This is a genomic window from Achromobacter ruhlandii, assembly GCF_002082135.1.
GTDB lineage: Bacteria > Pseudomonadota > Gammaproteobacteria > Burkholderiales > Burkholderiaceae_B > Achromobacter > Achromobacter ruhlandii.
In genome coordinates this window covers 5,370,726-5,426,090 of record NZ_CP017433.1, presented here as the reverse complement: position 1 = coordinate 5,426,090, position 55,365 = coordinate 5,370,726, and the positions used below count along the sequence as shown (strand labels likewise).

Sequence of the window (55,365 nt, the reverse complement as noted above, 5' to 3'; positions counted from 1 at the left end):
TGGGATGGCGGGCCTATACCTTGGTATATGCCGGCTTTCCGATAGTGCGCGGCGGCCCGCGCCTGTCTCTACAATGGCGTCTCGCGGCGCGCGGCCATCGGGGCCCGGCGCCGGCGTCCATTCAACGGGGTGGCAGCGCCATGTTCCTCAAGCCGGCCAGGTATCTGAAGCAGCGTCCCGGCGCGGGCGTCGCATTGCTGGTGGCGCTGATGGCGCTGGTGTTCCTGGTGGACACCTTCACCCGCCTGGAAATCGCCGTGGCGGTGTTCTACGTGGCGGTGATCCTGGCGGCGCTGAGCTTCCTGCCGCGGCCCGGCGTCATCATTGTGGCGGTGGCGTGCGCGGCCTTGACGCTGCTCAGCCTGTACCTCACGCCCAACGGCGGCGTGCTGCGCGAGCTGGGGCTGATCAATGCGCTCATCAGCATCGCCGCCATCGGCGTGACCACCTACCTGGCGCTCAAGCGGGCGGCGGCCGAGGACGCGGCGTTCGAGGCGCGCACGCAGCTGGCGCGCATGGCGCGCATCCACAGCCTGGGCGAGCTGACCGCGTCGATCGCCCACGAGATCAACCAGCCGCTGGCGGCCATCGCCACCAGCGGCAGCGCCTGCCAGCGCTGGCTGGAGCACGATCCGCCCAACATCGAGCGGGCCCTGCGCGCGCTGCAGCGCATGACCGGCGACGTGCACCGCGCCAGCGAGGTGGTGGCGCGCATCCGCCGCGATGCGCGCAATGCCGCGCCGCAACGCGAGCGGCTGGACCTGGCCGACGTGATCGGCGAGGTGCTGGAGCTGGCTGGCGACGAGCTGGCGCGCAACGACGTGGTGGTGTCCACCCGCATCCAGGAGCGCGTGCCGGCGGTGCTGGGCGATCGCGTGCAGCTGGGTCAGGTGCTGGTCAACCTGGTGCTCAACGCCATCGAGGCGATGCAGCAGACCCCGGCCGGCGCGCGCCATCTGACGTTGCGCCTGTCGTGCCAGGCGCCGGGGCAGGTGCAGTGTTCGTTGACCGACACCGGCGCGGGCCTGGACCCGCAGGCGCGCGAGCGCCTGTTCGATACCTTCTGGAGCTCCAAGCCGGAGGGCACCGGCCTGGGCCTGACCATCAGCCGCGGCATCATCGAGAGCCACGGCGGCCGGTTGTGGGCCGAGCCCGCCGCGCGCGAGGGCGCGGTGTTCTGTTTCATGCTGCCGGCGGCGGCCGAGGATGAGTCTTCATGATCGCAAGCACGCGGCCCGAGCCGGCCACCATCCACATTGTCGATGACGACGCCTCGCTGCGCGAGTCGCTGGAGGACCTGATGCATTCGGTCGGCCTGCCGGTGCGCGGCTATGGCTCGGCGCAGGAATTCCTGGACGCCGATCCGGGCGCCGGCCCCGCCTGCCTGGTGCTGGACGTGCGCCTGCCTGGCCTGAGCGGCATGGACCTGCTGCGGCGCCTGCAGCAGGCGCGGCGGCGCATGCCGGTGGTGATGATCACCGGCCACGGCGACATCCCCATGTCAGTCGCGGCGATGAAGCTGGGCGCGGTGGACTTCCTGACCAAGCCGTTTCGCGACCAGGACCTGCTGGACACCATCCACGCGGCGGTGGAAAAGGACCGCGCGCACCTGGCCAGCGCGTCGGGATCGGACGAGGTCCAGGCCCGCTGGGACACCTTGACCGACGGCGAGAAGGCGGTGATGGAGCGGGTGGTGCGCGGCATGCTGAACAAGCAGATCGCGGCCGAACTCAACGTCAGCGAGATCACGGTGAAGGTGCGGCGCGGGCGCGTCATGCGCAAGATGCAGGTGCGCACGCTGGCGGACCTGGTGCGCGCGGGCGGGCAACTGGGCGGTTAGCGTGCGTGGTCGCGCAACGGCGGGCGGCCGGTCCGCGGCTGGCAGGCCGCCGCGCTGCGCGGAAGGCGGCGTCGCGTCGCTCCCGCTTGAAGGGCGGCGGATGCCGCGCGGCTCGGGCGGCCGCGTCAGTCCGGTTTGCCGGGCGGCTGCGCCGCGGCGCGCCACAGGTCGAGGAAGTGGCGCTGCTTCAGCGGGTCCAGGTACACCAGCAAGCCCACGCCCAACGCCACCGGCCGCACCCCCGCGGCCGGCACCATCGAGGCGCCTACCGGGCGCATGCCGGATTGGCGCGCAATCATTTCCTGGCCGCGCGGCGACAGCAAGTAGTCGAGAAAGCGCGCGCCCAGGTCGGCGCGCGGCGCCTGCCGCGGAATGATGGCCGAGCGCGACAGCATCAGCGTGTAATCCTGCGGATAGACGATGGCCAGCGGCGCGCCCTGGTCGATGCGATGGCGCGTGTAGGATTCGAGCAGGTTGTAGCCCAGCGTGATCTCGCCGCGTTCGAGCTTGTCGAGCGCGTGCTCGGTCGATTCGTGGACGCGCACCCCGTTGCGGCCGAAGGCGGCCAGCAGCGCGCCGGCCAGGCTGTCCAGGCGCGCGTCCTGGGTGGCGGCCAGGTAGCCGATGCCGCTGCCTTCGACATCGTAGGTCGAGATGCGGCCGGCCAGCGGCTGGTCGGGCGCCTGCAGCAGCGCCAGCAGTTCGCGGCGGGTGCGGGGCGCGCGCGCGGCGTCGAGCCGGCGGGTGTCGTAGACCATCACGATGGGGTCGGTGCCGATGCTGAAGACCTCGTCGCGCCAGTTGGCCCAGGCGGGCAGGGCGCGGGTTTCCGGCGACACGTGCGGCTGCGCGTGGCCATCGTTGACCAGCTTGGTCTGCAGGTCCATGGCGCTGCTGATGACCAGGTCGGGGCCGGCCTTCTCGCCCGGCGCCTGCGCGGCACGGGTAGCCACTTCGGCATACAGCGCCTGGGTCGACAGCTCCGTGTATTCGAGGCGCACGCCGGGATTGAGCTGGCTGAAGTCTTCCAGCACGCCGCGAAACACCTGCACGCTGTTGGAAGCGTGCAGCACCAGCACGTGCTTGCTGTCGGCCGGGCCCAGCGTCAGGCCGTCGGCGCTGGTCTCGGCGGCGGGGCTGGCGCCGGCCAGGATCAGGGCGGCGCCGGCCGCGGCCAGGCGCGCGAGCAGGGGAAGTCTAGGCGTCATGGGCGTTGGCGGGCAGATGGACGACGGCTTCGAGACCGCCGTCGGGGCGGTTGCTGAGGTTGAGCCGGCCGTGGTGGATGTCGACCACGCGCTTGACGATGGACAGTCCCAGGCCGGCGCCGGGCGTGCGCGGATTGGGGCCGCGCGAGAAGCGCTCGAAGGCGCTTTGCGCCAGCGCGGGCGGGATGCCGGGCCCCTGGTCGGCCACGGTGATGCGCCAGCCGGCGTCGTCGCGTTCGAGCCGCACGTCGATGTGGCCGTCCGCCGAGGCGCCATGGCGCAGGGCATTGTCGATCAGGTTCTTGAAGGCCTCGCGCAGCATCAGGCTGTCGCCCGCGATGCGGGGCGGCGCGCCCTCTTGCGCGGCGGGCAGGCGCAGCCGCACATCGGGCTGCGGGTCGGCCTGCGGCACGGTGTCGTAGACGGCCTGCGAAAGCAGCTCGGCCAGGTCCACGGGACCGAACTTGCGCACATTGCTGCGGTGGATGACGCTGGCGTCGCTGAGCAGCTGGTTCACCAGCCGCGACAGCTTCTCGGCATTGCGCAGCACCGCCAGCAGGCTGCGGCGCTGTTCGGCCGGGTCTTCCTCGTCCAGCGCCACTTCCATCTGCGCGTGCAGCGCGGCCAGCGGCGTGCGCAACTGGTGCGCGGCCTCGGCGATGAACAGGCGCAGGGTGTCGAGGTTCTCGGACAGCCGCGCCATGAAGCCGTCGAGCGAATGCACCAGCGTGTCCAGTTCCTCGGGCACCGGCGCGGCGATCGGATGCAGGTCGGCGGCGCCGCGCGTGGCCAGCTCGCGCTCGATGCGCTGGATCGGCGACAGCGAGCGCCGCAGGCCCCAATAGGCCAGCGCCAGCGCCGCGGCGGTAAAGCCCATCAGCGCCAGCGTGCCCTGCCACAGAATGCGCTCGGCCAGCGCGTTGCGCGCCTCGCGCGTCTGCGCCACCTGGATCAGCGCGGTCTCGGTGGCGCGCGGGCCGGCGATCTTGCGCTCCATCCATGCCACCCGCACGGCCTGGCCCTGGTAGTCGGCGGTGAATAGTTGCGGCGCGGCGCTGGCGTCGGTGCCGTGAGAGGGTGGGGTGGACAGGTCGGCGTAGCCGGAAATCAGCGCGCCGTCGGCGGCCGTCACGCGGTAGAAAACGCGGTCGCGCGGCGCCTGTTCCAGCAGCGCCAGAGCGGCGTAGGGCATGTCCATCTGCCACTCGCCCTGCACCAGTTGCAGGCTGTCGGCCATCGACAGCGCCGAGGCGCGCAGCAGTTGGTCGTAGGTGGTGTCGGCGGTCTGCTGCGCATAGCCGCGCACCAGCAGGTAGAGCGCGCCCAGTCCCACGACGAACAGCCCCAGCAGCATCGCCAGCAGCCGCCGGCGCACGGAAATACGGCGGGACCGCACCGTTTCAGTCCCGTGGCGCCGCGGCGGCGTCGGCATCCCCGGCCGCCGTCAGCAGATAGCCCGTGCCGCGTTGCGTCTCGATGCGCAGCGGCGAGCCTTCCAGCTTTTTGCGCAGCCGCGCGATGTAGACCTCGATGGCATTGGGCGCGGCCTCGTCATCGAACGCGAACAGCTTGTTGGCGATCTCGGCCTTGCTGACCGCGCGGTTCATGCCGGCCAACAGGATCTCGAGCAGGCTGTACTCCCGCTTGGGCAGATCGATGCGCTGCCCCGCCAGGCTGACCTGCCGCGCCGCGCTGTCGATCACCAGTTCGCCAAACCGCAGCACCCCCGCCGCCTGCACGCTGGGCCGCCGCAGCAACGCCCGGCAGCGCGCCTCCAGCTCGCGAAAGTCAAACGGCTTGGCCAGGTAATCATCGGCCCCCGTATCCAGCGCATGCACCCGATCCTCGATATCGATGCGCGCCGTCAACGCCAGCACCGGCGTCTTGCTGCCCCGATCCCGCAACCGATGCAGGATCTCGAACCCCGACATGCGCGGCAATCCGATATCCAGGATCACCAGGTCAAAGGTCTCGTACTGAAGCACCCCATCCGCGTTCAACCCATCCATCTGGCAATCGACGGCATGCCCAAGACGACGCAGTCGGCGTACGAGCGCGTCGGCCAGGTCCTCATCATCTTCGATCACCAGAATCCGCATGCGCGAGATTGTCGCATAGCGGCAAGTTCCGCCTTTGCCTCGTATCCGTCCCCTGAATGTCTCCGTCATAGCCGGCCATTGGCTCGGCGGGCGCGTTCAAGCCTGGCCCGGGGGCGGCGGCTTTCCTGCATGATTGTCCAGGTATCCATGGACGTGGCGCGCTGGCGCCGGGCGTGTCCGGCCTGGCCTTGTATGCGCGGCGCCGACGGCTGCCAGCCGACGCCGCGCACGCCTCAGAAACGCCAGCGGACGTCGAGCGACCCGGCATGCTGGCGGTTGCCGCCGCCGAACTCGCCGCCGTAGCTCAAGCCGGCCGTCATGTTGCGTATCTGCACCAGGTCCGCGCCCAGTTCCACACGTGCGGCATCGCGCGCGATCGGCGCGCCCGCCACGCTGAACGCGGGCCCCTGGTCGAATGACAACGCGACCGAAGGCCGGGTGTTGCCGTAGACATGGCGCCAGCCGACCATGCCGCGCAGCGCGATGCTCGAGCCGGGCACCAGCCAGTTGCCGCGCAAGCCGGCCAGGCTGCTGACGTTGCGCTGGCGCTGTCCGTCGCTGGACAGCGCGGCCGAACCGCCCGATTCGGAGAACGCTCGCATGCGCAACTGGTTCCAGGCCAGGCCAATGAATGGTTCGACGCCGGCCGCGTCCGACAGGGGCAGCGCGTATCCGACCTCGGTGAACAGTTGCGTCGTGGCGCCGCGATAGTTGGCGCTGAGCCGCTGATCCAGGCTGCCGTAGCGCACCTGGCGTTGCGAGTCGACCACGTGCCAGGAATAGGCGCCGCCGGCCATCAGCTTGAGCGCGCCCGCGCCCAGCGCATAGGCCTTGCCGCCATAGACGGTGGCGCTGTAGCTATCGGTCCTGGCGCTGGCCTGGCGCGCTTGCGCGCTCAACCGCGCGTCGGTGTAGCCGAAGGCGCCGCCCATGCGCCAGCCACCGCCCACGGCCGCGTCCCCGCCTATCGTCAGCGACGTGCTGCGCTGAGTCAGGTTCGGCGCGTTGCCGTTGCCGGCCAGGTTGCGCCATTCGCCGCCGAGCTGGATCCACAACGGCGACGCGCCGCTGCGCGGCAGGGCCGAGGCCGGTGGCGGCGCGCCATTGTCGGCGGCCGCGGTGGGCGCGCCCGGCTGCATGGGCGCCGACAGATTGTGGCGCAGGGCCGCCAGTCCGTTCAGCGCGGCCGGCGCCATCGTCACGCCGGCCAGCGCCGAGGCGACGCTGGCGTGGGTGTCGCCGGATAGCTGGGCCAGCGCCGGATCCAGGGCGGCGACGTTATTGCTCAGCGCGATGGTGCGCCACACTTCATGGCTTTGCGGCAAGGCGTCGATGGCCGAAGCCACGCTGGCCTGGTTGGCGGAGCTGGCCAGGGTGGACATGCCGCGGTCGTTGCGCTTGAGCGCGAGCGTGACGTCATTGCCATCTCCGCCCGTGGTGCTGACCGGCGCGTCCAGGAAGAGCAAGGGGTTGCGTACGGTGGTGAATTCGCCTTTGACCGCGCCGGGACTGTCCTTGGCGATCAGGGTATAGGGACCATTCAGCGGCTGCCAGGCGGCGGCATCCATCGGGGAGAGCAGCAGTTCCAGCGTGGCGCCGGTGATGTCCACCCCGCCGGCGACATCCACGCGACTCACGGCCGACGGCGCCCCGCTCGCGCGCAGCGTGCCGCGATTGACGTAATCGCCGGTGACCGTCTGCGTGCCGACAGGATTGCCGGGCGCGTGCACCGCGCCGGCTTCGATCGTCGTGGCGCCCAGGGTGCCCGTGCCGCCCAGCAAGGCGCCCGTGCGCGCCAGCACGCTGGCGCCGAGCCGCGCGTCGTCGCGCAGCCACAGGCCGCCGTCGCTCACGGTGATCTGGCCGCCATAGGCGCGGTTGTCGGCGCCCAGCGTGAACACGCCCGCGCCGGTCGTTGGTCAGGCCCCCGGTGCCTTGGATGCGGCCGGTGTAGACGCTGTGCTGGTTGTCCGCGCCGGTGGTCAGGGTGGCCGCGCCCAGTGCGACGGCGCCGTCGCCTGACAGCGATCCGATGGCCTGGTCCCTGCCGCCCAGGTCGAGCTGCGTGCCCGCGTTCAACATGAAGGCACTGCGCGGCGAGAAGCTGCCGGCCGAGCCGGCGCGCAAGGTGCCGTCCAGGAGCAGCGTCGGTCCGGAATAGGTGCTGGCGCCGGCCAGCACCAGCGTGCCGGCGCCCAGCTTGGCAAGCCCGCCGGCCGCCTGGCCGTCGGCCAAGGCGCCTGTCAGCGTCAGCATCCGGGCCTGTGTGTCGACCTTGCCCAGGCCGGTGAGGGTGATCGCATTGCCCAGGGACAGATTGTCGGCCGCCGCCAGCAGCGTCGCGCCGTTCGCGATGGCGAGCGCACCGATGCCGAGCGCGTTGTTGTGGCCCACGCCCAGCGTGCCTTCCCGCAGTTCGGTGCCGCCCGAGTAACTGTTGTCGCCAGCCAGGATCAGCGTGCCCGCGCCGGCCTTCACCAGACTGCCCCGGTAGTCGGCGTCGGTCTTGGCGGCCAGCGCGTTGACACGCCCTTGGCGGAGGTCGATTTGATCCTGGATCGATTTGTTCCGGGTGATGGCGGCGATGCGTGGCGCGTTGATGGCCGCCGCCGCCAGATCGCTGTCATTGCGCCCCGCGATGAACGTGTCGTAGTCGGTGGCTTTGCTGTAACCGTCACTCCATTTGGGGTTGGCCGCTTCGTACGCGCTTAGCAAGAGCGGCCCTTGGGGGGCGGCTTGCAGCGCATCCATCGCCGCCTTGAAGCGGGCCGACGTATAAGTGCTCTTGACGTTCGACTGGATGACTTCTTCGAGCAGGGCGCGGGCTTGGGCCATGCCGGCGATTACGTCGGCGGCGACTGGAATGGCATTGGGCACGGCCTTGATGCCGCTTTGCAAGGCGGATTTTTCAGTGGCCCAGGCAGCGACTTCCGCGGTTTCCTCGCGGAGGCGTTGCGTCAGCGCTGCTTCGGAAATGTTGTTCTTCCACGTATCAGATACGCCGGCCGGCAGGTTGGCAGTGAACTTTCCCAGCAACTGGGCAGGGCCGTCCATGCCCTTGCGCAAGTCCGGCACGCCCCAGCCAAAGACTTCGTTCGGCGTATCGGCGGGCCCTGTGCCGCGATGCGAAGCGGTGGTCAGCAGGATCGTGCGGATTTCCTCATTGCCCAGATAGGGGTAGCGTTCCATCAGGATGCCCAATGCGCCGGTCACGTGTGGCGCCGACATGGACGTACCATTGGATTGCTTGTATTGATCATCACCGGTCACGTTGGCGCTGAGGATGTTGTAGCCGGGCGCGGCAAGGCACCAATACTTGGCCAGGCCGCACTTGTTGAAATCTTGGTCACCCGACGGTTTCAGGCCTGTTGCCGCGATCCAGTATTTTTCGAGTTCGAGGCGGAAATAGGGCAGGCCGGCGCGCGTCGAGGCATGTGCGACGCCGGCGTTGCCGTTGGCCCAGACGTGCAGCACGCCATACTGCAGCGAGACATCGGCTGCCGCATCCAGCCAGGTTTTCTTGCCCGCGCCGTTCAGACGTAGATATGCCTGGGTAAAACTCGATAGCGTGTCGTAGTTATCCGCCGTCGGCGGGGAGCCCCAACTGCTGTTGATGGCGCGAACGCCCGCGGCCGCCAGGTTGCCATAGGCGGCCCTGAAATAGTTGTAGTCCATGTTGGACCCGTATCGGGACGAGTCCGTGCCGTTGGAGTTGGTGGTGTAGTACTGGCTGCCAAACGAGACGCCCATCATGCCCTGGCCGTTCTTGGCGGCGGCGATGGTGCCCGATACGTGGTTGCCGTGGTTGTCGTTCGCGCCGATTCTTTTCGCCAGGTCTGTTTTGTCAGCGTAAGCGCCCGCACGGTCGAAGGCCTCTCCTGCGCGCCAGGCGAGCTTCGAACCGTCCAGCTGCTCGCCGTCATTCGCATAACTGCCCTTGACGCTGAGCGCGATGATGCCGCGGCTGGCGAACTCCTGGTGCGAGGGGAGATAGCCGGAATCCACAGCGCCCAGCTTCACGCCCGCGCCACTCAAACCGCGCGCGTAAGCATATTGCGCGTTCATCGCGCCCAGGCCCCAATCTCCCTTGAACTCCGGGTGGTTCGCCCAACTCGCGACCGCGGCCTGCTCGTCGTTGGTCCGGGTGCCGTCGTAGTTGACGTAGGTCTGCGCCTGCGCCGGGGTCAAGACCGCCTGGCCCACTGCCAGAAGCGCCGCGTGCGTGGCCCGCACGCCCTGGCGCACCTTGGGAGGCCGGGCAGGGTGGCGTTTTCGGGACATCTTGCTTTTCATGCTTTCCCCTTGGGATGGCGCAACGTCCCGTCCGGGCGTCGTCGTCGCTCCCCGGGGGCGGGTGCTGCTTGTTATGGAATGACGTGAATGAGCAATTCGGAAATGCGTATGGATTGTGTGTCGCCGGACGGACGGGCGCTACATTTGCTGACATTTTCAGAATCGTCTTAGGTTTTCCCGATCTCCTGGCCGGCGAAGCCTGGGATGCGCTCGTCGACTCGAGTGATCGCCGGTCCGGGCTCAAGGGGGGCAGGACGTCGCGCACGATCCTGGTGCGCCGTGCCCAAAAAACGACAGGTTCCAGACAGCTTTTCTTCCTAGTCTTGCGCCCCAGCGCACCCCAAGCGCACATAACAACGAGCCCGGAGATACCCCTCATGCTTTTGACCCTGCTTGGCTTCGGCATGGTGATCACGTTCATGACGCTGATCATGACCAAGCGCCTCTCGCCCCTGGTGGCGCTGATCCTCGTCCCCATCCTCTTCGCCCTGCTCGGCGGCTTCGGCGCCGGCATCGACAAGATGATGCTCGACGGCATCCGCAAGATCGCGCCCACCGGCGTCATGCTGATGTTCGCCATCCTCTACTTCGGCGTGATGATCGACGCCGGCCTGTTCGACCCCATCGTCGGCCGCATCCTGCGCGCCGTGAAGGGCGATCCGCTCAAGATCGTGGTCGGCACCACCGTGCTGGCGCTGGTGATCTCGCTGGACGGCGACGGCTCCACGACCTACATGATCGTGGTCGCGTCGATGCTGCCGCTGTACCGCCGCCTGAAGATGAACGCGCTGTCCATGACCTGTCTGGCGATGCTGGCCAGCGGCGTCATGAACCTGACGCCGTGGGGCGGGCCGACGGCGCGCGCCGCCAGCGCGCTGCACGTGGACGCCGGCGACATTTTCGTGCCGCTGGTGCCGGTGATGGGTGTGGCCATTGTCGCGATCCTGATCCTGGCCTTCTTCCTGGGCCTGCGCGAACGCCGCCGCCTGGGCGTGCTGTCGCTGCCCGACGGCGCCTCGCTGCACGCCGGCTACGACGAGGACGGCCCCAAGAACCTGCCCGAGATCGAGGTCGACCACGACCTGCGCCGTCCCAAGCTGCTGTGGGTCAACGCCGGCCTGACGCTGGCGCTGATGGTGAGCCTGGTGATGGGCGTGCTGCCGCTGCCGGTGCTGTTCATGATCGCCTTCGCGATCGCCCTGATCATCAACTACCCGAACCTGGCCGAGCAGCGCCGCCGCGTGGCGCAGCATGCCGGCAACGTGCTGTCGGTGGTGTCGCTGATCTTCGCGGCGGGCATCTTCACCGGCATCCTGTCGGGCACGGGCATGGTGGAAGCCATGTCGCGCAGCCTGCTGGCGGTGATCCCCGACGCGCTCGGGCCGTACCTGGCCGGCATCACCGCGCTGGTCAGCCTGCCGTTCACCTTCTTCATGTCGAACGACGCTTTCTACTTCGGCGTGCTGCCGATCCTGAGCGAAGCCGCGCAAGGCTATGGCATCACGCCGGTGGAAATGGCGCGCGCCTCGCTGATCGGCCAGCCGGTGCACCTGCTCAGCCCGCTGGTGCCGTCGACCTACCTGCTGGTGGGCCTGGCGGGCGTCGAGTTCGGCGACCACCAGCGCTATTCGCTCAAGTGGGCCACGATGGTGTGCCTGGTGATGCTGGCGGCCGCGCTGGCGTTCGGCCTGTTCCCCCTGGTCGGTTCCGTCGCCTGACGGCCGCGCCTCTACGCGTTTCTTGAAAGGAGAACGTTCATGGCTTTGCGCATTGCTTACGTCACCAGCGGGATGGGCCACACGGGCACCGCGATCTGCCAGGCGCTGCACCGCGCCGGTCACCGCGTCATCGCCGGCTGCGGGCCGCGCTCGTCGCGCAAGGACCACTGGCTGAAGGAACAGAAGTCGCTGGGCTACGACTTCATCGCCTCGGAAGGCGACGCCACCGACTGGGCCTCGACCGAGGCGGCCTTCGCCAAGGTGCTGCGCGAGGTCGGCGAGATCGACGTGCTGGTCAACAACGCCGGCGCCATGCTCGACATGCGCTTTCGCCAGATGAGCCACGCCGACTGGTCGGCGGTGCTGCGCAGCAACCTGGACACGCTGTTCAACAGCACCAAGCAGGTGGTCGACGGCATGGCCGAGCGCGGCTGGGGCCGCATCATCAACATCGGTTCGGTCGCCGCCGAGAAGGGCCAGATCGGCCAGATCAACTACGCCACCGCCAAGGGCGCGGTGATCGGCTTCACCCGCTCGCTGGCGCAGGAAGTGGCGGCGCGCGGCGTCACCGTCAACCTGGTGTCGCCGGGCTTCATCGCCGACGACACTGTCAAGGCGTTCCCGCCGGCGCTGCTGGACCGCATCATCGAAAGCGTGCCGGTGGGCCGCCTGGGCACCGCCAAGGACCTGGCCGGGCTGTGCGCCTGGCTGGCGTCGGACGAGGCGGCGTTCGTGACGGGCGCCAATTACGCGATCAACGGCGGCGTATACATGAGCTGAGGCGGCCAGGAACAAATACACGGGCCGCCGCCATGCTCATTCCCGGACGTGTCTATCCGCGATGGATCGACACGCCGCCATCCACCAGCAATGCCGTGCCGGTGGTGAAGCTGGAGGCGTCCGACGCCAGGTACAGCGCGGATTGCGCGATTTCCCGTGGCGCGGCCAGTCGCTTGAGCGCATGCAGGCTTTCGACGTATTGGCGCGCTTCCTGCGATGGCATCGAGGCGCGGCCCATCGCGGTGTCGGTGCCGCCCGGCAGCAGGGCGTTGGCGCGGATGCCTTGCGCGCCGTATTCCGTGGCGATGGCTTGCACCAGGCCGATCAGGCCCGACTTGCTGGCGGCGTAGGCGCCCATGCCGGCAAAGCCGGCCGTGTGGCCGACGAAGGTGGACGTGAAGATCAGCGAGCCGCCGCCGCGCCGCAGCAGGGCCGGGATCTGGTGGCGCGCCCCGAGGAAAGCGCTGCCCAGGTTGGTGTCGAGGATCTGGCGCCATTCCTCGGGCGAGACCTGGTGCAGCGGTTGCGCCTGTCCGGTCATGCCGGCATTGTTGAAAGCGATATCCAGCCCGCCGTAGCGGCTTTCCGCCAGGGTCACGGCGGCGTCGGCGACGGCCTCATCGCGCACGTCGCCGGCCAGGGGCGTGGCCTGGCCGCCTTCGGCCTCGATGGCCGCCACCAGCTGTTCCAGTTCGGCCTGTCGCCGCGCCACCACGACGAGCCTGGCGCCTTCGCGGGCAAACAGTTTGGCCGCTTCGTAGCCGATGCCTGAACTCGCGCCGGTGATGATGGCGACTTTGCCGGTCAGTTGCCGCATGATCGTTCCTTGTGTGAAAGAGAGGATCCGGGAACGATAGGCGTGGCGTGCCGCGCCGGCTATCCGGTTCTTGCTGCCAGGCCGTTGCGCGTCCGCCAAGCGCCAGGTGCGGCCCCGCCCCGGCCATGCCAAAATCGGCGCTGGCCCATTGAATGCGAAGGAACGCCATGCCAGTCTTCCGTACCCGCCGCGCCCTGGGCGCGAGTGCAGCGGTGTTGCTGCTCCTGGCCGCGTGCGGCAAGAAGGCGGAGTATCCGCCCGAGGTGCAACGCGCCACCTACAGCTCCTGCCTGCAGGGTTTCAAGGCCAAGGCGCCCGCCACCATTCCCGCCACCACGGTGGATGCCAAGTCCAAGGGCTATTGCCAATGCGTGCTGGATGGCCTGCAATCGAAAGTCCCTGAAAAGGACTTCCTGCGCTATGACCAGCTGCTGGCGACCCAGGCCAGCGGCCCCGAGGCCGACAAACTGCGCGATCAGGTAATGGGCGTGGTGAACGTCTGCCTGCAGCGGATGCCCGATTTCTAGCCGCATCCGCTGGCCGCTAGCGCGTCAGCTTCATCGAAACGTCGGTGTGCGAACCGCGGTCGAGGTCGGCCCCGAGGGGCATGCTGCACGCGGGCAGGGACAACAATTCGCGTCCCACTTCGCCGGCCTCGATTCTGTGAGCGATATCGTCGAGCAATTGCGTGCGCGTGGCGAAGCCCTGTCCCTTGAGGTTCCTCGCGTACAGGCGATAGCTGAGGTTGGGCTCGCTGCCCTTCATGACGCCAAGGTCGTGGATTTCGCCATGCTCGTTGCGGATCAGCAGGTGTCCCGGCCGCGCATAGATGCGGTAGATGCGCCACGGCGATGAAATCGCCGCATGAGCGGGGCGCTGGACGCTGGCGCCCTGCGAAGCATCGCGCGGCGGGGGGCTGATGGGCGGGGTCGAGGGCCGTGGCAGCAATTTGACGCAGGCGTTGGCGAAACGCGCGATAGACCGCTTGAACGCGCTCACGCGCGCGCTGCCGAAAAGCCGTGGCTGGGGCGGTTGATGCGGAAATGATGCGAAGTCATGGCCGTGCTCCTGTGCATGGCGATGCGGCGAGGGTCGCGCGGTCAAGCACCATCGGGACAGCATACGCGCTTTGTCGTGCGCGCGAGGGAAAACACGCCAGGTGTTACGCGAAAGCGCGGAATTGCCCGAAATCCGGCCGTTCCCGGGTGGGGACGGGGCAATTCCGATGTTTGCCGCGTAACCGGGGTGCTATTTGGAAACGTTGGTTGACATTGGCGTGTCCAGCACCCATAGTGGGATTGAAGCTTTTCGAGCATCGTGATCATCGTCCGGTATTGCTCCCCTCGCGGGGCGCCGCATTGTTCGCCGTCCTTTCCTTGACTGGCTCACTTCGCTGGTTCACTTCGCGGGCTATGCCCGCCATCTAAAAGGAATGGCTCATGGAAACCGGAATCGTCAAATGGTTCAACGATGCCAAAGGGTTTGGCTTCATCATGCCCGAGAACGGCGGCAAGGATTTGTTCGCCCATTTTTCCGAAATCGTCGGGGACGGTCACAAAGCGCTGATTGAAAACCAGCGCGTCAGTTATGTGACCGCGCAGGGCGCGAAAGGTCCGCACGCGACCCAGATCCGCGCGATGTAAATGAAGGGCCCGCGCAAGCGGGCCTTTTACTTATCGACGGGGGGCTTATGCTTCACAACAACATGGTTTACAAAGGCTATCGGCTGACCGCGAGTGTATCCCGCGTTTCGGTGGGCGGATCGGACCGTCCCGCCTTCACGGCGACCGTCGCGGTGGAGTTGGCGGGCGATCAGGACCGGCTTGGCGAACCCTACGCCGTGCCGTTGTTCGCATCGGGCGGATTCGTCTACAGCCCCAGCATGGCGGTGGATGCCGCCATCCACCACGGACGCACCGTGGTCGACGCGCATCCCCGGCCGGGGTGAACCAGGGGCACGGCGCGAAGTCGCGGTTAACGGCTACTGGTTGATGACATGGCCGCCTGGCGCAAGCGGGCGGCCTTTGTGTTGGCTGCCGGCCCGTCCCATAGGCGAGGATCCGCCGGATCTCACGGGGTGAGGTAAAGTGGAGAACATGAAATTTCCTTAAGGACACAAAGGTGCCTGAATCGAACGAAACCCACGTCCTGCTGTTTTCCTACGGCACGCTGCAGGACAAGGCGGTGCAACGCGCCAATTTCGGCCGCGAGCTCACTGGCCGCGCGGACGCCATGACGGGTTATGTGCAGCGCTGGGTCGACATCACCGATCCCGAGGTGATCAAGACCAGCGGCCTGGCGCGCCACCCCATCGTCTATGCCAGCTACGATCCCAAGGACGAGGTGCCGGGCATGGTGTTCGAGATCACGCAGCAGGAACTGGAAGCCGCCGACCGCTACGAAGTGTCGGACTACAAGCGCGTTTCGGTGCTGCTCAAGTCCGGCGTGCACGCCTGGGTGTATATCAAGGCCTGACGCGGCGTCCGCGCCGCCTCAGGCCTTAGGACCGAGCCCGCGCGGGGGGGGGGCCGGCGTCGATCTGGCGTATTAGCGGTCCTGCGCGGCGATGTCCCGCAGCGCCTGCCGCAGCAGGGCGTGGGCGGCCAGGTCGGCGGGCCGGTGCTTGCGCGTGGCGCTGGCCGGATACCTGCCCAGGAAATTGCCGTTGCGCCGGTCCGTGGCCGGCCGCACCGGCCGCGGCGCGAAGCCGCCGCCGCAATTGGGGCAGACGTTGCCCAGCACCTGGTCGGCGCAGCGCGCGCAGAAGGTGCATTCAAAGCTGCATATGCGGGCTTCGGTCGAGGCGGGCGGCAGGTCGGCGTCGCAATGTTCGCAGTTGGGGCGCAATTCGAGCATGGCGGTTTCCTTGAAGAGGGCGATCCCGGCCAGCATACCCGCCCCGGCGCGCCGCGCCGACGCCGCGCGCGGACAGGTAACGGGCGGAAACGGTCATGTGAGGGGCGCCTTTCCAGGCCGGCGGACGCCTGTACACTCGGGCATCTCCCCTTTTGCGGAAACCGCCATGGCCGGCAGCAGCTTCTTCGCACTGTTCGACGACATCGCCACCATCCTGGACGACGTCTCCGTCATGACCAAGGTGGCGGCCAAGAAAACCGCCGGCGTGCTGGGCGACGACCTGGCGCTGAATGCGCAGCAGGTTTCGGGCGTGCCGGTCAATCGCGAACTGCCGGTCGTGTGGGCGGTGGCCAAGGGCTCGCTCATCAACAAGCTGATCCTGGTGCCGTCGGCCCTGGTGATCAGCGCTTTCGCGCCCTGGGCGGTGACACCGCTGCTGATGGCCGGCGGCCTGTTCCTGTGCTTCGAGGGCGTGGAAAAACTGGCGCACAAATTCCTGCCGCACGGCGACACGGCCGAGGGCAATCATGCGGCCCGCGCCGAGGCCCTGCAGGACGCGGCGGTCGACATGGTGGCGTTCGAGCGCGACAAGATCAAGGGCGCGGTGCGCACCGACTTCATCCTGTCGGCGGAGATCATCGCCATCACCCTGGGCGCGGTGGCCGGCGCCGATCTGCTGCGCCAGACGGTGGTGCTGGCCGGCATCGCACTGGTCATGACGGTGGGCGTCTACGGGCTGGTGGCCGGCATCGTCAAGCTGGACGACCTGGGCCTGTACCTGAGCGGCCGTCGCGCCGCGCTGGTCGCCGCCCTCGGCAAGCGCATCGTGGCGGCCGCGCCCTACCTGATGAAGACCTTGTCAGTGGCGGGCACCGCCGCCATGTTCATGGTGGGCGGCGGCATCCTGACGCATGGCATCGCGCCGGTGGGCACGGCCATCGAGCATGTCGCGGCCGCCAGCGGCGGCGGCCTGTTGCCGCCGCTGGTGTCGACCTTGCTCAGCGCCCTGTTCGGCGTCGCCGCCGGCGCGGTGGCGCTGGGCGTGGTCAGCGGCGTCAAGCGCTTGTTGGGCAAGTAGGGCGCCGCGGCTCCGTCGCGGGCCGCCGGCTCAGCCCGCCATGGCCGCTTGCGGCCAGGCGCTCAGCGCATCGTGCATCCACGCGCCGAATGCCTGCATGGCGGCCGTCGGACGGCGGCTGGCGATGCGGGTGAGCCAGTACTGGCCGGTTTCCACTTCCAGCGCGAACGGGCGCACCAGCCGGCCCGACAGGAACTCGCGCTCGAACAGGCGCGTGGGCAGCAGGGCGACGCCGGCGCCCTGCGCGGCCGCGTCGGCCAATACCAGCGAAGAATCGAACATCGACCCCTGCACCAGCGGGGGCTCCAGGCCGGCCGCGGCAAACCAGGCGGGCCATTCATCCGGTCGATAGGATCGCAGCAGCGGCTCGCGCAGCACGTCGCGCGGCGCGCGCAGGCGCGGCGCCAGGGCGGGAGCGCAGACCGGCGACAGGGGCGCCGACAACAGCGGCTGCGCATCGATGCCATGCCAATTGCCATCCCCGAACCGTATCGCCAGGTCCAGACCCTCGGCGGCCAGGTCGACACGATTGTTGTTCGAGAACACGCGCAGATCCACGTGCGGATGGCGCGCCTGGAAATCGCGCATCCGGGGCAGCAGCCAGCCCACCGCGAACGTGCCCACCACGCCCACCGACAGGACCTGCCGCCGCACCTTGCCGCGATAGCCCTGCAGCGCGGAGGTGATCCGGTCGAAGGATTCAGACAATACCGGCACCAGCGCCAGGCCCTCGTCCGTCAGCACCAGGCCGCGTGGCACGCGCCGGAACAATGCCACGCCCAGCCGCGCCTCCAGGTTCTTGACGTGCTGGCTGACGGCCGCCTGCGTCAGGTTCAGTTCCTGCGCGGCGCGCGTGAAGCTCAGGTGTCGCGCCGACACTTGGAAGGCCCTCAGGGCGTTAAGAGGCAGGTCCACGGCGACGCATTAGTTTTTCTATGGGATGGCCACAATTATTCCCGTTTGTTGGCCGCGCCGTCCAGCCTCTAGAATGCAAGCGTTTTTAAAGGAGAACGCCTTGCTGACGAGAAGAACCTTCATCGCCTTGGCCGTGCTGGCCGGCGGGATGCCCGCCCTGGCGCACGCCAGGACGGATAAGAAAACTCGATGGACGCGCGACAGTCTCGCGACATTCCAACAGTCCCTGGCCAAGCTGGAGGCGGCCAGCCGTGGCCGGCTGGGCGTGGCCCTGCTCGACGTGGGCAGCGGGCAGGCCGCCGGCTATCGCGCCGACGAACGTTTTTTGATGCTCAGTTCCTTCAAGACGCTGTCGGCGGCCTATGTGCTGGCGCGGGCCGACCGTGGCGAGGATCAGCTGTCGCGCCGCATCCCGATCACCGATGCCGATGTGCAGGGGTATTCGCCGGTCACGCGGCTGCATGTCGGGCCGCGAGGAATGACCTTGGCCGAACTCTGTGAAGCGACGATCACCACCAGCGACAACGCGGCGGTCAACCTCATGCACAAGAGCTATGGCGGCCCGCAGGCCCTGACCCGCTACCTGCGCGGCCTGGGCGATACCGTCACGCGTCATGATCGTTATGAACCCGAACTGAACCGCCCGCATCCGAGCGAGCCGCAAGACACCACCACCCCGCGGGCCATGGCGCGCACGCTGGACACGCTATTGTTCGGCGACGCGCTCAAGCCGCAATCGCGGCAGCAACTGCAATCCTGGCTGCTGGCCAACACGACGGGCGGCAAGCGCCTGCGCGCCGGCATGCCGGCGGATTGGAAAATCGGCGAGAAGACCGGCACCTATTCGAAGGTGGGCTGCAACGACGCCGGCTTTGCGCAGCCGCCGGGCGCGGCGCCGATCATCATCGCGGCCTATCTGGAAACCACCGCGGTGCCGATGGAGGAGCGCGACCGCTGCATCGCCGAGGTCGGCAGGCTGGTGGCGGCATTGGGCTAACCGTCGGGTCGGGCGCCACGCCGCCGGCGTGGGCCCGACCCGGCGGCGATGCCTCAGTACGCCAGCGAGGCTTGCAGGTACACCGTGCGCGGCATGCCCACGTACTTGCCGGCGTTGTTGTCGGTGGAACGCGTGAAGTAGCGCTTGTCGAACAGGTTCTTCACGCCCAGCGCGATGTTCAGGTTGTGCATCTGCTTGCCGAAGTCGTAGGCGGCGCGCACGTGCACCGTGCCGTAGCCCGGAATGTCGCCATAGGCGCCGTTGGCGCTTTCTTCGGTCTGGTAGCGGGCGCCGGGATCGGGGGCGCCGGGCGAGCGCTGCTTGGACTGCAGGAAGGTATCGACGTTGAAGGTCCACTGGTTGCGCGTGTAGCGCGCGCCCAGCGAGGCCACGTTGCGCGAATAGAAGGGCAGGTCGCGGCCCTCGAACACGCCGGCCTTGTAGGTGGCCTGGGTGTAGGTATAGGTGCCGTACAGCGACAGGCCCGACAGCGCCGCCGACAGTTCGCCCAGGTCGTACGACAGGCCGGTTTCCAGCCCGCGGTGGCGGGTGGCGCCCAGGTTGGTCCAGGCGTCCGAGCCGCCGTTGGTGCCGCCGCGCAACTGCAGTTCGTCGTCGAAGTCGATGTTGAACAGCGTCAGTTCGCCCTTCCAGCCGCCGCTATTGAAATGCGTGCCGACTTCATAGGTGGTGGCCTTTTCCGGATGCAGGCCGTTGGTGGTCGAGGCGATCTGGAAGTACTGCAGCGGGCCGAATGACTGGCCGGCGTTGGCGAACACGCTCCATTGTTCGCTGACGTGGTAGACCACCGACAGCGAGGGCAGGGGTTCTTCGGACTTGATGCTGGTATGGGTCCTGGCCGCGGGATTGGACTTGTCGTTCAGGAACGAGTCGATGAATTCATAGCGCAGGCCCGGCGTGATGGTCCAGTTGCCCACGTTGATGGTGTCATCGATGTAGACCGCATGCGCCGTGGTGCCGCCGGTGCGGTACTGGTACTGCGGATTGGGCGCATCGAGCGGGTCGAAGCCGCTGTCCGGCACGTAGAACGCGGTGCGCGAGGCGCGTTCGTCGCTGGCTTCCTTCAGGTAGCGGTAGCCCACGCTGATCTCCTGTGTCACGTCGGCGCCGCGGAACAGGCGCGAATAGCGCGGCTCGATCGCGAAGGTGTGATAGTTGCGCGGGTTGAACGTCAGACGGCGCTTGCCGGCGTTGGCGCCGGTGCCCTCGGTCTCGATGCTGCTGCCGCGGAAGCTGTCGGTGTAGTAGGTGAGCAGCTCGAACTTGTTGATGCCGTCATCGTGGTTGTAGCGGAACGAGGCGTCGGTGCGGCGGCCGGTGAAGTTGTCGTAGGGCCGGGTGGACTGGAACGGGTCCTCGGAATACTGCCGCGCGGTCAGCCCGCCCGGCATGCCGGCGCGGCCTTCGTAGTGATGCAGCGCGGCCGACACGCTGTCGTCGGCGCCGATGCGATAGGTGCCCTTGAGCATCACGTCATCGATGTCCACGCGGTCGTTGCTCTCGCGAAAGCCGTTGCCGTGCGTGCCGGAATAAAGCAGTGCGCCGCCCAGGCCCCGCTCATTGGTGCCGCCGATGAACGCGCTGGGCGAGGTCTTCACGCCGCCGTGGCTGTACATGTCGGTCTCGACCGTGGCGTCGGCGGTGAAGTCCCGCGGAATCGCGCGCGTCACGAAGTTGATGATGCCGCCCACGTTCTGCGGGCCATAGCGCACCGAGCCCGCGCCGCGCACCACGTCCACCGCCGACAGGTTGCCCAGCGACACCGGCGCCATCGACAGCTGCGGCTGGCCATAGGGCGCCACCGCCAGCGGAATGCCGTCCATCAGAATGGTCGAGCGCGGCGACAGGCGCGAGGTCAGCCCGCGCACGCCCACGTTCAGCGACACATCGCTGCCGCCCGTGCCATTGCTTTCCTGCACCTGCACGCCCGGCACGCGGCGCAAGACGTCGCGCACGTTGGTCGCGCCGGTGTCCTGGAACGACGAACGCTCGATGATGGTGCGCGCGCCGCCATGTTCCAGCACCTTCTCTTCATTCGGGTTTTCCAGCCAGTCGCCCACGACGCTGATCGCGCCCAGGGTGTTGTCGGCGGGCGTGGCGTCTGCCGCGGTCTGCGCCTGGCTGTGGGCGGCCAGCGTCAGCATGGCCAGCGCGAGCGTCAGGCGTCGCGGGGGAAAACGAATCGGCATTGGGAGTCCAGGAAGCGGGGGAGGGCGCGCGTCATTAATACGAGCGTCAATCACATTGAGAATCTTTACTGGTTCGGCGCGGACCACTACCAGGGGCGCTCACGAGCCGAGTCGGACCTTGCCCGACCGGCCCGAAATATAGCAAAAATTGGCGCCAATCCAAACGCGGTAAATTGGGGTCGTGGCAAAAGCACGCCACCGCCCGCCAGGCCCGTGCGCCCGATGGCGCGCGCCGGCATCGCGTCGAATCCGTATAAGATGTGAAATTGGCGCCAATTTTTAGCGGGAACAATCATGGACACACTCGATCAGCAATTGCTGGGTCTGTTGCGCGCCGACGCTCGCGCAACCGTCGCGACCCTGGCCAAGAAGCTCGACGTATCAAGGGGCACCATCAACAACCGCATCGCCCGCATGGAAGACGAGGGCATCATCGTCGGCTACACCGTCCGGCTGCGCCCCGAATCCCAACCCGACCAGATCGGTGCCTGGATGAACATCGCCGTCGACGGCAACGAAACCCGCCGCGTCGTCAGCATCCTCCTGGGCGACCCCGCCGTCGTCGCCCTGCACGACACCAACGGCCGCTGGGACCTGCTGGCCGAACTGCGCGTGGCCAACATCGAGGAAATGTCCCGCGTCCTGGACCGCGTCCGCCTCATCAAGGCCATCTCCGCCACGGAAACCAGCATCCACCTGAAAAGCTACAAGCTCGATTGAGCCCCGCCGCCCATCTTTGCGACCGTCCCTCCCAGAGCGCAAAATCGCCGCTCTTGTCTCTGCCCTTCCTGTTGACGACGCCTACGTCATCTCCGCAAACCCGGACGCCGACGCCGCACCACTGAACGCCCAAAAAGGCCGCCCGCGCGGCCGCCTTGGGCGACCCCGCAAGATCTTCCATCGAACAAACCAGCGTCGCCGCGAAGCCCAAGCACGCAAGACTCCCCAGCGGCGCTTCGCTTGACACTGACGCAGCGTGGTGGCCGGGCCGGGCGGAGGGCGGGGCGTGTAGATGCGCCCGAGGGAATCTGAAGCCCAATAGTCGTCATTCACGACGCCCGTGACGAAGAAACTGTCTTCGTGGCTGCACCTGTGGCAAGGTGGAATGCCGCTCAGGTAAAGACCGACCTTCCAATGGTGCGTGTTTGCCCACGCCCGTACTGAAGCATGGCCCCGGGTGACGTCACCGACATTGGTGAGCACATGCTTAGCGCGTGCATCCCGTTTGAGAGAGTGAGTACAACGACGTACCCATGCCTGGCGGCATTCCGTTAGCGATGATGGAGCAAGCCATGTCACCTCGCAAGTCCGATGCAACCCTAAGCCTGGCCCATCCCGATGCCGCGGGCATCGACATCGGGTCGGCCAGCCACTTCGTCGCCGTGCCTCATGACCGCGACGACCAACCTGTCCGCGAGTTCAAGAGCTTTACGGCCGATTTGTATCGCCTAGCGCAATGGCTCAAGGACTGCGGCGTTACCGCCGTGGCCATGGAGTCCACCGGCGTTTACTGGATCCCGCTTTATGAGCTGCTCGATAGCCAGGGTTTCACCGTTTACCTGGTCAACGCCCGTCACGTGAAGAACGTCTCGGGCCGCAAGTCCGATGTCCTGGACTGCCAGTGGCTGCAACAGCTCATGAGCTATGGCCTGTTGGCCGGCGCCTTCCGTCCCTCTGACGAGATTTGCGTCTTGCGCGAGTTCTCGCGCCAGCGCGAGATGCTGCTTGCTTCGCAGGTGCGCCACGTGCAGCACATGCAGAAGGCACTTGCCCAGATGAACATTCAGCTCACGCAAGTGCTGTCGGACGTGGTCGGGGTCACCGGTCAGGCCATCATCCGCGCCATCGTCGGTGGCGAGCGCGACCCGCATGCACTGGCCCGCCTGAAGAAGCGCCAGGTCAAGGCCAGCGAGGACGATATCGCTGCCGCGCTGCAAGGCAACTGGCGTCACGAGCACTTGTTCGCGTTGCGGCAAGCGCTGGCCCTGTACGACACCTATCAACAACTGCTCAACGATTGCGATCAGCACATCCAAGCCGAACTGCACAAACTGCACCGCCATGACGGCGATCCGGGCAAGTCGCAGCGCCGCTGGCCCAAAAAGGCCATGGCCTTCGATCTGCGCACGCATCTATTTGCCATGTGCGGCGTGGACCTGACCCGCATCAACGGCATCGACGAGATGACTGCCTTTACCGTTCTGGCCGAGGTCGGTCCGGACATGAACCGCTTCCCTTCGGCCAAGCACTTCGCTTCGTGGTTAGGCTTGTGCCCGGGCACACGCATCTCCGGAGGCAAGGTTCTGAACGGCGCCACCAAACGCTCACCCAACCGCGCCGCACAGGCCCTGCGTCTGGCGGCAATGGCGCTACGTCACAGCCAGTCCGCTTTAGGCGCCTACTACCGAAGGCTGTGCGCTCGCCTGGACAAGCGGCGCGCCATCACCGCAGCCGCGCACAAACTGGCTCGACTGATTTACACCCTACTGACCAAAGGGTCCGAATACGTCGACCAAGGTGAGCTGTACTACGAAGAACGCCACCGCCAACGCGTCCTGCATCACCTGACAAAACGTGCAGAGACCATGGGCTACAGCTTGGTGCCGTTAACCGCCTCAGGAGAAACCAACGAGGTATCAATGACTTAAGTGGAGTTTCTTGAGAGGAGCAGCCGAAGGCTGTGACGAAGATGACAACGGGGAAGTCCGGAGCGAACGCTCCGGACCGCAATCGTAGCCCCGCCCGCCACCGCCCGCCGCCCCGCCGTGCGTCTCAAGAACTCAATCCCCTACCAGCAAAAAGAATCAGTGCGCCCCCCCAAGATAAGCCGCCACCACAGCCGGATCATGCTTCAACTTCTCCGCACTCCCATGCACAGAAATCCGCCCATTCTCCAACACATACCCATAATCCGCGACATTCAACGCCGCCGCCGCAAACTGCTCGACCAGCAACATCGTCACCCCTTCATCCTTGAGCCGCGCAATGATCCGGAAAACCTCCTCCACCAGGATCGGCGCCAACCCCATCGACGGCTCATCCAGCAGCACCAGCTCCGGATTCAGCATCACCGCCCGCGCCATCGCCAGCATCTGCTGCTCGCCGCCCGACAGCGTCCCCGCCAACTGCTCGCGCCGCTCCTTCAGGCGGGGGAACAGATCCATCGCCCGCCCCAGGTCCGCCTGCACGTCGCCCTTGGGCCGGCTCCCCGTCAACCGGGGAAATGCGCCCAGCAGCAGATTGTCGGTGACGGAAAGCGTAGGAAACACCCGCCGCCCTTCCGGCGAATGCGCCAACCCCAGCCGCGCGATCCGATGCGACTCCAGCCCGTCGATGCGCTTGCCGCCCAACGTGACCTCGCCCGCGGTCGGCCGGATCATCCCCGACAGCGCCCGCATCGTCGTCGTCTTGCCGGCCCCGTTCGAGCCGATCAGCGTCACCACCTTGGCCTTCGGGACCTCCATGCTGATGCCGTGCAGCACCTTCACCTTCCCGTAGCCCGCTTCCAGATTCTTGATCGATAGCATGTTGTCGTCCTTGGCGTCAGGCGGGCGCGCCGCCCAGATACGCCTCGATAACCTTGGCGTTGCTCTGCACTTCGTTGGGCAGCCCCTCGGCGATCTTCTGGCCGAAGTCCAGCACCGACACGGTGTCGCATACTCCCATCACGACGTCCATGTGGTGCTCGATCAGGATCAGCGTGATGCCGTGGTCGCGCACCTTGCGGATGATGGCCAGCAGCTCGACGATGTCGGGCGCCGTCAGGCCGGCCGCCGGCTCATCCAGCAGCAGCAATTGCGGATCCAGCGCCAGCGCGCGGGCGATCTCCAGCAGGCGCTGCTTGCCGTAGGGCAGGTTGCGCGCCTCCTCGTTGGCCATGCTTTCCAGCCCGACGAACTCCAGCAGCGCCAGCGCGCGGGCGCGGGCACCTTGCTCCTCGCCCTTCCACTTGGACGTGCGCAGCGCGATGCCCGCCAACCCGGTGGTGAACGTATGGTGCAGGCCTACCAGCACGTTCTCCAGCGCCGTCATTTCGCCGAACAGTTGCACGTTCTGGAACGTGCGGGCGATGCCCGATGCGGCGATGTCGGCCGGCGCCAGCCCCACCAGCGACTTGCCCGAGAACTCCACCGAGCCGGCCGTCGGCACGTAGATGCCGGTCAGCACGTTCATCATGGTGCTCTTGCCCGAGCCGTTCGGCCCGATCAGCCCGTGGATGGTGCCGCGCTTGATGGTCAGGTCGACCTGGTTGAGCGCCTTCAGGCCGCCGAACTGCATCAGCACCTGCTTGGCCGCCAACAGGGTCTCGCCCTGGCCGCGCGCGCTTTCGGGCACGACCGCCTCCTGCTCCTTGACCAGGTCCTTCTTGACCGACAGCGCCGTGCGGCGGGTCGAGAAGAACAGGTTGCGCACGAAGCCGACGATGCCGTCGGGCAGGTAGTACACGACGAACAGGATCATGGCGCCGAAGATCGTCAGGCGCCAGTCGGTCACCGCGTCCAGCCAGTAGGAGAACACCGCCAGCAGGATGGTGCCGACCACCGGCACCGCCACCCGGCGGGCCTCGGTGCGGCCCTTGGAGATGGCGATGGCGCTACCCACCGTCACCAGGATCGCCACGCCCAGCGCGATCAGGCGGAAGGTGCCGATGTCGTCCAGCATCTTGGGCAGCAGCACGATGATCGACGCGCCCAGCAGCGCGCCGGTGCGGCTCTTGCGTCCGCCCATGATGATGGCCAGCAGGAACAGGATGGTCAGTTCGAAGTTGTAGGTGTTGGGCGAGATGTACTGCTCGGAATACGAGTACAGCGCGCCCGCCAGGCCGGCGAAGCCGGCGCTGATGACGAAGGCGAACACCTTGTGCCGGTAGACCGACACGCCCATGCAGTCCGACGCGATCGGGCTGTCGCGCAGGGCCTCGAACGAGCGGCCCAGGTGCGATTTGAGGATGCGGTGCACCACGATCAGCGACAGCACCAGCAACGCCGCCACCAGCCAGAAGTACTCGCTCTTGGTCAGGATGTGCCCGCCGATCGACGGCTTGGGGATCTTGATGCCGAGGGGGCCTTCGGTCATGAAGGTCATCTCGTTGATCAGGATCTGGATGATGGTGCCGAACGCCAGCGTCACCATCGCCAGATACGGGCCGGTGACCCGCAGCGCCGGCAGCGCCAGCACCGCGCCGAACGCCGCCGCGATCAGGATGGCCGCCGGCAGCGTTACCCAGATCGGCATCTGCAGGTGGAAGAACAGCACGCCGGCCACATACGAGCCGATGCCGAACAGGCCGGCGTGGCCCAGCGACACCTGGCCGGTATAGCCCACCACGATATCGAGCCCGAACAGCAGGATCGAATAGATCATGATGGTTTCGATCAGGTGCAGGTAGTACGTGTTGGTCACGCCCAGCGGCACGGCGGCCAGGCAGGCCACGGCCACAATGGATAGCAGAAGGTGCAGGGGTTTCATCGATTACACCTTCTTGATCGCGGTCTTGCCGAACAGGCCGGCGGGCTTGAAGGTCAGTACGAGTAGCAGCAGGACCAGTCCCGGCACGTCTTTGTACCCCGTCGAAAGATAGAAGCCGGTGGTGGTTTCGGCGATCCCCAGGATCAGGCCGCCCACCACCACGCCCATGCCGCTGGACAGGCCGCCGATGATGGCGACCGCGAAGGCCTTCAGGCCCAGCACCGCGCCCATGGTGGCGCCGGTCAGCGTCAGCGGCGCCACCAGCACGCCCGCGAAGGCGGCGGTCAGCGACGACAGGGCATACGAAAACGTGATCACCATGCCAGTGTTGATGCCCATCAGGCCGGCGGCGTCGCGGTCATTGGAGGTGGCGACGAAGGCCTTGCCATAGATGGATTTGCGGTTGAACACTTCCACCAGCAGCATCATCGCCAGCGCGCCGAAAACCACCAGCAGCTCCATCGGCAGCACGTTGGCGCCCAGCACCTGGATCGGCGCCTCGGGCAGCGGCGAGGGAAAGCGCAGGTCGTCGCGGCCCCAGACGTTCTCGGCCACGTTCTTGAAGATGATGCCCAGCGCGATCGTGGCCATGATCCAGCCGAACTCCGACCGCGTCTTGATGGCCGGCCGCACGCCGACCCGCTCGACCAGCACGCCTTGCGCGAAGCCGAAGATGCAGACGATGGGGATCATGACCCAGTAATTCACGCCCAGTCCGACCAGCGTGAGCCCGACCAGCGCGCCCAGCATCAGGGCTTCGCCCTGGCCGAAGTTCAGGGTGCCGGATGTGGCGAAGGTGAGCTGGTATCCGAACGCGATGACGGCATAGATCATGCCTAGCGCGATACCGCTATAGATAAGCTGTAGAAGAATCATGGTATGTGTCGTGAGGCGCTGTGTTCCGTCCCAACCCCCTTGGGCAGAACGCTGTTGTCAGGCGACTGCATGCCGGCACCCCGCGCACCGGGACGCCGGCGGCGGCGGCCGGGCAGCCGCCGCCGCATTGCTGCGGACGAACCTAGTTGGCCTTGACCACGCGGCCGCCCTTGACCTCGCCGATGACCACTTCCTTGGCGGTGATCGCGTCGTGGTTGTCGTGGGTGAAGGGCTTGTTGTAGGTCATCACCACGCCTTCGACGGGCGTCTGCAGGTTCTCGAGCGCTTCGCGGATCTTCGGGCCGTCCGTGGAGTTGGCCTGCTTGATGGCCGCGGCCAGCAGGAAGATCGAGTCATAGCCCTGGGCCGCCGACACCGGCGAGTCGATGCGGTTGTTCTTGGGCTTGAACTTGGCCAGGTAGGCGTCGATGAACGCCTTGCGCTTGGGCGTGTCCGGGTCCTGGATAAAGGTCTGCGGCATGCGCGCGCCTTCGCCATTGGCGCCGGAGTTGTCGATGTAGTTGGCCATCGACAGCGTCCAGCTGCCGATGATCGGCACCTTCCAGCCCAGCTTGGCCATGCCGTTGGCGATCTGCGCCAGCTCGGGGCCGATGCCGTAGGTCAGCACGGCTTCTGCGCCCGCGGCCTTGGCCTTGAGCAGCTGGGCCGTCATGTCGACGTCCTTGATGTTGAACTTCTCGACGGCGACCGGCTTGATGCCCTTGGCGTCCAGGGCCTTTTCCAGGTCCTCGCGGCCGAGCTGGCCGTAGTTGGTGGAGTCGGCCAGGATCGCGACCTTTTTGAAGCCGCGGCGCGTGATGGCTTCTTCGACAATCATCGGCGCCTGGATGCTGTCGTGCGCCGCGTTGCGGAACACGTAGTTGTCCGGGTATTCCGGCGCCTTGAACTGGTGCGTGATGACGCTGCCGGTGGCGACGTTGTTGAACACCGGGATCTTGGCGTCCTGGTAAAAGCGCTGCGAGGCCAGCGCCACGCCGGTGTTGATGTAGCCGACCGTGGCCGTGACCTGTTCCTTGTTGATCAGCTCCTGGGCGATCTGCACGCCGCGTTCGTTCTTGGCTTCGTCGTCGCGCTCCACCGCGACCAGTTGCCGGCCGAGCACGCCGCCGCTCTTGTTGATTTCCTCGATGGCCAGGCGCACGCCGTCGCGCATGCTGACGCCCATGGAGGACGAGCCCCCGGTGTAGGGACCGGCCACGCCGATCTTGATGGGGTCGGCGGCGTAGCCCGCGGCCGATACGGCAAAAGCAAGGGTTCCTGCAAGCAGCTTCAAACGAAAATCCATGGATGTCTCCGTTGTAATTAGTAGAACTGCGTGGAAAACCGTGTGCCGGCGCCAGGCGGCGAGGAAAGAGGTTGGTGGCGCGCTCCTGTGTTGCGTGTTGTGACTGTCTGCTTAATCGCTTACGCGAATCTGACCGCGCGGGGTTTTTCCGCGTAAATACCTAGTACGGGCGCAAGGGTGCCGGACCCGGGCGCTGCGATGCAGCATCCGATGGGAAAGGATCGGGCAACGCCATGACGCGGCGCCTGCCTCCGGCGCGCGGCCACGTTCGGCGCATCCTAGCCAGCGATGCGCCATGGCGCGCGGAATTTCCTTCCGCCCGGGACTGGAAATTTATTCCGGCTTGGCCGGCAGGCCGCGCGGCCACTGGGATGCGCGTTCGCAGACCTCCGCCAGCCATAGGGAAAACGCTTGGGCCGCGCCGCCGGGCGGGCGCGAGATTTCGGTGCACAGGTGGTACTGGGATTCACCCGGTGTTTCGATGTCGAGCACGCGCAGCAATTTGCCTTCGTCGAGCCATTCGGCGGCGAGGGTGCGGCGGGTCAAGGCGATGCCCTGGCCGGCGCGGGCCGCCGCCAGCATTATGCCCAGGTCGACCAGCCAGACGCCGCGGGCGGGCTCGGGCCAGTCCAATCCCGCCGCGGCCAGCCATGGACGCCAGGGTTCCATCGGGCAGCGCAGCAGCGCGGCGCGCGCCAGATCCTGGGGACGGTCGAACGGGCCGTGGGCGTCGCGATAGGCCGGCGAGCACACGGCGAACACCGGGTCGGTGGTCAGCGGCCGGGCATGCAGGCCGGGGTACTTGCCGCTGCCGAAGCGGATCCAGACATCGGCGTTCGGCGGCGTGATGTCCAGGTAGGGAATGGACAGCATGATCTCCAGCTCGACGTCCGGATGGGCGGCGGTGAAACCGGGCAGGGCGGGGATCAGCACCTGACGGGCGAAGGTGGGCGTGGACACGACCCGCAGGGGCTCGAGCTTGGGTTCGCCGCGCTTGTGCAGCGAGGCGTCCGACAGCAGGTCCAGCGCGGTGCGCACCTGCTCCAGGTATTCGCGCCCGGCGGCGCTCAGGGTGGCGCCGCGGCTGCTGCGGATGAACAGGGTGACGTCCAGCTGCGCTTCCAGCGCGGCGATGCGCTTGCCGATGGCGCTGGCGGTGACGAACAGTTCTTCGCTGGCGCGCTCGAACGAACCGAGCCGGGCGGCCGCCTCGAAGGCCTGGATGGCGGCCAGCGGCGGCAGGCGCACGTCTTTGGAAGGGGAGGGTCCGCGCATGATCGTCTGGCGGGCCGGCCATGCGCCCGACGAAAGAGTGGCAACCCGGCGATTATAAAAGTGCTGGACCGGGCAGTCCGTCCCCGTATTCCCTTAGCACCTGGGCGATGATCACCCGGTAGCCGTCCAGCCAGCCTGACTGCGCGGCCTTGGCCTGCTGGTGGGCAGGGTGGCGGATCAGGGCTTCCAGGGCTTCAAGCGATTCCCAGTAATAGACATTGGCGTACAGGCCGCGCGCGGGATCTTCCCAGGCCTCTTCGCCCACGTAGCCGGGGGTAGCCCGCGCCGCCGTGGCGATGGCCTGGTCGAGGCGGTGGAAGTCGTCGTCGAACTGCTTCTTGGCGAAGATGAAGGTGGCGGTGTAGCGCGCGGGCCCCGGGTGGGCGGGGCTGGGACAGGCGGCGGTACCGGGCACGGCTGTCAGACGCCCTTGACCGCCAGGCTGATCGCCAGGCCCGCCATGACCACGGCGATGACGCCGTCCAGCACGCGCCAGGCCGAGGCGCTGGCGAAGAAGCGCGCGAACAGGCGCGAGCCGATGCCCAGCACAGCCAGCCACAGCAGGCTGGCGGTGAAGGCGCCGGCGGCGAATGCCATGCGGGCGTCGTCGAAGCCGTGGGCCAGCGAGCCGACCACCACCATGTCGAGCCAGAAATGGGGGTTCAGCAGCGAAAAGCCCAGGGCGCCCAGCATCGCGGCACGGCGCGAGGGCACCACGTCGCGCGCGGCGGCCAGGCCGCCGGTGGCGGTCCAGGCGCGGCGCGCCGATTGCAGCGCGTACCAGGACAGGAACGCCACGCCGAACCACAGCACCGCGGTGGTCAGCCACGGGAACCAGGCGGTCAGGGCCTGCAGGCCCGAGACGCTGGCGAAGATGAAGATGGCGTCGATCAGGGCGCAGATGGCGACCACCGACAGCAGGTGCGCGCGCATCAATCCCTGGCGCAGGATGAATGCGCTCTGCGCGCCGACGACGGCGAACAGGCCCAGCCCGGTGGCCGTGCCGCTGGCCCAGGCGGTGAGGAAGAGGGGGGAGGACAACGTGGCGAACATGACTGCGAACCTTTTGACTGCAACGCCTTGTGGCGGCGCTTGGATACCGGGCCGGCAGCGTCGCGCATGCCGGCAATGCAACATTTTCGCTTGCCGCCAATATGAAATACAGCTAATTTTCCTTCACTATATTAAGTAAAACTAATCCTATGAAGATCGATCATGGCAACCTGCGCGCCCTGGCCGCGGTGGTGCGCGAAGGCAGTTTCGAACGCGCCGCGCTGGCGTTGAGCGTGACGCCGTCGGCGGTGTCGCAGCGGATCAAGGCGCTCGAAGACCGCATGGGCCGGCTGCTGGTCCAGCGCACCGTGCCGGCCGCCGCCACCGCCGACGGTCAGGTACTGGTGCAATTGGCCGAGCAGACCGCGCTGCTGGAGCACGACGCGCTGAACCGGCTGGGCGTGGCGGACGACGATGTGCCGCACGCCAGCATCCCCATCGCCGTCAACCACGACAGCCTGGAGACCTGGTTCGTCGACGCGGCGCTGCAGTTTTCCAGCCGCACCCGCGCCACGCTCGACATGCAGTCCGAAGACCAGGACCATACCGCCGCGTTGCTGCGCAACGGCTCGGTGCTCGGCGCGGTGACGACGCTGGCCGATCCGGTGCAGGGCTGCCGCATCCACGCGCTGGGCAGCATGCGCTATGTGGCGACATGCACGCCGGCTTTCCACAAGCGCTATTTCGCGCAAGGCGTGAACGCGCAGACGCTGGCGCAGGCGCCGGTGCTGGTGTTCAACCGCAAGGACGCGCTACAGGCCCGCTTCGCCCACAAGATCTCCGACCCGGCGCCGTGGCAGCCGCCGGTCTGGTGGGTGCCGTCCACGCGCGCCTTCGTGCAGGCCACGCTGGGCGGGCTGGGCTGGACGATGAATCCGCTGCCGCTGGTGCAGGAACACCTTGACGCAGGTCATCTGGTGCTGCTGCGAGGCCGCGCCTGGGAGGATGTGCCCCTGTATTGGCAGCATTGGCGGGTAAACTCCGAGGCCATGGAAGCTTTGACCGACTCGGTTCTGTCAGCCGCCCGCAGCCTGGTCCGGCGGCGTTAACCCTTTAGGAGAACACCTCATGAACATCCGCAAGTTCGCCGCTGTCGCCATCCTGGGCCTGTGCGCGGCCGGGTCCGCCTGGGCCAAGGACTACAAGGTTGGCGAGGTCGAGGTCGATGATCTCTGGGTGCGCGCGTCCGCCCCGGGCCAATCCAACGGCGCAGGCTACATGGATATCGACAACGAGGCCAAGACGCCCGACCGCCTGCTGTCGATCTCGTCCGACGCCGCCGAGCGCGTCGAGCTGCATACGGTCGAAACGGCCAACGGCGTGGCCAAGATGCGCCCGGTCGAGGGCGGCATCCCGCTGCCGGCCAATGGCGAGGTCAAACTTTCGCCGGGCGGCTATCACGTCATGTTCATCAAGCTGAAGGCGCCGTTCGCCGAAGGCGCCACCGTGCCGGCCACGCTCAAGTTTGAAAAGGCGGGCGAGGTGGCGGTGCAGTTCAAGGTCAAGCCGGCTTCGCACAATCCCGGCATGAGCCATGACCACGGGGCGATGAAGCACTGATCCCGGCGGCATCGGCGGCGCGCCGGTACGGCACGTATGCCGTTCGCGCCGGGCGCTGCGGCATCAGGGCAGGCAAGGCAGAGATCCGAAATGATCTCTGGCCGCGCGGCGGTCCGCCATGGAAAAAGGCGGCAGGCTTGAACAGCCCGCCGCCTTTTTATCGTCGCATTGCCGGCGCCCTCCGGCGCCGGCCTGTCGATCAGTACAGCCCTTGCTGGCGCATCGCGTCGGCGACCTTGACGAAGCCGGCGATGTTGGCGCCGTCCAGGTAGTTCACGTATTCGCGCTCGCTGTGGCCGTGGCGCACGCAGTTCTCGTGGATGTCGCGCATGATGGCGTGCAGGCGCGTGTCCACTTCTTCGCGGGTCCACGCCAGGCGGGCCGAGTTCTGGGCCATCTCCAGGCCCGACACGGCCACGCCGCCAGCGTTGCTGGCCTTGCCCGGGGCGTACAGCACGCGGGCGGCGATGAAGGCCTTGGCGGCGTCCAGGGTGGCGGGCATGTTGGCGCCTTCGGCCACGCACAGTACGCCGTTCTTGATCAGCGTTTCGGCGTCGGCCAGTTCCAGTTCATTCTGGGTGGCGCAGGGCAGGGCCACGTCCACGGGCACGTGCCACGGGCGCTTGCCGGGTTCGTAGACCAGGCCGAATTGGCGCGCGTAGGCGTCCAGGCGGCCGCGCAGGTCATTCTTGACGTGCATCAGCGCCACCAGCTTCTCGTGGTTGAAGCCGGCTTCGTCGACCACGGTGCCGTTCGAGTCGGACACCGTCACGACCTTGGCGCCCAGCGCCATGGCCTTCTCGATGGCGTACTGGGCCACGTTGCCCGAGCCCGAGACCGACACGCGCAGGCCGTCGAACGATTTGCCAACGCGCTTGAGCATTTCCTCGGCGAAGTAGACGGTGCCGTAGCCGGTGGCTTCGGGGCGGATCAGGCTGCCGCCGAAGGTCAGGCCCTTGCCGGTGAAGACGCTGGCGGTGGAGTTCGACAGCTTCTTCATCATGCCGGCCATGAAGCCGACTTCACGCGCGCCCACGCCGATGTCGCCGGCCGGCACGTCGGTGTCCGGGCCCAGGTGGCGGTACAGCTCGATCATCAGGGCCTGGCAGAAGCGCATGACTTCGGCGTCGGACTTGCCCTTGGGGTCGAAGTCGGAGCCGCCCTTGCCGCCGCCCATGGGTAGCGTGGTCAGCGAGTTCTTCAGGGTCTGCTCGAACGCCAGGAACTTCAGGATCGACAGGTTCACCGAGGGGTGGAAACGCATGCCGCCCTTGAACGGGCCGATGGCCGAGCTGTGCTGGATGCGGAAAGCGCGGTTGACCTGCGCCTGGCCCTTGTCGTCGGTCCAGCACACGCGGAACTGGATCACGCGTTCCGGTTCCACCAGGCGCTCGAGCAGGGCGTGCTCGGCGTAGTGGGGGTGCTTTTCGATGAAAGGCCACAGACTCAGCATCACCTCCTGGACGGCTTGCATGAATTCCGGTTGCTGCGGATCGCGCACGGCGACGCTACGCAGGAAGTCGTCCAGACGCTGCACTTTCAACATGATCTCCTTGGGGGCGCTTCGAATGGGTGCGGAGATGCGCCGTTTTGGGGCGCGGTATCTCCGTTTTGGTGCGATTGGCACCGGCTTGGTGCGGGATTGTAGGGCTAATTTGTTGCCCTGCGCAAAGCCGGAAAGTGCGCCATCGTCTTGATATCAAAGCACTTTTTCTTATTTTTATTGGGGGCGCATTATGCTTGGGCGTGCGGGTGTGGAACCCGAGACGTCATAGCAGAAGCCATGAGGCATTGAATTCACAGGGAAAATTAATGTGTCCCCAATATTATGGAAATCTGGGAGGCGGCGCGGGATCGCCGCCCCATAGGGGAATCCAGCCTTTTGGCGGGATATGGTCCTCATCTTGCAGGGCCAGATCCACTTAATGTGTCCCTAAATATATTTTGAGCAGGATCATGCGCGCGGGCGGCGGAAGCCGTCTTCCGCTGCCCGTCTTTCAGAGCGTGGCGTCGTAGTCGATGGTCAGCGGCGCGTGGTCGGAAAAACGTTCGTCCTTGTAGATGGCGACGCTGCGCGCGCGGGCGGCGATGCCCGGCGTGGCGATCTGGTAGTCGATGCGCCACCCGACGTTCTTGGCCCAGGCCTGGCCGCGGTTGCTCCACCAGGTGTATTGGTCGGGGCGGTCGTCGATGGTGCGGAACACGTCGACGAAGCCGCGCTTGTCGAACACGTCGGTCAGCCAGGCGCGTTCCTCGGGCAGGAAACCGGAGTTCTTCAGGTTGCCCTTCCAGTTCTTGAGGTCGATTTCCTTGTGGGCGATGTTCCAGTCGCCGCAGATGATGAATTCGCGGCCGGTCTTCTTGTGTTCGTGCATCAGTTCGTCGATCCACGGGCCGAAGCGGTCCAGGAAGCGGTACTTGGCCTGTTGGCGTTCGTCGCCGCTGGAACCGGAGGGCAGGTAGGCGCTGATCACGGACAGGTTTTTCCAGTCGGCGCGGATGACACGGCCTTCCGGGTCGAACTCCTCGCAGCCCAGGCCGATGTTGACGCGCTCGGCCGCGTCGCGCAGGTAGATGCCGACGCCGCTGTAGCCTTTCTTGACGGCATGGTGGAAGTGGCCGGTGTAGCCCGGCGGGTGGCGCAGGTCGTCGGTCAGATCCTCGTCGGACACCTTGATTTCCTGCAGGCACAGCACGTCGGCGGCGTGCTTTTCCATCCAGGGTTGCAGGCCCTTGCGGAAGGCGGACCGGATGCCATTGAGGTTGATCGACGTGATGCGCAGCAAAGCGGGACTCCTGTAGAGCGGCCGGAAACGGCCGGAACAATGCCAGGAATTTAACCGACTGGGCGACGTTGTCCGGGAAAGGCCCCGACAGCGGGATAAAATGCCGGGGTTTGCCACCTCCCGGATCCTCCTCGCATGTCTGCCGCCCATACCGCCTCCGCCACCTCGCTCGACTTTGTCCGCTTCGCCCTGAACGAAGGCGTGCTGCGCTTCGGCAGCTTCAAGGTGAAGTCCGGTCGTATCAGTCCCTATTTCTTCAACGCGGGCCTGTTCAACAGCGGCGCATCGGTTGGCAAGCTGGCGGGCTTCTACGCCCAGGCGCTGCTGGATTCGGGCGTGGCCTTCGACATGCTGTTCGGGCCCGCCTACAAGGGCATCCCGCTGGCCACCGCCACCGCCGTGGCGCTGGCTGGCCACCCGGCGATGCAGGGCCGCGGCGACGTGCCGTTCGCCTACAACCGCAAGGAAGCCAAGGACCACGGCGAAGGCGGCACGCTGGTGGGCGCGCCGCTCAAGGGCAAGGTCGTCATCATCGACGACGTGATCACCGCGGGCACCTCGGTGCGCGAGTCGGTGGAGATCATCCGCAGCGCCGGCGCCGAACCGGCCGCCGTGCTGATCGCCATGGACCGCATGGAACGCGCGGGCGCCGACGACGCGCTGTCCGCGCACTCGGCGGTGCAGGACGTGGCCAAGACCTACGGTATCCCGGTGGTGGCGATTGCCTCGCTGGCCGACATCATGGCGCTGCTGCAGGACGACGCCGCGTTCGCCGAGCACCGCGAGGCGGTGCAGGCGTACCGGATGAAGTACGGGGTGAAGTAAACCGTAGACCCGGCTAGCCGGTTGCGGCAAAAAAGGCGGCCATGGGCCGCCTTTTGTCATCTAGGCAGATAGCGCGCGGTGGGTTCCGCAACGCCGTGGGGCTGCCCGAACACGGTGACGCCGCTGGCTCGTGCCGCATCCGCCAGCTTGCGGTCAAAGGTGGCCAGGCAGGCCCGATGCCGCATGGACAGTTCGAGATAGCTGGCGTCGTAGGCGGTCAGCCCATGGGCCCGTGCGAGCTGGCAGGTGCGCAAGATACTGGCAGCCGGATCGTACGAGTCGGGGGAAATGGGCAGGCTGTCGAGAAGTTGATTGAACGCGGCGACCTGGCGTTCCGAAATGCGTTGGCTGCGTTCGGCGCGCAAGACGCCGTTCGCGACTTCCACGCGCCAGATGTGCGGCACGGTGTTGTGCGAGCCGTGCGCGACTTCCAGCAGGTGTTGGGCAAGCAGGGACTCGTGGAGGTCGACGCGTTCCAGCAACCACGCAAGTGCAACTGACGCATCAGGCACCAAATGGATGGTGTTCATTCACGGCCTTCCTCGATCCACGAGCGAATCATCTCGTGGGAAACCGGTGCTGCCGTGGTCAGCCGCTTCATGGCCTCCAGGGCGTCGTGGGCGTCCAGGGACGTTTCGGGCAGGACCGGGGTAAGCCTGGCGCGACGCACGCCATCGACGGCGATGATGAAATGCTGCCCGTTGCTGACAGCCTGCAGGTAGTCGGCGAAGCGGTGCAACAGGTCGTTGCTGCTGATCTCGATGTAGTTCATGGCCAAGTCTCCGGCGCGAAATCGACCGAACCATTCTTGGCCAAAAAAAAAGCCGCGGCAAGATGCCGCGGCCTTCGGTTCGGTCTGATACTGCGCCGGTCCTCGTGATGACGGGCCGGCGCGGGGATCAGCTATCCAGCTTCTGCTTGAGCAGGTCGTTGACCTGCTGCGGGTTGGCCTTGCCGCGAGCGGCCTTCATGATCTGGCCGACCAGCGAGTTGAACGCCTTCTGCTTGCCGGCGCGGTACTCCTCGACGATGGCCGGATTGGCCGCCAGCACCTCGTCGATCATGGCGCCGATGGCGCCGGTGTCGCTGATCTGCTTGAGGCCGCGGGCTTCGATGATGGCGTCGGGCTGGCCGCCGTTCTCGCCGGCCCACATGGCGCCGAACACTTCGCGCGCGATCTTGTTGGAGATCGTGCCGTCGATGATGCGGTTGATCAGCGCGGCCAGGGCCGGCGCCTGCACCGGCGCGTCGGCGATGGCCTTTTCTTCCTTGTTCAGGGTGGCGGCCACTTCGCCCATGATCCAGTTGGCGGCCAGTTTGGCCTGGCCGGCCGGCAGCGCGTGCGCCACGGCCTCGAAATAGGCGGCCAGGTCGCGGCTGACGGTCAGCTGGGCGGCGTCGTAGGCCGGCAGGCCATACTCGGACTCGAAGCGGGCGCGCTGGGCGGCCGGCAGTTCGGGCATGGCGGCGCGGACCTCGTCGACCCATTCGCGCGAGATCACGAGCGTGGGCAGGTCGGGATCGGGGAAGTAGCGGTAGTCGTGCGCGTCTTCCTTGCTGCGCATGCTGCGGGTTTCGTCGCGGTCGGCGTCGTACAGGCGGGTTTCCTGGACCACGGTGCCGCCATCCTCGATCAGCTCGATCTGGCGCCGCGCTTCATAGGTGATGGCGCGTTCCAGGAAGCGAAACGAGTTGACGTTCTTGATCTCGGTGCGGGTGCCGAATTCCTTCTGGCCGACCGGGCGCACGGAGACGTTTGCGTCGCAGCGGAACGAGCCTTCCTGCATATTGCCGTCGCAGATGCCGAGCCACACCACCAGGCTGTGCAGGGCGCGGGCGTAGGCCACGGCCTCGGCGGCCGAGCGCATCTCCGGTTCCGTGACGATTTCCAGCAACGGCGTGCCGGCGCGGTTCAGGTCGATGCCGCTGGCCGGCGAGCCGTTGGCCAGGGTGAAATTGTCGTGCGAGGATTTGCCCGCGTCTTCTTCCAGGTGCGCGCGCGTCAGGTTGACGGTCTTTTCTTCCTCGCCGACGAAGAACGACAGCGAACCGCCCACCACCACCGGCAACTCGTACTGGCTGATCTGGTAGCCCTTGGGCAGGTCGGGGTAGAAGTAGTTCTTGCGCGCGAACACCGAGCGCGGCGCGATCTCGGCGCCGACCGCCAGGCCGAAGCGGATGGCGCGTTCGGCGGCGCCGCGGTTCATGACCGGCAGGCTGCCCGGCAAGGCCAGGTCGACTTCGTTGGCGTGGGTGTTGGGCGCGGCGCCGAACTCGGTGCTGCTGCCCGAAAAGATCTTGGAGTCGGTGGAAAGCTGGGTATGCGTTTCCAGGCCGATGACGATTTCCCAGTTCATGCTTAGGCGTCCTGCTGGGCCGGCGTGGCCTTGTGCCACGTCGTGACTTGTTGGTAGCGGTCGGCGATGGCCAGGAGGCGGCCTTCGTCGAAGTAGTTGCCGATGATCTGCAGACCGACGGGGCGGCGGCCCGCGCCGCCGAAGCCGCAGGGCACGGACATCGCGGGCAGGCCCGCCAGGCTGACGCCCAGCGTGTAGACGTCGGCCAGCCAGTCGGCGGTGGGGTCGTCTCGGTTGTCGCCGATGTTCTTGGCTACCGTCGGGGTCACCGGGCCCATGATGACGTCGCACTGGCCGGCGAAGGCGCGCTGGAAGTCCTGGGCGATCATGCGGCGCAGGCGCTGGGCCTGCAGGTAATAGGCGTCGTAATAGCCATGCGACAGCACGTAGGTGCCGATCAGGATGCGGCGCTTGACCTCGTCGCCGAAGCCTTCGGCGCGCGAGCGGCTGATCATCTCGTTCAGGTCGCCGTACTGCTTGGCGCGGTGGCCGTAGCGCACGCCGTCGTAGCGCGCCAGGTTGCTCGACGCTTCGGCGGGGGCGATGACGTAGTAGGCGGGGATGGCCAGCTCGGTGCGCGGCAGCGACACCGGCACGCGCACCGCGCCCAGGGCTTCGAACTGGGCCAGCGCGGCCTGCACCGCGGCGGCCACGTCCGGGGCTAGGCCGGCGCCGAAGTATTCCTCGGGCACGCCGATGCGCAGGCCTTTCAGGGGCTGGCTGCCGGCGGCGTCGAACCTGCCTTGCGCGGCATCGAAATCGCGCCGCACGCGGCCCGGTTCGTTGACGGCGGCGTCGCATTTTTCCAGGCTGGTGGCGTCGCGCGGATCAAAGCCGCTGATGACATCCAGCAGTTCGAGCAGATCGCGGCTGCTGGGAGCCAGCGGGCCGGCCTGGTCCAGGCTGGAGCCGAAGGCGACCATGCCGTAGCGCGACACGGTGCCGTAGGTCGGCTTGATGCCGCTGACGCCGCACAGCGCGGCGGGCTGGCGCACCGAACCGCCGGTGTCGGTGCCGGTGGCGGCGGCCACCAGGCGGGCGGCGACCGCCGCGGCCGAACCGCCCGACGAACCGCCGGGCACGGCGGCCGGGTCCCAGGGGTTGCGGACCGCGCCGTAGGCCGAGTTCTCGTTGCCCGAACCCATGGCGAACTCGTCGCAGTTGAGCTTGCCCAGCGACACGGCGCCGGCGGCCTGCAGGCGCTCGACCACGGTGGCGTCGAACGGGCTGACGTAGCCGTCCAGCATCTTGCTGCCGGCGGTGGTGCGCCAGCCGCGGGTGACGAAGGCGTCCTTGTGGGCGATGGGCACGCCGGCCAGCGGGCCGGCATTGCCGGCGGCCAGCGCGGCATCGGCGGCGCGGGCCTGGGCCAGCGTCAATTCGGCATCAATATGTAAGAAGGCGTTCAGGCCGCTGGCCGCCTCGGCGGCCGCCAGCGAGCTTTGCGCCAGTTCGACGGCGCTGACCTGGCGTTGGGCGAGGGCCGCGCGCAGGGCGGCGATCCCCTCGAATTGAGTATGCAGGGCGGGTTGGGTCATGGCTTAATCGAGAACCTTGGGGACCAGGAAAAGACCGTCCTGGGCGTCGGGAGCATTGGCCAGCAGTTCGGCGCGGCGGGCCTCCGAGGCGGTTTCGGTCACGGCGTCCTGGCGCAGGCGCAGCACGATGTCCTCGTGGGCCGACAACGGGTGGGCCAGGGGGTCGACGCCCTGGGTGTCGACGGCCTGCAGCCGTTCGATCAGGTGGAGGATGCCGTTGAGTTCGGCCTGCGCGTGGGCGCGCTGGTCCGGGGTCAGTTCGATTCTGGCCAGCCTGGCAATGCGGGCCACATCTGTGTCATTGAGCGCCATGGGGAGTGCGAATATCGAGAAGCGGAGGCCGAGGGGCGGGACTGGGCAGTATGCACATGCCAAACCCGTTACAAAGCTTGAATAGCCTGCATTTATGCGCTATTTCCGGGGAAATTATAAGTTATGATTCACGGTTTAATCGCCGTGATGACAGGCGCACCCAGGCTTTCCTGGGTCGTACGCCCCGCGGCATGACCCCAATTCCCCCCAGAATTTAGCTGAGCTCCCATGTTCGGATTCCTGCGCAGTTATTTTTCCAGCGATATGGCGATCGACCTCGGTACCGCCAATACGCTGATCTACGTCCGCGGCAAGGGCATCGTGCTCGATGAGCCCTCCGTGGTCGCGATCCGTCATGAAGGCGGGCCTCACGGCAAGAAGATCATCCAGGCCGTCGGCCACGAAGCCAAGCAGATGCTCGGCCGCGTGCCCGGCAACATCGAGGCCATCCGGCCCATGAAGGACGGCGTCATCGCCGACTTCACGGTCACCGAGCAGATGCTCAAGCAGTTCATCCGCATGGTGCACCCGCGCAACATGCTGGCCCCCAGCCCGCGCATCATCGTGTGCGTGCCCTGCGGTTCCACCCAGGTGGAACGCCGCGCCATCCGCGAATCGGCCCTCGGCGCCGGCGCCTCGCACGTGTTCCTGATCGAAGAACCCATGGCCGCGGCCATCGGCGCCGGCCTGGCCGTCTCCGACGCCAGCGGCTCCATGGTCGTGGACATCGGCGGCGGCACCACCGAAGTGGCGGTCATCTCGCTGGGCGGCATGGTCTACAAGGGTTCGGTGCGTGTTGGCGGCGACAAGTTCGACGAGGCCATCGTCAACTACATCCGCCGCAACTACGGCATGCTGATCGGCGAACCCACCGCCGAACTGATCAAGAAGGAAATCGGCTCGGCATTCCCGGGTTCCGAAGTCCGTGAAATCGAAGTCAAGGGCCGCAACCTGGCCGAAGGCGTGCCGCGCAGCTTCACGGTCTCGTCCAACGAGATCCTGGAATCGCTCACCGATCCGCTCAACCAGATCGTCTCGGCCGTCAAGATCGCCCTGGAGCAGACCCCGCCCGAACTCGGCGCCGACATCACCGACAAGGGCATCGCCCTGACCGGTGGCGGCGCGCTGCTGCGCGACCTCGACCGCCTGCTGCAGGAAGAAACCGGCCTGCCGGTGGTGGTCGCCGATGATCCCCTGACCTGCGTCGTGCGCGGTTGCGGCGAGGCGCTGGAACACCTTGAGAAACTGGGCGCCATCTTCATCAACGACTAATTCTGCCCGCCAGCCCGGAGCCCCGCTTTTCCACGGCTCCGGCCGCTGCGGGGGCTGCGGGCGCGGGCGCCCGGGCTGAGATTCATGCAACGACAAGGGACTCCTCCCCTATTCAGGCGCGGCCCTCCGGCGGAGGTGCGGCTGGTCATCCTGGTCGTCCTGGCACTGGCTTTGATCATCATGGATTCGCAATGGCGCATGCTGGAACCGGCGCGCCGGGCGATGTCCGTGGCGCTTTACCCCTTCCAGCGCGCCGTCATGGCGCCGCGCGACCTGGTCCAACAGGTCAACGAATGGGTCAACGCCGCCAACCTCATCCGCACTGAAAACGAAGCCCTGCAGCGCCAGCGCATCGAATTGGCCCAGGTGGCCACGCACGCCGCCCAGCTGGCCGCCGAAAACGCCCAGTTGCGCCGCCTGCTCGGCGTCACCGACACCGTGGCGCAGTCGGCCGTGGTGGTGGAAGTGCTGTACGAACCCACCAACGCCTTCAACCAGCGGCTGGTGTTCAACAAGGGCAGCAAGGCCGGCCTGGCGCCGGGCATGCCGGTGATCGACGAAGGCGGCGTGGTCGGCCAGATCGTGCGCGTCACGCCCATGACGGCCGAGGCCGCCCTGGTCACCGACGAACAGGTGTCGATCCCGGTCCAGTTGCTGCGCAATGGCCTGCGGCTGATCGCCTTCGGCGGGAATTCTCCCGGCAAGATGGAAGTTCGTTACCTCGCCGCTAATGCCGACATCAAGGAAGGCGATACCATCGTCACCAGCGGCGTCGGCGGGCTGTTTCCCGCCGGCCTGCCGGTGGCCAAGGTAACCTCGGTCGAGCGCGACACCGCTTCCGGCTTCGCGCGCGCCGTCTGCGAGCCGCTGGCCCACCCTGAACGCTATCGCCACTTCCTGGTCCTGCAGGTGGATGTGGAACGTGCCGAGTCCAACCGTCAGGAGGTCGATTCCGGTGGATCGGACTAATCAACCATCATCCGGGCAACCCCGGCGCCGCCTGGGCACGCCCAGCAACGTGCACCCGGAACGCCTGTCGGGCCCCGCGCACGGGGTCTTCGTCTGGGGCACCATCCTGCTGGTCTGGCTGGTGTCGCTGCTGCCCTGGCGCCTGTGGCAGGGCGCGCCGGATGTCCTGATCCTGATCATCGCCTTCTGGTGCGTGCACGAGCCGCGCCGGGTCGGCCTGTTCACCGCCTTCTTCTTCGGCCTGCTGATGGACGTGCATGACGCCGGCCTGCTCGGCGAACACGCGCTGTCCTACACCTTGGTCGCCTATGGCGCCGTGGTGCTGCACCGCCGCCTGCAACGGTTCGACCTCTGGAGCCAGGCCATGCACATGCTGCCGGTGTTCCTGATCGCCCGTTTCCTCACCCAGATCATCCACGCCTGGCTGGCCGGCAAGTGGCCGGGTTGGGATTGGGGCGTCAGCGTGGCCATCACGGCCGCCCTGTGGCCGCTGGCGGGCTGGGTGCTGCACTTGCCGCAGCGCGGCGCCGACGACGCCGAATCTTCCTCCGCCTGACGGCGGCGCCGCGTCCCATGTTCGAATTCAAGAAAACCGGCCAGCAGCAGAAGCAGCGCTTCCGCCTGCGCGCCTGGGTGGGCGGCATCTTCGCGCTGGCCTGCTTCGGCGTGCTGGTGGGCCGGTTCTGGTACCTGCAGGTCGACCGCTACGAGGGCCTGTCCGAGCGCGCCGACCGCAACCGCATCGCGGTGGTGCCGATTCCGCCGCGCCGCGGCGAGATCCTCGACCGCAACGGCGAGGTGCTGGCGCGCAACTACCGCACCTACACGCTCGAAGTGGTGCCGGCCCAGGCCGGCAACATGAATGCGCTGTTCGAGCGGCTGACGCAGGTGGTCTATATCAGCCCGGCCGACCAGCGCCGCTTCAAGCGCCGCGCGGCCGAGTCCAGCCGCTACGCCAGCCTGCAGCTGCGCAACAACCTCAACGAAACCGAGGCGGCCTGGTTCGCCGCCCATGCCTTCCAGTTCCCGGGCGTCGAGCTGCGCGCGCGCTGGGTGCGCGAGTATCCGCAAGGCCAGTCCGCCGCCCACGTGGTTGGCTACATCGGCCGCATTGCCGAGGGCGACATCGAAGAACTCGAGCGCGCCGGCCAATTGGGCAACTACCGCGGCACCGACGTCATCGGCAAGAAGGGCATCGAGAAGACCTGGGAAGAAGCGCTGCATGGCCGCACCGGCCTGGAAGAGGTCGAGGTGACCGCGGGCGGCCGTCCCATGCGCACGCTGCGCCGCATCGACCCGGTGCCCGGCTCGGACATCATGCTGTCGATCGACCTGGGCCTGCAGAAAGTGGCCGAGGAGGCCTTCGAGGGCCAGCGCGGCGCGCTGGTGGCGATCGACCCCGACACGGGCGAGGTGCTGGCGTTCGTGTCGCAGCCCTCGTTCGACCCGAACCTGTTCGTCGATGGCATCGACGTGGACAACTGGCGCATGCTGAACGAGTCGCCGGACCATCCGCTGATCAACCGTCCCCTGTACGGCACCTATCCAATCGGTTCGACCTACAAGCCTTTCGTCGGCCTGGCGGCGCTGGAGCTGGGCAAGCGCCGCGCCACCGACCGCATCTCCGACCCGGGCTACTTCGAGTTTGGCGGGCAGAAGTTCCGCAACGCCGGCGGCGCCGCCTACGGCATGACCGACATGCACAAGGCCATCGTGGTGTCGTCGGACACGTACTTCTATTCGCTCGGCCCCGAGATCGGCGTGAACGCGCTGCACGATTTCACCAAGCAGTTCGGCTTTGGCCAGATCACCGGCATCGACCTCGAAGGCGAAAAGCGCGGCGTGCTGCCGTCCACCGACTGGAAGCGCTCGGCCTACAAGGACAAGGAGCGCCAGCGCTGGTACGCCGGCGAGACCATCTCCGTGGCGGTGGGCCAGGGCTACAACGCCTTCACCCTGCTGCAGCTGGCGCAGGGCACCTCGACCCTGGCCAACAACGGCCTGTACCGCCGTCCGCACCTGGTGCACGCGGTGCGCGATCCGCGCTCGGGCGTGGCCAAGCCCACCGAGTCCGCGCCCGACTACCGCATTCCGCTCAAGCAGGCCAACGTCGACGTCATCAAGAACGCCATGGCCGACGTGGTCCGTGCCGGCACCGCGCGCCGCGCGTTTGCCAATGCGCCCTACCAGGCCGCCGGCAAGACCGGCACGGCCCAGGTGTTCAGCCTGCGCGGCGGGCACTATCGCGCCAGCGCCATCGACGAACGCCTTCGCGACCACGCCCTGTTCATGGGCTTCGCGCCGCTGGAACACCCGCGCATCGCGGTCGCCCTGATCGTCGAGAACGCCGGCTGGGGCGCCAGCGTGGCCGCGCCAGTGGCGCGCAAGGTGTTCGACTACTGGCTGTCCAAGGACCGCCAGGACAAGATCCAGCGCCCGGAGCGCAACGCGTCGACGGCCTCGGTCGAAAACATCACCTCCGACCTGGTGCGCCAACAATGAAGCGTCTCGGCCTGATCCTGCTGCGCGTCTTCACGGCCTTCGATTGGCCGCTGCTGGCGATCCTGATGATGTTCGCCGCGCTCGGCCTGACCGTCATGCATTCGGCGGTGGGCGGCACCGACTGGCGCTTTGCCGAGCAGTCGCGCAATTTCATCATCGCTTTCTTCGCCATGTGGACCATGGCCCTGATCCCGCCCAAGTGGCTGATGAAGCTGGCGCTGCCGTTCTACGTGGTCGGCGTGGTGCTGCTGCTGGGCGTGGAATTCTTTGGCGAGACCAGCAAGGGCGCGACGCGCTGGCTCAACCTGGGCGTGACCCGCATCCAGCCGTCCGAGATGATGAAGATCGCCGTGCCCATGATGCTGGCCTGGTACTTCCAGCGCCACGAGGGCGCCGTGCGCATCCGCGACTTCCTGGCCGCCGCCGCGATGCTGGCGGCCCCCTTCGGCCTGATCGTGCTGCAACCCGACCTGGGCACCGCGCTGCTGGTGTTCGGCGCCGGTTTCTTCGTCATCTACTTCGCCGGCCTGTCGTTCAAGCTGCTGGTTCCCGTCATGCTGGCCGGCATCATCGGCATCGGCACGCTTGTCTACTACGAAGACCAGCTGTGCGAACCGGACGTCAACTGGGTGGTGCTGCACGACTACCAGAAGCACCGCGTCTGCACGCTGCTCAACCCCAGCTCCGACCCGCTCGGCAAGGGCTTCCACACGATCCAGTCGATGATCGCGGTGGGCTCGGGCGGCGTCTACGGCAAGGGGTACATGAAGGGCACGCAGACCCACCTGGACTTCATTCCCGAACGCACCACCGACTTCATCTTCGCCGTCTACGCCGAGGAATTCGGCCTGTACGGCGGCATCGCCATCCTGGTGTTGTACGGCCTGATGATGGCCCGCGGCCTGACCATCGCTTCGCGCGCGTCATCGCAGTTCGGGCGGTTGCTGTCCGGGGCGTTGACGATGATGCTGTTCATCTATGTGTTCGTGAACGTGGGCATGGTGACGGGGATTCTGCCGGTGGTCGGGGTGCCATTGCCGTTCATGAGCTATGGGGGGACAGCCTTGTTCACCATGGGGATTGCGTTTGGGATCATGATGAGCATCAGTCGGCATCGGTCGGTCAAGAGCTGAGCGTTTTGCTTCGTAGGCCACCCGCACCGGGCTACCGCTGTCGAGAAATGTGACGCTGCTGCAGCGTGGGGTAAGGAGAGAGTCTTGCGTCGCCCGCCGATGATGGCCGCGCGGACGGCCATCATCGGTATACATGGTGTCTGGCGTCGGGGCGGGGTTCGCTGCGCGCGGTTGGGCTACTTGTGTGCGCGGCGCGTTCTGATGCATCCGAGAGCGCTGCTTTTCGATGCGGCATTGGCCGCTTTTCGATGTGGTGGTAGCCGTCAGTCAGTCTTCAACCTACGATGCCGATGAACATCACACGTCCCTCACCAGCGGCTCCGCCGCCGCCCCCTCGACGCCCCTCATCGCGCAAGCCCAAAAAGGCCGCCCGCGCGGCCGGCTTTGGGCGGGCCCCGCAAGATCCTCCTCTCCCCCTCCGTCGCTGGCAAAAACGCCAAGCACCCAATTCGCCCCTGCGATGTTGAACCCGAGACGACGTGAGCCCGTTGCGTTGGCGGGCGGGGGCGGCGGGGCGTGTAGATGCGCCCGAGGGAAACCGTAGGGAGCCGAAGGCGTACGAGGTTGACGAAGGGGCAGTCCGGAGCGAACGCTCCGGACCGCAATCGTAGCCCCGCCGCCCCCGCCCGCCAACGCAACGGGCGGCTCAAGAACCCCTGAGCCGCCCGCAAAAACAACCGTAAACACAAATCCTCAAGGCAACGCTTCAGGCACCCCTAAGTCCGCGGCCAGCTTCTTCAATCCCTCCCAGATGGGAGGCGCGAATTCCAGCGACTCCGCGTTCAGCTCGCGGTTGCGGGCTTCGTACTCGCCCGGATACTGGACGCCGTCCACGCCCGGTTGCGGCGGGCAGGCATGCAGGTAGTCGATGAACGCGCCCACTTCCATCGAGCGCCAGTCCGTATTGAAGTCCACCTGCGGATCCAGCAGCAGCGCGAACATGTTGTTCGTCGCCACCCCGTTGCGCGGATGCTCCGGCTGGATCGTGCCGCCGCCGGACAGCACGCCCGCCAGCAGCTCGGCCACCAGGCCCATCGCGTAACCCTTGTGGCCGCCGAACGGCAGCAGCGCGCCTGGCGGATCGGTGAACAGCGCGCCGGGGTCCGTGGTCGGATTGCCCTGCGCATCGATCAGCGATCCCGGCGGCGCTTGTTCGCCCTTGGCCGCCAGCACGCGGGCCTTGTTCACCGCGATCGAGCTGGTCGCCATGTCGACGATGAATGGCGGGCGGCCGCCCGGCAGCGGCCCGGCGAAGCACAGCGGATTGGTCGTCAGGCAGGCGCGCGCGCCGCCGAACGGCGCCACGGTGGGGGCGCGGTTGATCACGTTGGTGAAGGCCAGCAGGATCAGGCCCTTGGCTGCCACCATCTCGCCGTAATGGCCCATGCGGCCCAGGTGGTGGCTGCGGCGCAGCGTCAGGATGCACTGGCCGTGCTCCTGCGTGCGCTCGATGGCCTTCTCGATCACGACCTTGCCGATGTACTGGCCCAGGCCGTTGTGGCCGTCGTAGGCCAGCATGGCGCCACGGTCGTTGAGCAGCTCGGGGCGGCCGTCGGCCTGCGCCAGGCCTTCGCCCAGCACACGCCGGTAGTTGGTCAGGATCGACAGGCCGTGGCTGGTGTAGCCGACCCGATCGGACTCCACCAGGTGCTCGGCCACGTCGCGGGCGATGTCTTCCGGCACGCCTTGCGCCATCAGCACGCGGCGGCCGTATTCATTGGCTTGGGCGATGGAGATCTTCATGATGCGACCTCCTTACAGCCAGCCGAGCCAGCGCCAGTAGGTCATGCCCATCAGCATCATCAGCGCATAGCCGACGAGGGTGACCAGGATGCCGACCTTGGCGAACTGCTTGGCGTTGAAGGTTTCGGTGCCCAGGCACACCATGTTCTGCGGCGCGTTGATCGGCAGGATGAAGCCGTAGCTGACCACGAAGCCCAGCAGCATGGTCATGCCCAGGCGGCTGAAGTCGCCCGGCAGCGTGGCCAGCACCGAGATCAGGATCGGCAGCATCGCCGAGGTCAGCGCGGTGGCGCTGGCGAACCCCAGGTGGATGATGATCAGAAAGGCCGACAGGATCGCGAAGATGGCCAGCGGGCCGAGGTGGTCCAGGCCGGTGTGCGCCACCACCTGGTTGCCCAGCCATTGGCCGGCCTGCGTGGTCAGCAGCGCGGTGCCCAGGCTGATGCCGACGCCGAACACGATCACGGTGCCCCATGGAATGCGCGATTGCACGTCTTTCCAGGTCATCACGCCAAAGCGCGGCAGCAACAACAGGACCAGGCCGAAGTAGGTGGTCGAGGTGGTGTCGAACTTGTGCAGCTTGCCTTCGGTCGACCAGAACAGCAGCAGCATGATGGACACGGCCATCAGGCGTTTTTGCGCGCCGGTCATGGGGCCCAGTTCAAGCAGCGATTTCTCGACGGCTTCCTTGCCCCCCGCGATGCTGTCGCTTTCCGGCGGCAGCAGCTTGAGGACGATGACGATCAGCACGGCCGACATGATCAGCGACCACGGCGCGCCGGCGATCAGCCAGTCCGACCAGGCCACGCGCTGGCCAAGCATCTTCTCCATGAAGCCGACGGTCAGCAGGTTCTGCGCGGCGGCCGTCTGGATGCCGACGTTCCAGATGCTGGTGGCCTGCGCCACGATGATCATGATGCCGGCGGCGATGTTCGAGCGCTTGTCCACGCCGAAGGCCGCGATCACGCCCATCATGATGGGCACCACGGCGGCGCTGCGGGCGGTGGCGCTGGGCACCACAAGGCTCAGCACGATGGTCACCGCGATACATCCGATCAGGATGCGGCGCGTGCTGGTGCCAACCTTGGACAGCGTCACCAGCGCGATGCGCCGGTCCAGCCCGGTGAAGGTCATGGCCGCGGCGATGAACAGGGCGCCGGTGACCAGCGCCAGCGCCGAGTTGGCGAAGCCGGTCAGGGCCATGCTGATGGCGGCCGACGTGCCATAGACCACCTGCGGATCCTTGATGGTGGGCGCGGTGCCCAGCAGGAAGGCCATCAGCGTCGTGATCATGATCGCGCTGGCTTCGTAGGACACGGCTTCCGTGATCCACACCACCACCGCGAAGGCCAGGATGGCCAGCATGCGATGCCCTGCGACCGGCAGGTCGGCGGGCAGCGGCATCATCAACACGCCGATCATGACGAGGAAACCGGCGACCAGGCCGATCGGTATTTTGGTTTTCTTGGGGGCTTGCGAGGCAGGGACAGCGGTTTCCGCAGTCATATCCATCTCCGGTTGAGGTCAAACTGACGGCACGCCGCTGACAAGCCCGAGGCTGGATCAAAGCGAAGTGCCGACGCTACAGAATGATCGTGACGGCATTAAGGAAAACCCGTATTGATAGATGTCAATTCGGGGGACAATCGTGCTTGTCGGAAAACCGATCCGGAGATTATGCTCGTCGGCCGCCGAAAATCGCAACCCTACGAATGTTGCATAAAAACAAACAAATGACACAACCACAGCCGCGCGAGACCGTTAATTCGTTCGTGTTATGGTGCGAATGAGGTCAGCCAAGCGCCAGGCGCAGTTGTTCGTCAAGGTGCAGCGTGGGCACCACGCGCCAGCCGCTCTGGGCGTACCGTAGCCAGCGCCCCAGCACCAGGTGCGTCAGCAGGCTGGCGTGCGCGGCCACGTTGGCTTCGGGGGGCAGGCCGCCATCGGTGACGGCGATGCGCAGCGATTGCTTCAACGATGCCTCGATGCGGTCGTTGATGTGATTGATCCGTTCCTGCAGGCGGTTGTCTTCCGTGACCAGGGCGTCGCCAGTCAGCACGCGCGTCATGCCCTTGTTGCGTTCCGAGAACGTCAGCAGCATCGACACCGTCTGGTGGGCCTGCGACAGCCCGTAGGGCTCGGCGATGGCGATCTGGTTCACCAGCGTGAAAATGCTGGTTTCGATGAATTCGATCAACCCTTCGAACATCTGCGCCTTGCTGGCGAAATGCCGGTAGAGCGCGGCTTCCGAGACCTCCAGGCGCGCGGCCAACGCCGCCGTGGTGATGCGCGAGGCGTGCGGCTGCTCCAGCATCTCGGCCAGGGTCTGCAGAATCTGGGTCTTGCGCTCGCCGGGTTTGGTCGCCATGGACGGGTCTGGTGTTACGCAGGCTGACGGTGAAGGAGGGAGGGCGCGCCGGCGATCAACCCCGCAAAGGGCGTCGGCGCAGCAGCAAATCACTGACGGAGTTTACCCGCAAGTCGACATACGACGGCCGTTGCGCGCGGCCGCGCGCAAACGGGGTCCCGGGATGGAACACATGCACCGTGCGCAGGCCGGCGCGGCGCGCGCCGCGCAGGTTGGCCAGGGTGTCCTCGACCAGCACCGCCTGACGCGCCGGCACGCCCTCGCGCGCCAGCACATAGCGCAGCAGCGCTGGCGATGGCTTGGGGCGGAATTCACCATGCAGGCGCATGTGCTCGATGGCCCACAGGCTGTCGAACTGGCGCAGGATGCCCAGCCGGCGCAGCACCGCGCGCGCGTAATGCAGCGGCGCGTTGGTCAGCAGCACCTTGCGGCCCGGCAGTTGCCGCAGCTTGTAGGCCAGCGCCTTTTCGGCGCGCACCAGTGGGTTGACGTCGAAATCGTGGCTGCGGTGCAGGAAGGCGTGCGGGTCGATGCCATGGTTGCGCACCATGCCGATCATTGTTGCGCCGTAGCGCTGCCAGTACTGCTTGCGCACCGCGTTGGCGGTGTCGATGTCCACGTCCAGCGCCTCGGCCACGGCCATCGTCATGCCGTGGTCGATCCGCGGAAAGATGGCGTGCGACGTGTCGTGCAGCGTGTTGTCCAGGTCAAACAACCACAGGCGCCCGGGGGCGCCTGTGGCGGTGCGGCGCGAGCGGCGCTGGCGCACCGCCGGCCGCAGCAGGGTGCGCAGCGCTCGCATCAGTGCGAGCTGATCATCGTGCCAACGCCCTGGTCGGTCAGGATTTCCAGCAGCAGGCAGTGCGGCACGCGGCCGTCGACGATGTGCACCGAGTTGACGCCGTTCTTGGCGGCATCCAGCGCCGACGAGATCTTGGGCAGCATGCCGCCCGAGATGGTGCCGTCGGCGAACAGTTCGTCGATGGTCTGGGCCGACAGGCTGCGCAGCAGCTTGCCGCCCTTGTCCAGCACGCCCGGGGTGTTGGTCAGCATCAGCAGCTTCTCGGCGCCCAGCACTTCGGCCATCTTGCCGGCGACGACGTCGGCGTTGATGTTGTAGGCGGTGCCGTCTTCACCGTAGCCGATGGGCGAGATGACCGGAATGAACTGGTCGTCCTGCAAGGCCTTGACCACCGCCGGCTCGACCAGGGTGATGTCGCCGACGAAGCCGATGTCGATCGGTTCGGCGGGATTTTCCTTGTTGGCCATCAGCTTCTTCTGGGCCTGGATCAGTCCGCCGTCTTTGCCGGTCAGGCCCACGGCCTTGCCGCCGACTTCGTTGATCATCATGACGATGTCCTGCTGGACCTGGCCGCCCAGCACCCATTCGACCACTTCCATGGTCTCGGCATCGGTGACGCGCATACCCTGGATGAAGGTGCCCTGCTTGCCGATGCGGCGCAACGCGTCGTCGATCTGCGGACCGCCGCCGTGCACCACCACCGGATTCAGCCCCACCAGCTTGAGCAGCACCACGTCATGCGCGAAGCTGCGCTGCAATCGCTCTTCCGTCATGGCGTTGCCGCCGTACTTGACCACGATGGTTTTGCCGTGGAATCGTCGGATGTAAGGCAGCGCTTCGGAGAGCACCGCGGCTTTGACAGCGGGAGACGAGACGGCAGCAGGGTCGGGGGTGTCGGTCATGGCAGCTAAGTCGGCAATAAGTAGGGTATGAAAGTTAGAGGTTGAAAGCCTTGTGCCGATGATGGCGCGAAGGCGTTGCCCCCAGTGGGGGCGAGAGGTCCCGCAGTAAAAAAATGCCTGCACAGGAACGCGTTGGCAACGCGGTAGCGCAAGCATACGACGGATTGTAGTCCCCACAGGTTTCTTATGCTTTAAACCCATGTTGATATGCCCGACAAATAACCGGCATTGGGGTAAATTGGGGGCGTTTTCGCAACGGAGCGCCCCTCACAAGGGGGATTCTCCACACCGGCTGGGCATTTGCCCCCAATTCCTACCTATAAAAGAGGCAACTCATGCGTTTGAATTTCGTCCGTTCCGCCCTGGTGGCATCGGCCCTGCTGGTGGCGGCCACCGCCGCCCACGCCGAAAAGATCGTCGTCGGCGCCACCCAGGTGCCGCACGCCGAGATCCTGGAAGTGGTCAAGCCGCAGCTGGCCAAGGAAGGCGTGGAACTCGACATCAAGGTCTTCAACGACTACGTCCAGCCCAACCTGCAACTGGCCGACAAGCAGCTCGACGCCAATTTCTTCCAGCACAAGCCGTATCTGGACACCTTCAACAAGGACCGCAAGGCCACGCTGGTGCCGGTCGCCCTGGTCCACGTTGAACCTTTCGGCGGCTACTCCAAGAAAATCAAGACCCTGGCCGAGCTGAAGGACGGCGCCACCGTCGCCATCCCGAACGACCCGTCCAATGGCGGCCGCGCCCTGGTGCTGCTGCAGAAGCAGGGCATCATCAAGCTGAAGGATCCGTCCAACATCCTGGCGACCGCCGCCGATGTGGTCGAGAACCCCAAGAAGCTGAAGTTCCGCGAGCTCGAGGCCGCCATGCTGCCGCGCTCGCTGGATGACGTTGATCTGGCCCTGATCAACACCAACTACGCGCTGGAAGCCGGCCTGGTGCCGACCAAGGACGCGCTGTTCATCGAAGGCTCCGATTCGCCCTACGCCAACATCCTGGTGACTCGCGCCGACAACAAGGACGCGCCCGGGATCAAGAAGCTGGTCAACGCGCTGCACTCGCCCGAGGTGAAGAAGTTCATCGTCGACAAGTACAAGGGCGCCGTGGTGCCGGCGTTCTGATCGCGAAGCGGACCTGTTCCCCCGCCGTAACCGCCCGCTCATGCGGGCGGTTTCTTTTTGGGCCAGGCCCTGGCTTCGGGCATGGGGGCGGGGGCGGCCGGGGATTGGCGCGAGGCGTGGCCGAGCCCAGCCGGCCGGCCGTGGCCAAATGAAAACCGCCCGGCAGGCGGGCGGTTCATGGCGGCGGCCGAGCGGACCGGGTTCAGCCCGCGGCCAGCGCCTTCTCGACGGTGGCGTGGAATTCCGCCACGTCATACTCGCCCAGGTAGCGCTTGATGATGTGTCCCTGCTTGTCGATCAGGAAGGCCGTGGGCGTCAGGCGGATGTCGCCGAACGCGCGGGCGATGTCGCCCTTGGTGTCCAGCGCCACCGGGAACGGCAGCTTGCGGCTCTCGGCGAAGTTCAGCACGAAGTTGGGCGGATCGTAGTCCATGGCGACCGCGATCGCCTGGTAGCCCTTGCCCGCGTACTCGTTGTAGGCGGAGATGGTTTCCGGCATCTGCTTGACGCAGGTGACACAGCTGGTGGCCCAGAACTTCACCAGCACCACCTTGCCGCGCAGGTCCTGCATGGAGAAGGTCTTGCCTTCCAGCGTGGTGAAGGTGACGTTCGGGGCGGTTTGCGCGGGGCGCAGGGTGAACCAGGCGCCGACGCCGACCGCCACCAGGACGGCCAGGGCTACGATGGCTTTTTTCATTTGATGGGCATGGCTTCTACGGCACTGCCACCGCTGCTGGGCGCGCTGCTGCCGCTGTCGGCAGCGCCCGCGCCGCTTTCGATGGGGGCCTTGGTTTCCGTGGTGGTCGACTTGCTGCCGCTGCTGGACAGGCGGATCGCTTCCTCGCGGCTGATGGTCTCGAACAGTTTTACCACTTTTGCCACGCCGCCGAGGTCGGCCACCGCGTTGGCGGCGTAATCGCCTTCGGCCTGCGTCACCTTGCCCATCAGGTAGACGACGCTATGGTCGGTGGTCACGGCGATGGTGCCGGAAGGCACGTACTTGGTGTTGATCAGCGCGGTCTTGGCCTTGGAGGTGAGCCAGGTATCGTTCGAGCGCACGCCGAAGGACGCGATCGGGCCCACGGTGAGCTGGTTGATCACCTGCTTGACGTTCTCGACGCTCTGGGCAATGGCGGTGGCCTGGGACTTGGCTTCCTCGGTGGGCACGTCGCCGGTCAGCAGCAGGTGGCCGCCGTAGGCCATGGCGTTCACGCGCGCCGCGTCGCCCAGCTTGTCGGAGATCTGCTTCTGGGCCTTGAAGGCCATGTTCTGGTCTTCGAGCTGGATGCCCGAGGTACGCCGGTCGGTCACCACCACCGCGGTGGTGGCGGCCGCGCCGCCCACGATCAGGGGGGCGCAGGCCGACAGCGACAGCACGGCGCCGGACAGGGCCGCGGCGAGCAGCAAGGGGCGGGTGGCGTGTCGGACGTCTGAAATCATTCGGTGTCTCCAAGCAGAAGAGCGTCAATGCCGTCGCAAAGCGCATGCAACAGCAGTATATGGACTTCCTGGATGCGCATCGTGCGATCGCTGGGAACACATAGATGGACGTCCATCGGCGTAATGAGTTCCCCCATGACGCCTCCGCCCTTGCCGGTCAGGGCCAGCACGTGCATTTCGCGGCTGGCGGCCGCTTCCATGGCGCGCACCACGTTGGGCGAATTGCCGCTGGTGGAAATCGCCACCAGCACGTCGCCGGCCTGGCCGAAGGCGTTGACCTGGCGTTCGAAGACCTCGTCGAAACCGTAGTCGTTGCCGACCGCGGTGAGGATCGAGGTGTCGGTGTTCAGGGCGATGCCGGCCAGGGGCAGGCGTTCGCGCTCGAAGCGGCCCACCAGCTCGGCGATGAAATGTTGCGCGTCGGCGGCCGAGCCGCCGTTGCCGCAAGCCAGAATCTTGCCATTGTTGGCGAGGGCGCCGAACAGCACGTCCACCGCGATCGCCAGCGGCTCGGCCAGCACGTTCATGCTTTGTTCGTACGTGGCCATGGCGTCGCGAAAGTGCGACGTCATTCGAGAGGTCATATCCATGGGCGCGATTATCTCACGGGCGGACCGGAATCAAGCCAGCTCGAATGCCGCGCGCAGCCACTGGACCCGGTCGCCGTCGAACACGACTGCGTCGAAGCGGGCGGCCGGCATGCTGGCCCGCCAGTAGTGCCGGGCCAGTCGCGGCAGCCAGTGCGCCGCGGCGCGTGCCAGCCGCGCCTGCTTGTCGCGGCCGATGCTGGCGGCGGCGCCGCCATAGGCGTCGCTGCGGCGCGCGCGCACCTCGACGAACACCAGGACGTCGCCGTCGCGCATGGCCAGGTCGATCTCGCCCGCCGGGCAGGCGAGGTTACGGGCCAGCAACACCAGGCCGGCGCCCTGGAGCAGGCGTAGC

At 66.8% G+C, this 55,365-nt stretch carries 53 protein-coding genes and 1 pseudogene; 21 read left to right on the top strand and 33 right to left on the bottom strand.

Annotation, left to right across the window (positions count from 1 at the left end; translation table 11 throughout):
• Nucleotides 1-140 precede the first annotated feature (140 nt).
• On the top strand, nt 141-1,220 hold the full coding sequence (locus AruCF_RS24640; RefSeq protein WP_080977334.1) for a sensor histidine kinase: 1,080 nt from the start codon (nt 141-143) through the stop codon (nt 1,218-1,220).
• Nucleotides 1,217-1,840, top strand: coding sequence for a response regulator transcription factor (locus tag AruCF_RS24635; RefSeq protein WP_049071946.1), 624 nt, complete (start codon nt 1,217-1,219; stop codon nt 1,838-1,840). Before AruCF_RS24640 ends, AruCF_RS24635 begins: the two co-directional genes overlap by 4 nt.
• 125 nt (nt 1,841-1,965) lie before the next feature.
• Here the strand turns inward: AruCF_RS24635 and AruCF_RS24630 are convergent, their stop codons facing one another.
• The 5 genes and pseudogenes from AruCF_RS24630 to AruCF_RS24610 all read right to left on the bottom strand — a co-directional run.
• Nucleotides 1,966-3,048 carry an ABC transporter substrate-binding protein gene (locus AruCF_RS24630; protein ID WP_049071948.1) on the bottom strand — a complete coding sequence of 361 codons (1,083 nt, stop codon included), beginning with the start codon at nt 3,046-3,048 and terminating at the stop codon, nt 1,966-1,968.
• Complete coding sequence (locus tag AruCF_RS24625) at nt 3,038-4,444, bottom strand: sensor histidine kinase (protein WP_200904297.1); 1,407 nt, start codon at nt 4,442-4,444, stop codon at nt 3,038-3,040. Before AruCF_RS24625 ends, AruCF_RS24630 begins: the two co-directional genes overlap by 11 nt.
• 4 nt (nt 4,445-4,448) lie before the next feature.
• A complete protein-coding gene (locus tag AruCF_RS24620; RefSeq protein WP_049071952.1) occupies nt 4,449-5,147 on the bottom strand; it encodes a response regulator transcription factor in 699 nt (232 codons plus the stop codon).
• Between the two features lie 233 nt (nt 5,148-5,380).
• Nucleotides 5,381-6,877 carry an autotransporter outer membrane beta-barrel domain-containing protein gene (locus tag AruCF_RS30040; RefSeq protein WP_254431150.1) on the bottom strand — a complete coding sequence of 499 codons (1,497 nt, stop codon included), beginning with the start codon at nt 6,875-6,877 and terminating at the stop codon, nt 5,381-5,383.
• Between the two features lie 397 nt (nt 6,878-7,274).
• Nucleotides 7,275-9,212: pseudogene (locus AruCF_RS24610) on the bottom strand (S8 family peptidase); the annotation flags it as partial.
• Nucleotides 9,213-9,817: 605 nt separating this feature from the next.
• Between AruCF_RS24610 and AruCF_RS24605 the strand changes: the two are divergent.
• Together AruCF_RS24605 and AruCF_RS24600 are read left to right on the top strand one after the other, a co-directional pair.
• Nucleotides 9,818-11,158, top strand: a complete 1,341-nt coding sequence (locus AruCF_RS24605; protein ID WP_049071957.1) for a CitMHS family transporter — start codon at nt 9,818-9,820, stop codon at nt 11,156-11,158.
• 39 nt (nt 11,159-11,197) lie between these two features.
• Nucleotides 11,198-11,938 (top strand): SDR family oxidoreductase, encoded by a 741-nt coding sequence (locus tag AruCF_RS24600; RefSeq protein ID WP_049071959.1) that lies wholly within the window; start codon nt 11,198-11,200, stop codon nt 11,936-11,938.
• Between the two features lie 52 nt (nt 11,939-11,990).
• Here AruCF_RS24600 and AruCF_RS24595 read toward each other — a convergent pair whose 3' ends face one another.
• Nucleotides 11,991-12,755, bottom strand: coding sequence for an SDR family oxidoreductase (locus tag AruCF_RS24595; protein ID WP_049071961.1), 765 nt, complete (start codon nt 12,753-12,755; stop codon nt 11,991-11,993).
• Nucleotides 12,756-12,922: 167 nt separating this feature from the next.
• Here AruCF_RS24595 and AruCF_RS24590 point away from each other — a divergent pair, with 167 nt between their 5' ends.
• The gene (locus AruCF_RS24590) at nt 12,923-13,282 is read left to right on the top strand and encodes a hypothetical protein (RefSeq protein WP_049071962.1); all 360 of its coding nucleotides are present in this window, start codon (nt 12,923-12,925) and stop codon (nt 13,280-13,282) included.
• A 16-nt stretch (nt 13,283-13,298) separates the two neighbouring features.
• Here the strand turns inward: AruCF_RS24590 and AruCF_RS24585 are convergent, their stop codons facing one another.
• Nucleotides 13,299-13,754 (bottom strand): hypothetical protein, encoded by a 456-nt coding sequence (locus AruCF_RS24585; RefSeq protein ID WP_049071964.1) that lies wholly within the window; start codon nt 13,752-13,754, stop codon nt 13,299-13,301.
• Nucleotides 13,755-14,194: 440 nt separating this feature from the next.
• On the opposite strand from AruCF_RS24585, the gene AruCF_RS24580 reads away from it, so the two are divergent.
• The 3 genes from AruCF_RS24580 to AruCF_RS24570 all read left to right on the top strand — a co-directional run bounded on the left by AruCF_RS24580 (nt 14,195) and on the right by AruCF_RS24570 (nt 15,230).
• Nucleotides 14,195-14,398: a cold-shock protein gene (locus AruCF_RS24580; protein ID WP_049071966.1), complete on the top strand. Its 204-nt coding sequence runs from the start codon at nt 14,195-14,197 to the stop codon at nt 14,396-14,398.
• A 47-nt stretch (nt 14,399-14,445) separates the two neighbouring features.
• On the top strand, nt 14,446-14,703 hold the full coding sequence (locus AruCF_RS24575) for a hypothetical protein (RefSeq protein ID WP_049071968.1): 258 nt from the start codon (nt 14,446-14,448) through the stop codon (nt 14,701-14,703).
• 173 nt (nt 14,704-14,876) lie between these two features.
• Entirely contained in the window at nt 14,877-15,230 is a 354-nt protein-coding gene (locus AruCF_RS24570; RefSeq protein WP_049071971.1) for a gamma-glutamylcyclotransferase family protein, read from the top strand.
• 72 nt (nt 15,231-15,302) lie between these two features.
• Here the strand turns inward: AruCF_RS24570 and AruCF_RS24565 are convergent, their stop codons facing one another.
• A complete protein-coding gene (locus AruCF_RS24565) occupies nt 15,303-15,611 on the bottom strand; it encodes a DUF1272 domain-containing protein (protein WP_049077517.1) in 309 nt (102 codons plus the stop codon).
• Nucleotides 15,612-15,777: 166 nt separating this feature from the next.
• On the opposite strand from AruCF_RS24565, the gene AruCF_RS24560 reads away from it, so the two are divergent.
• Entirely contained in the window at nt 15,778-16,689 is a 912-nt protein-coding gene (locus AruCF_RS24560) for a DUF808 domain-containing protein (RefSeq protein ID WP_049071972.1), read from the top strand.
• Nucleotides 16,690-16,719: 30 nt separating this feature from the next.
• Here the strand turns inward: AruCF_RS24560 and axcR are convergent, their stop codons facing one another.
• Nucleotides 16,720-17,604 carry a putative beta-lactamase transcriptional repressor AxcR gene (axcR, locus tag AruCF_RS24555; protein WP_049071975.1) on the bottom strand — a complete coding sequence of 295 codons (885 nt, stop codon included), beginning with the start codon at nt 17,602-17,604 and terminating at the stop codon, nt 16,720-16,722.
• Between the two features lie 73 nt (nt 17,605-17,677).
• Between axcR and blaAXC the strand changes: the two genes are divergently transcribed.
• Nucleotides 17,678-18,601, top strand: a complete 924-nt coding sequence (gene blaAXC / locus AruCF_RS24550; RefSeq protein ID WP_063569292.1) for an AXC family carbapenem-hydrolyzing class A beta-lactamase — start codon at nt 17,678-17,680, stop codon at nt 18,599-18,601.
• Between the two features lie 53 nt (nt 18,602-18,654).
• On the opposite strand, the gene AruCF_RS24545 is transcribed toward blaAXC, so the two are convergent.
• Complete coding sequence (locus tag AruCF_RS24545; RefSeq protein ID WP_049071976.1) at nt 18,655-20,811, bottom strand: TonB-dependent receptor family protein; 2,157 nt, start codon at nt 20,809-20,811, stop codon at nt 18,655-18,657.
• Between the two features lie 294 nt (nt 20,812-21,105).
• Between AruCF_RS24545 and AruCF_RS24540 the strand changes: the two genes are divergently transcribed.
• Both AruCF_RS24540 and AruCF_RS24535 read left to right on the top strand, forming a co-directional pair.
• Nucleotides 21,106-21,531 carry an Lrp/AsnC family transcriptional regulator gene (locus AruCF_RS24540; protein ID WP_047992161.1) on the top strand — a complete coding sequence of 142 codons (426 nt, stop codon included), beginning with the start codon at nt 21,106-21,108 and terminating at the stop codon, nt 21,529-21,531.
• Between the two features lie 572 nt (nt 21,532-22,103).
• Nucleotides 22,104-23,459: an IS110 family RNA-guided transposase gene (locus AruCF_RS24535; protein ID WP_049073553.1), complete on the top strand. Its 1,356-nt coding sequence runs from the start codon at nt 22,104-22,106 to the stop codon at nt 23,457-23,459.
• Nucleotides 23,460-23,615: 156 nt separating this feature from the next.
• Here the strand turns inward: AruCF_RS24535 and AruCF_RS24530 are convergent, their stop codons facing one another.
• The 7 genes from AruCF_RS24530 to AruCF_RS24500 all read right to left on the bottom strand — a co-directional run bounded on the left by AruCF_RS24530 (nt 23,616) and on the right by AruCF_RS24500 (nt 30,790).
• A complete protein-coding gene (locus AruCF_RS24530) occupies nt 23,616-24,338 on the bottom strand; it encodes an ABC transporter ATP-binding protein (RefSeq protein ID WP_047992089.1) in 723 nt (240 codons plus the stop codon).
• A gap of 16 nt (nt 24,339-24,354) precedes the next feature.
• A complete protein-coding gene (locus AruCF_RS24525) occupies nt 24,355-26,280 on the bottom strand; it encodes a branched-chain amino acid ABC transporter ATP-binding protein/permease (protein ID WP_049076954.1) in 1,926 nt (641 codons plus the stop codon).
• Nucleotides 26,281-26,283: 3 nt separating this feature from the next.
• Nucleotides 26,284-27,156, bottom strand: a complete 873-nt coding sequence (locus AruCF_RS24520) for a branched-chain amino acid ABC transporter permease (RefSeq protein ID WP_049076953.1) — start codon at nt 27,154-27,156, stop codon at nt 26,284-26,286.
• 142 nt (nt 27,157-27,298) lie between these two features.
• Complete coding sequence (locus AruCF_RS24515) at nt 27,299-28,462, bottom strand: ABC transporter substrate-binding protein (RefSeq protein ID WP_049076952.1); 1,164 nt, start codon at nt 28,460-28,462, stop codon at nt 27,299-27,301.
• A gap of 333 nt (nt 28,463-28,795) precedes the next feature.
• The gene (locus AruCF_RS24510) at nt 28,796-29,737 is read right to left on the bottom strand and encodes a LysR substrate-binding domain-containing protein (protein ID WP_049076951.1); all 942 of its coding nucleotides are present in this window, start codon (nt 29,735-29,737) and stop codon (nt 28,796-28,798) included.
• A gap of 52 nt (nt 29,738-29,789) precedes the next feature.
• On the bottom strand, nt 29,790-30,152 hold the full coding sequence (locus AruCF_RS24505) for an antibiotic biosynthesis monooxygenase family protein (protein WP_083036907.1): 363 nt from the start codon (nt 30,150-30,152) through the stop codon (nt 29,790-29,792).
• 5 nt (nt 30,153-30,157) lie between these two features.
• Nucleotides 30,158-30,790 (bottom strand): LysE/ArgO family amino acid transporter, encoded by a 633-nt coding sequence (locus tag AruCF_RS24500; RefSeq protein WP_049076948.1) that lies wholly within the window; start codon nt 30,788-30,790, stop codon nt 30,158-30,160.
• A gap of 149 nt (nt 30,791-30,939) precedes the next feature.
• Between AruCF_RS24500 and AruCF_RS24495 the strand changes: the two genes are divergently transcribed.
• Nucleotides 30,940-31,839, top strand: a complete 900-nt coding sequence (locus AruCF_RS24495; RefSeq protein WP_049076946.1) for a LysR family transcriptional regulator ArgP — start codon at nt 30,940-30,942, stop codon at nt 31,837-31,839.
• Between the two features lie 19 nt (nt 31,840-31,858).
• Complete coding sequence (locus AruCF_RS24490) at nt 31,859-32,350, top strand: copper chaperone PCu(A)C (RefSeq protein ID WP_049076944.1); 492 nt, start codon at nt 31,859-31,861, stop codon at nt 32,348-32,350.
• A gap of 199 nt (nt 32,351-32,549) precedes the next feature.
• Here the strand turns inward: AruCF_RS24490 and gdhA are convergent, their stop codons facing one another.
• Nucleotides 32,550-33,896 carry an NADP-specific glutamate dehydrogenase gene (gene gdhA / locus AruCF_RS24485; protein ID WP_049076942.1) on the bottom strand — a complete coding sequence of 449 codons (1,347 nt, stop codon included), beginning with the start codon at nt 33,894-33,896 and terminating at the stop codon, nt 32,550-32,552.
• A 451-nt stretch (nt 33,897-34,347) separates the two neighbouring features.
• Complete coding sequence (locus AruCF_RS24480) at nt 34,348-35,136, bottom strand: exodeoxyribonuclease III (protein ID WP_049076940.1); 789 nt, start codon at nt 35,134-35,136, stop codon at nt 34,348-34,350.
• A gap of 135 nt (nt 35,137-35,271) precedes the next feature.
• Here AruCF_RS24480 and pyrE point away from each other — a divergent pair, with 135 nt between their 5' ends.
• Nucleotides 35,272-35,961 carry an orotate phosphoribosyltransferase gene (pyrE, locus tag AruCF_RS24475; RefSeq protein ID WP_049076939.1) on the top strand — a complete coding sequence of 230 codons (690 nt, stop codon included), beginning with the start codon at nt 35,272-35,274 and terminating at the stop codon, nt 35,959-35,961.
• A gap of 56 nt (nt 35,962-36,017) precedes the next feature.
• Here pyrE and AruCF_RS24470 read toward each other — a convergent pair whose 3' ends face one another.
• The 5 genes from AruCF_RS24470 to gatC form a co-directional block, all read right to left on the bottom strand.
• Nucleotides 36,018-36,491, bottom strand: coding sequence for a type II toxin-antitoxin system VapC family toxin (locus tag AruCF_RS24470; protein ID WP_049076936.1), 474 nt, complete (start codon nt 36,489-36,491; stop codon nt 36,018-36,020).
• Entirely contained in the window at nt 36,488-36,733 is a 246-nt protein-coding gene (locus AruCF_RS24465; protein WP_049076933.1) for a hypothetical protein, read from the bottom strand. The genes AruCF_RS24470 and AruCF_RS24465 overlap by 4 nt, the downstream gene beginning before the upstream one ends.
• Nucleotides 36,734-36,860: 127 nt before the next feature.
• The gene (gene gatB / locus AruCF_RS24460; protein ID WP_049076931.1) at nt 36,861-38,318 is read right to left on the bottom strand and encodes an Asp-tRNA(Asn)/Glu-tRNA(Gln) amidotransferase subunit GatB; all 1,458 of its coding nucleotides are present in this window, start codon (nt 38,316-38,318) and stop codon (nt 36,861-36,863) included.
• A gap of 2 nt (nt 38,319-38,320) precedes the next feature.
• A complete protein-coding gene (gene gatA, locus AruCF_RS24455; protein ID WP_049076929.1) occupies nt 38,321-39,856 on the bottom strand; it encodes an Asp-tRNA(Asn)/Glu-tRNA(Gln) amidotransferase subunit GatA in 1,536 nt (511 codons plus the stop codon).
• A 3-nt stretch (nt 39,857-39,859) separates the two neighbouring features.
• The gene (gatC, locus tag AruCF_RS24450; protein ID WP_049076928.1) at nt 39,860-40,168 is read right to left on the bottom strand and encodes an Asp-tRNA(Asn)/Glu-tRNA(Gln) amidotransferase subunit GatC; all 309 of its coding nucleotides are present in this window, start codon (nt 40,166-40,168) and stop codon (nt 39,860-39,862) included.
• Between the two features lie 228 nt (nt 40,169-40,396).
• Between gatC and AruCF_RS24445 the strand changes: the two genes are divergently transcribed.
• From AruCF_RS24445 to rodA, 5 genes are all read left to right on the top strand, one after another.
• Nucleotides 40,397-41,440 (top strand): rod shape-determining protein, encoded by a 1,044-nt coding sequence (locus AruCF_RS24445; protein ID WP_006216320.1) that lies wholly within the window; start codon nt 40,397-40,399, stop codon nt 41,438-41,440.
• 84 nt (nt 41,441-41,524) lie between these two features.
• Entirely contained in the window at nt 41,525-42,409 is an 885-nt protein-coding gene (mreC, locus tag AruCF_RS24440; protein ID WP_049076925.1) for a rod shape-determining protein MreC, read from the top strand.
• On the top strand, nt 42,396-42,965 hold the full coding sequence (gene mreD, locus AruCF_RS24435; RefSeq protein WP_049076923.1) for a rod shape-determining protein MreD: 570 nt from the start codon (nt 42,396-42,398) through the stop codon (nt 42,963-42,965). Before mreC ends, mreD begins: the two co-directional genes overlap by 14 nt.
• A gap of 17 nt (nt 42,966-42,982) precedes the next feature.
• The gene (gene mrdA / locus AruCF_RS24430; RefSeq protein ID WP_049076920.1) at nt 42,983-44,911 is read left to right on the top strand and encodes a penicillin-binding protein 2; all 1,929 of its coding nucleotides are present in this window, start codon (nt 42,983-42,985) and stop codon (nt 44,909-44,911) included.
• On the top strand, nt 44,908-46,044 hold the full coding sequence (rodA, locus tag AruCF_RS24425) for a rod shape-determining protein RodA (protein WP_049076918.1): 1,137 nt from the start codon (nt 44,908-44,910) through the stop codon (nt 46,042-46,044). Before mrdA ends, rodA begins: the two co-directional genes overlap by 4 nt.
• 693 nt (nt 46,045-46,737) lie before the next feature.
• On the opposite strand, the gene AruCF_RS24420 is transcribed toward rodA, so the two are convergent.
• From AruCF_RS24420 to argB, 5 genes are all read right to left on the bottom strand, one after another.
• Entirely contained in the window at nt 46,738-47,787 is a 1,050-nt protein-coding gene (locus tag AruCF_RS24420) for an Ldh family oxidoreductase (protein ID WP_049076915.1), read from the bottom strand.
• A gap of 12 nt (nt 47,788-47,799) precedes the next feature.
• A complete protein-coding gene (locus AruCF_RS24415) occupies nt 47,800-49,293 on the bottom strand; it encodes a DASS family sodium-coupled anion symporter (protein WP_080977523.1) in 1,494 nt (497 codons plus the stop codon).
• A gap of 286 nt (nt 49,294-49,579) precedes the next feature.
• Nucleotides 49,580-50,155: a nucleoid occlusion factor SlmA gene (slmA, locus tag AruCF_RS24410; RefSeq protein WP_049076910.1), complete on the bottom strand. Its 576-nt coding sequence runs from the start codon at nt 50,153-50,155 to the stop codon at nt 49,580-49,582.
• A 55-nt stretch (nt 50,156-50,210) separates the two neighbouring features.
• Nucleotides 50,211-50,957 carry a pyrimidine 5'-nucleotidase gene (locus AruCF_RS24405; RefSeq protein WP_049076907.1) on the bottom strand — a complete coding sequence of 249 codons (747 nt, stop codon included), beginning with the start codon at nt 50,955-50,957 and terminating at the stop codon, nt 50,211-50,213.
• Nucleotides 50,957-51,859: an acetylglutamate kinase gene (gene argB, locus AruCF_RS24400; RefSeq protein ID WP_026382124.1), complete on the bottom strand. Its 903-nt coding sequence runs from the start codon at nt 51,857-51,859 to the stop codon at nt 50,957-50,959. The genes AruCF_RS24405 and argB overlap by 1 nt, the downstream gene beginning before the upstream one ends.
• A 335-nt stretch (nt 51,860-52,194) precedes the next feature.
• Between argB and AruCF_RS24395 the strand changes: the two genes are divergently transcribed.
• Nucleotides 52,195-52,983: a MetQ/NlpA family ABC transporter substrate-binding protein gene (locus AruCF_RS24395; protein ID WP_049076905.1), complete on the top strand. Its 789-nt coding sequence runs from the start codon at nt 52,195-52,197 to the stop codon at nt 52,981-52,983.
• Between the two features lie 202 nt (nt 52,984-53,185).
• On the opposite strand, the gene AruCF_RS24390 is transcribed toward AruCF_RS24395, so the two are convergent.
• The 4 genes from AruCF_RS24390 to AruCF_RS24375 all read right to left on the bottom strand — a co-directional run.
• Nucleotides 53,186-53,680 carry a peroxiredoxin family protein gene (locus AruCF_RS24390; RefSeq protein WP_049076901.1) on the bottom strand — a complete coding sequence of 165 codons (495 nt, stop codon included), beginning with the start codon at nt 53,678-53,680 and terminating at the stop codon, nt 53,186-53,188.
• The gene (locus AruCF_RS24385; RefSeq protein ID WP_049076891.1) at nt 53,677-54,423 is read right to left on the bottom strand and encodes a BON domain-containing protein; all 747 of its coding nucleotides are present in this window, start codon (nt 54,421-54,423) and stop codon (nt 53,677-53,679) included. Before AruCF_RS24385 ends, AruCF_RS24390 begins: the two co-directional genes overlap by 4 nt.
• Complete coding sequence (locus AruCF_RS24380) at nt 54,420-55,013, bottom strand: phosphoheptose isomerase (RefSeq protein ID WP_006389868.1); 594 nt, start codon at nt 55,011-55,013, stop codon at nt 54,420-54,422. The genes AruCF_RS24385 and AruCF_RS24380 overlap by 4 nt, the downstream gene beginning before the upstream one ends.
• Before the next feature lie 30 nt (nt 55,014-55,043).
• Nucleotides 55,044-55,365 (bottom strand): YraN family protein (locus AruCF_RS24375; RefSeq protein ID WP_254431149.1); only part of this gene is annotated, 322 nt, incomplete at its 5' end.

What these genes read in the sequence shown, in the direction of transcription:
- AruCF_RS24640 (WP_080977334.1), top strand. Translation starts at nt 141, where the DNA reads ATGTTCCTCAAGCCGGCCAGGTATCTGAAGCAGCGTCCCGGCGCGGGC.
- AruCF_RS24635 (WP_049071946.1), top strand. Translation starts at nt 1,217, where the DNA reads ATGATCGCAAGCACGCGGCCCGAGCCGGCCACCATCCACATTGTCGAT.
- AruCF_RS24630 (WP_049071948.1), bottom strand. Translation starts at nt 3,048, where the DNA reads ATGACGCCTAGACTTCCCCTGCTCGCGCGCCTGGCCGCGGCCGGCGCC.
- AruCF_RS24620 (WP_049071952.1), bottom strand. Translation starts at nt 5,147, where the DNA reads ATGCGGATTCTGGTGATCGAAGATGATGAGGACCTGGCCGACGCGCTC.
- AruCF_RS24605 (WP_049071957.1), top strand. Translation starts at nt 9,818, where the DNA reads ATGCTTTTGACCCTGCTTGGCTTCGGCATGGTGATCACGTTCATGACG.
- AruCF_RS24600 (WP_049071959.1), top strand. Translation starts at nt 11,198, where the DNA reads ATGGCTTTGCGCATTGCTTACGTCACCAGCGGGATGGGCCACACGGGC.
- AruCF_RS24595 (WP_049071961.1), bottom strand. Translation starts at nt 12,755, where the DNA reads ATGCGGCAACTGACCGGCAAAGTCGCCATCATCACCGGCGCGAGTTCA.
- AruCF_RS24590 (WP_049071962.1), top strand. Translation starts at nt 12,923, where the DNA reads ATGCCAGTCTTCCGTACCCGCCGCGCCCTGGGCGCGAGTGCAGCGGTG.
- AruCF_RS24580 (WP_049071966.1), top strand. Translation starts at nt 14,195, where the DNA reads ATGGAAACCGGAATCGTCAAATGGTTCAACGATGCCAAAGGGTTTGGC.
- AruCF_RS24575 (WP_049071968.1), top strand. Translation starts at nt 14,446, where the DNA reads ATGCTTCACAACAACATGGTTTACAAAGGCTATCGGCTGACCGCGAGT.
- AruCF_RS24565 (WP_049077517.1), bottom strand. Translation starts at nt 15,611, where the DNA reads ATGCTCGAATTGCGCCCCAACTGCGAACATTGCGACGCCGACCTGCCG.
- AruCF_RS24560 (WP_049071972.1), top strand. Translation starts at nt 15,778, where the DNA reads ATGGCCGGCAGCAGCTTCTTCGCACTGTTCGACGACATCGCCACCATC.
- blaAXC (WP_063569292.1), top strand. Translation starts at nt 17,678, where the DNA reads ATGCAAGCGTTTTTAAAGGAGAACGCCTTGCTGACGAGAAGAACCTTC.
- AruCF_RS24545 (WP_049071976.1), bottom strand. Translation starts at nt 20,811, where the DNA reads ATGCCGATTCGTTTTCCCCCGCGACGCCTGACGCTCGCGCTGGCCATG.
- AruCF_RS24540 (WP_047992161.1), top strand. Translation starts at nt 21,106, where the DNA reads ATGGACACACTCGATCAGCAATTGCTGGGTCTGTTGCGCGCCGACGCT.
- AruCF_RS24535 (WP_049073553.1), top strand. Translation starts at nt 22,104, where the DNA reads ATGTCACCTCGCAAGTCCGATGCAACCCTAAGCCTGGCCCATCCCGAT.
- AruCF_RS24530 (WP_047992089.1), bottom strand. Translation starts at nt 24,338, where the DNA reads ATGCTATCGATCAAGAATCTGGAAGCGGGCTACGGGAAGGTGAAGGTG.
- AruCF_RS24525 (WP_049076954.1), bottom strand. Translation starts at nt 26,280, where the DNA reads ATGAAACCCCTGCACCTTCTGCTATCCATTGTGGCCGTGGCCTGCCTG.
- AruCF_RS24520 (WP_049076953.1), bottom strand. Translation starts at nt 27,156, where the DNA reads ATGATTCTTCTACAGCTTATCTATAGCGGTATCGCGCTAGGCATGATC.
- AruCF_RS24515 (WP_049076952.1), bottom strand. Translation starts at nt 28,462, where the DNA reads ATGGATTTTCGTTTGAAGCTGCTTGCAGGAACCCTTGCTTTTGCCGTA.
- AruCF_RS24510 (WP_049076951.1), bottom strand. Translation starts at nt 29,737, where the DNA reads ATGCGCGGACCCTCCCCTTCCAAAGACGTGCGCCTGCCGCCGCTGGCC.
- AruCF_RS24500 (WP_049076948.1), bottom strand. Translation starts at nt 30,790, where the DNA reads ATGTTCGCCACGTTGTCCTCCCCCCTCTTCCTCACCGCCTGGGCCAGC.
- AruCF_RS24495 (WP_049076946.1), top strand. Translation starts at nt 30,940, where the DNA reads ATGAAGATCGATCATGGCAACCTGCGCGCCCTGGCCGCGGTGGTGCGC.
- AruCF_RS24490 (WP_049076944.1), top strand. Translation starts at nt 31,859, where the DNA reads ATGAACATCCGCAAGTTCGCCGCTGTCGCCATCCTGGGCCTGTGCGCG.
- gdhA (WP_049076942.1), bottom strand. Translation starts at nt 33,896, where the DNA reads ATGTTGAAAGTGCAGCGTCTGGACGACTTCCTGCGTAGCGTCGCCGTG.
- pyrE (WP_049076939.1), top strand. Translation starts at nt 35,272, where the DNA reads ATGTCTGCCGCCCATACCGCCTCCGCCACCTCGCTCGACTTTGTCCGC.
- AruCF_RS24470 (WP_049076936.1), bottom strand. Translation starts at nt 36,491, where the DNA reads ATGAACACCATCCATTTGGTGCCTGATGCGTCAGTTGCACTTGCGTGG.
- AruCF_RS24465 (WP_049076933.1), bottom strand. Translation starts at nt 36,733, where the DNA reads ATGAACTACATCGAGATCAGCAGCAACGACCTGTTGCACCGCTTCGCC.
- gatB (WP_049076931.1), bottom strand. Translation starts at nt 38,318, where the DNA reads ATGAACTGGGAAATCGTCATCGGCCTGGAAACGCATACCCAGCTTTCC.
- gatA (WP_049076929.1), bottom strand. Translation starts at nt 39,856, where the DNA reads ATGACCCAACCCGCCCTGCATACTCAATTCGAGGGGATCGCCGCCCTG.
- gatC (WP_049076928.1), bottom strand. Translation starts at nt 40,168, where the DNA reads ATGGCGCTCAATGACACAGATGTGGCCCGCATTGCCAGGCTGGCCAGA.
- AruCF_RS24445 (WP_006216320.1), top strand. Translation starts at nt 40,397, where the DNA reads ATGTTCGGATTCCTGCGCAGTTATTTTTCCAGCGATATGGCGATCGAC.
- mreC (WP_049076925.1), top strand. Translation starts at nt 41,525, where the DNA reads ATGCAACGACAAGGGACTCCTCCCCTATTCAGGCGCGGCCCTCCGGCG.
- mrdA (WP_049076920.1), top strand. Translation starts at nt 42,983, where the DNA reads ATGTTCGAATTCAAGAAAACCGGCCAGCAGCAGAAGCAGCGCTTCCGC.
- rodA (WP_049076918.1), top strand. Translation starts at nt 44,908, where the DNA reads ATGAAGCGTCTCGGCCTGATCCTGCTGCGCGTCTTCACGGCCTTCGAT.
- AruCF_RS24420 (WP_049076915.1), bottom strand. Translation starts at nt 47,787, where the DNA reads ATGAAGATCTCCATCGCCCAAGCCAATGAATACGGCCGCCGCGTGCTG.
- AruCF_RS24415 (WP_080977523.1), bottom strand. Translation starts at nt 49,293, where the DNA reads ATGACTGCGGAAACCGCTGTCCCTGCCTCGCAAGCCCCCAAGAAAACC.
- slmA (WP_049076910.1), bottom strand. Translation starts at nt 50,155, where the DNA reads ATGGCGACCAAACCCGGCGAGCGCAAGACCCAGATTCTGCAGACCCTG.
- AruCF_RS24405 (WP_049076907.1), bottom strand. Translation starts at nt 50,957, where the DNA reads ATGCGAGCGCTGCGCACCCTGCTGCGGCCGGCGGTGCGCCAGCGCCGC.
- argB (WP_026382124.1), bottom strand. Translation starts at nt 51,859, where the DNA reads ATGACCGACACCCCCGACCCTGCTGCCGTCTCGTCTCCCGCTGTCAAA.
- AruCF_RS24395 (WP_049076905.1), top strand. Translation starts at nt 52,195, where the DNA reads ATGCGTTTGAATTTCGTCCGTTCCGCCCTGGTGGCATCGGCCCTGCTG.
- AruCF_RS24390 (WP_049076901.1), bottom strand. Translation starts at nt 53,680, where the DNA reads ATGAAAAAAGCCATCGTAGCCCTGGCCGTCCTGGTGGCGGTCGGCGTC.
- AruCF_RS24385 (WP_049076891.1), bottom strand. Translation starts at nt 54,423, where the DNA reads ATGATTTCAGACGTCCGACACGCCACCCGCCCCTTGCTGCTCGCCGCG.
- AruCF_RS24380 (WP_006389868.1), bottom strand. Translation starts at nt 55,013, where the DNA reads ATGGATATGACCTCTCGAATGACGTCGCACTTTCGCGACGCCATGGCC.